Source organism: Streptomyces sp. NBC_00400 (assembly GCF_036048035.1).
In the GTDB taxonomy this organism is placed as follows: Bacteria; Actinomycetota; Actinomycetes; order Streptomycetales; family Streptomycetaceae; genus Streptomyces.
On record NZ_CP107940.1, the window covers coordinates 2,328,187 to 2,385,857 of the forward strand.

Consider the following 57,671-nt stretch of genomic DNA (forward strand, 5'->3'; position numbering starts at 1 on the left):
CGGCGCAGACATCGGCACGGACCAGCGAGGGGTTGGCTTCCAGGGCCTCGGCGTAGCGGCGGTTGAGGCGGGTGCGCTCGCCGGGCAGCAGATCGTCCACGACGGCCTCGCGGACGAGGGCGTGCCGGAAGCGGTAGCCCGTGCCGTCCCGGTTCGGCACGAGGGTGTTGCTGCCGACCGCGGACCGCAGTGCCTCGATGAGGTCGTCCTCGGGCATCCGGCAGACGGCGGAGAGGAGTTCGTGTTCGACCGTGGAGCCGCCCTCGGCGGCCGTGCGCACCACCCGCTGGGCGTCCTCGGGAAGCGCCTCGACGCGCACCAGCAGCAGATCGCGCAGGGGGTCGCTGAGGCCGTGCAGAGCGCCGTCGGCGAGGCCGCGGGCCAGCTCCTCGACGAAGAAGGCGTTGCCCTCGGAGCGCCGGAAGACCCGGTCGACGGTGTCCTCTGCGGGAGCGCTGCCGTGGATCCCGGCGATCTGGGAGCGGACCTCCTCGCGGTTGAAGCGGGCGAGTTCGACGCGGCGGACCGTGCGCATCCGGTCGATCTCGGCGAGGAAGGGGCGCAGGGGGTGGCGGCGGTGGATGTCGTCCGAGCGGTACGTCGCCACCAGGAGGACGCCCGCGTCGTGCAGGGAGCGCAGGAGGTAGGCGAGCAGTTCGCGGGTGGAGCGGTCGGCCCAGTGCAGGTCCTCGACGACGATGACGAGGGTGCGGTGGGCGGCAAGCCGCTCCAGGAGGCGGGCGGTCAGCTCGAAGAGGCGGGCGCGGCCGATCTCCTCGTCGTGTGCCTCGCCGGGGGTCTCCCCCAATTCGGGCAGGATGCGTGCGAGTTCGCCCTGCTGGCCGGCGACCGCGGCGGCCAGCTCGTCGCGCAGATGCCAGTTGAGGGTGTGCAGGATCGAGGAGAACGGGGCGAAGGGCAGGCCTTCGGAGCCGATCTCGATGCAGCCGCCGAGCGCGACGAGCGCGCCGGCGGCGCGGGCCGACTCGCAGAACTCCTCGATGAGACGGGTCTTGCCGACCCCGGCCTCCCCGCCGATCAGCAGGGCCTGGGGCTCGCCGGACGCCGTGCTGCGGGCGAGCGCGTCGCCCAGCGCGGCGAGTTCGGCCGTACGGCCGATGAACACGGGACTGACGGACCTGGTCTCCACGCCGGTGAGCATCGCACAGGGGTCTGACATTCCGGCAGGGGGCTCCGGTACGCGAAGCGCCCGGCCCGGTGCGGAAGGCACCCGGGGCCGGGCGGACGGACGGTTGCCGGACTGCGGGGCCGGCACCTGAGGCGTCACAGGAGTGTCGCGGTCAGGCGGCGGCGCGGCGGAGCCGCAGCCACCTGCCCCGTGTACGCACCCGCCCTCCGGGTTCGTCCGTCCCGGAACGGGCGGCGCCACGGGACCCGTTCCGCGGGGCCTCGGCCGCCGCGGTTGCCTCGTGCACCAGGCGCTGCCGGTCGGCCTCGCGGCGCAGCTCTTCGTGGCGGATCCGGATCTCCAGCTCGGAGCGGTACATGGCGTGTCTCCCCTGACGGCGGTGAGGTGGTCACTCGACGGCTTGTCGATGTGCTCCAGCCTCGTCGCCGAGGGGGGTCCGCCACATCGGGAGAGTTCCCGATCTTCGGCCGCGGGCGGTGCTCAGAAACCCGCGGTGTCGCCCGGGGGCTCCTTAGGCACCGCCCGCGGCACCCGTACGGTGCTCAGAAAGCGGCCCGGAGGTCCTTACGGAGCTACGGAGCTACGGGGTTACGGAGCCGCGGGTCCGGCGCCGCCCGCGGGGGCCTTGGGAACGGTCGGCATGTTCCCGAACAGGTCGAGGTACATGCCCGCGGAGATCAGGATCCCCAGCACGCCGAGCGCCAGCCCGCCCCAGGCGACGGCCCGCACCCAGGTGGGGCGGTGCCGGGTGGTGGTCACCACGACCGTCGCGGCGATCACGGCGAGGAGCGCGAAGAAGCCGTTGACCAGGGCGTTGGTGTGCCAGGAGGCGCCGTAGACGGCGGAGATCTGGTCGGCGGCCTGGGCCTTGCCCGACTGGACCTTGATCTGGCCCATCAGGTTCGCGCGCTCGGCCAGCGTGGTGCCGAGCCAGGTGCCGGTGACGGACGCGAGGCCCAGCCCCGCGGCGACGACGGCACCGGCGCCGGCGGCGACCCCGGTGGTGGACCCGGTGGTGGACCCGGCGGTGTGCGGGTCGCTGTCGGGAGCGTCGAGGCCGTCGTCCGCTTCGAGGTCACCGGCCTCGTCCTGCGCGGCGAGGGCGGCGTTGTCGTCGGCCTGCTCATCGGCCTTGGCGGCGGCCTTTCCGGCCGCCTCCGCCTCGGTGGTCTCCGGGATCGCAGCAGTCTCCTTGGCCCCCTGCGCCGGCACGGTCTTCTCGTCGTCGGTTCGGTTCTCGGTCGTCCTGGTCGTTCCCATGGGCGCGACCGTAGGTGCCGCGTCTGAGAGTGAGATGAGAATGGCGGCGGCCGGCGGGCGGCAGACGGCGACACGCCGTCCGCGGGGCGCCGCGAGGGGACGTCCGGCGCCGGTCCCTACACCTCCACCAGCGGTTTCTCCCCGCCCTGCGGCCCGGGCAGGCCCGCCGCCGCACCCGGCTCCGGCGGCGGTTCGATGCTGATCCGGGGCAGCCACCGGTCGAGCCAGGACGGCAGCCACCAGTTGGCGCCGCCGAGCATGTGCATCAGGGCGGGCACCAGCAGCGTACGGAGCACAAAGGCGTCCAGGGCGACGGCGCAGGCCAGGCCGATGCCGAACATCGCGATGGTCCGGTCCCCGCTGAGGATGAAGGCCGCGAACACCGCGATCATGATGACCGCCGCCGAGTTGATCACCCGGCTGGTCTCGGCGAGGCCGACCCGTACCGCCCGGCAGTTGTTCCGGGTCAGCTGCCACTCCTCGTACATCCGGGAGACCAGGAACACCTGGTAGTCCATGGACAGGCCGAAGAGCACCGACACCATGATGACCGGCAGGAACGGTTCGATCGGGCCGGCGCTGCCCAGTCCCAGCAGCTCGCTGCCCCAGCCCCACTGGAAAACCGCGACGACGATCCCGAAGGACGAGGCGACGGCCGCGAGATTCATCAGCGCGGCCTTGAGCGGGATCCCGATGCTGCGGAAGGCGAGCAGCAGCAGGACCGAGCCGAGCGCGATGACCACACCGATGAAGAGCGGCAGCTTGCCGACGATGACGGCGGCGAAGTCGTCATAGCTCGCGGTGATGCCGCCGACCCGCACCTGCAGCGTGCTCGCGCCCTCCGCCGCCGGCAGCACCTCGCTGCGCAGGCGTTCCACCAGGTCGGAGGTCTGCCGGGCCTGCGGTGAGGTGGTGGGGACGACGGTGATCACGCCGGTGCTGTGGCTGCCGTCGAACTCGGGGGCGCTGACCCGGGCGATGCCGGGCGTGTCCCGCAGCCGCTGCGGCAGCTTGTCGAAGGCGACCCGGTCCCCCGCGCCGTCCAGGGTGCCGACGAGCGTCAGCGGCCCGTTGAATCCGGGCCCGAAGCCGCTCCCGCGGGCGTTGCCGGACCCGCCGCCCGCCAGCAGGTCGTAGGCCTTGCGGGTGGTCGAGGTGGCCGGGTTGTTGCCCTGGTCGGAGGTGCCCAGATGCAGTCCGAGGGTCGGCAGGGCGAGGACGGCCATGAGGGCCGCCGCGGTCACCCCCAGCAGCTTGGGGTGCCGCTCGACGAACCCGGACCAGCGGGCCGCGATACCGGCGGGCCGCTCGGTCCTGGGCCCCTGCTCGGCCAGCTGCCGGCGCTCGCGGCGGCCGAGCGCCCGCATCCCGATCAGTCCGAGCAGCGCCGGCAGCAGGGTGACGGACGCGGCCACGGTCAGGACGACGGTGAGCGAGGCGGCGAGGGCGACCCCGTTGAGGAAGCTCAGCCGCAGGATCAGCATGCCCAGCAGCGCGATACAGACGGTGGCCCCGGCGAAGACGACCGCGCGCCCGGACACCGAGACGGCGCGGACGGCGGCCTCGCCGACCGGCAGGCCCGCACGCAGGCCCTTGCGGTGCCGGGTGACGATGAACAGCGCGTAGTCGATCCCGACGCCGAGGCCGATCAGCATGCCGAGCATCGGGGCGAAGTCGGCGACGGTCATCGCATGGCTGAGCAGGGTGATGCCGGCCGAGGCGGTGCCGACGGCGGCCAGCGCGGTGACGATCGGCAGGAAGGTCGCGGCGAGCGACCCGAAGGCGAGGAAGAGCACCACGGCCGCGGCGCCGAGCCCGATGAACTCCGCGAGCTGGGCCCGCGGCGCCTCGGTCAGCGCGATCCCCGCGCCGCCCAGCTCGACCTGGAGACCCTTGCCGGACACGGCCTGCGCGGTGTCGACGACCTTGCGGACCTGGGCTGGGTCCAGGTCGTCGGTGGCGCGGTCGAAGACCACGGAGGCGTAGGCGGTGTGCCCGTCCTTGCTGATCTGCTGCGCGCCCTGGCCATCGGATGGGCGCGCGCCGGGCCCGTCGTAGGGGCCGTGCACCTCGGCGACGCCGGGCAGCTCGGCGACCTTGTCCAGGGTGTGCGTCATCGTCGTGCGGACCGCGGCGGCCCGCACCGTGGTGGAGTCGGTGTGCCACACGAGGGTGTCGCTGTCCCCGGACTGCCCGGGGAAGGCCCTCTCCAGCAGGGCGGAGGCCCGCCCGGATTCGGTGCCGGGCACCTCGTAGTTGTTCGAGTACGCGGACCCCACCGCCGCCGCGGCGGCCGCGACCCCCGCGAAGGCGGCCAGCCAGAGCACGATCACCACGATGCGGCGCCTGAGACACCACCGAGCCAGAGCGGTCACGGACCTCGTCTGCTTCCCGGGGTAGTGCGTCGATATCTCCCGGGAGCGGGTGGTGCCGAGCGCGGATGTACGGGGGACGGGCGGGCCCGCCGCCGGCCCGTGAGGCGGCGGCGGACCCCCTTCTTCCGTGCAGGGTGTCAGCCCGGGGAGATCCTTTGAGGCGTTTGTGGACTTCCCCACAAAGAGCCGGAAATGGGGAACTCTTCCCGGGAGGGGAACCCGGCCCCGTGTCCCGGCCCGGTCCCCGCTGGTGCCCCGGCGCCGCCTCCTGCCCCGGCCCCGGCCCGTACGCCGGGCCTCAGCCGGTGACCGACTCCCTGCCGTTCTCCACGTGCCCCATCAGCCGGCGGTGGAAGGACGGGTCCTCGGCGGCCGAGAGACCGAGGTCGTACCAGCCGTGTGCGTCCCGTGCCTGATGGGCGACGGTGCGGCTGCGGCCGGCCTTCACCTTCACCGTGCGCGGCGCGGTGTCCGCGTACGCCAGCGGCTCCAGGGTGAAGGTCAGGTCGGTGCGGCCGGGGTTGGTGAGGGTCAGGTGGAGCTCCTGCCGCCGGGCGTCGATCCGCGTCCCGGTCAGGACGGCCGCGGCGGCGCCCCGCCCCGTCCCGGCGAACTCCCGCCGGAAGCCGTTCGGCCCGGTCACCGTGAAGCGGTACGCCCCGTCCTTCACCGGCACCTCCCACGTCCCCTCCCCCCGCACGTCCCGGTGCTGCGGGGCGGCGAACTCCTTCGCGTACGGGTGGAGCGCCAGGTGCACGGAGGCCTTGCCGTCATTGCGTACGGCCATCCGGAAGACCGCGGCGCCCGGGTCGAAGCCGCCGTCGGCGTCCGGCTGGTACGGCAGCGCCCTGGCCGGACGGCTGCCGCTCTCCTGCCGCGGCAGCGCCTGCCGGACCGGCGGCCACGGCAGCCAGCGCCCGCTGAAGGGCGGGATCGCGCCGGGCTGTGGCACCGGCGGCTGCCGGCGCCCGCGGGAGAAGTCGAAGGCGGCGGTCAGATCGCCGCACACGGTGCGCCGCCAGGCACTGATGCCGGGCTCCTCGATGCCCGTCCAGCGCTCCAGGAACCGGGTGATCGAGGTGTGGTCGAAGACTTGCGAGCAGGCGTAGCCGCCGACCGTCCACGGCGAGATGACCAGCATCGGCACCCGCATGCCCAGACCGGTCGGCCGGCCGTCCCAGAACTCCCCGTCCGTCCCGGCGGGCGGGACCGGCGGCGGCACATGATCGAAGAACCCGTCGTTCTCGTCGTACGTCAGGAAGAGCGCGGTGTGCCGCCAGACCTCCGGGTTCCTGCCGAGCGCGTCCAGCACCCGGTAGACGAGGGTGGCGCTCTGGGCGGGCGAGGACGAGCCGGGGTGCTCGGAGTCCGCGGCGGACGGCACGAGGTACGACACCTCGGGCAGTGCGCCGCTCGCCACATCGGCGGCGAACGCGGCCGCCGTGCTGCCCGGCTCACCGCGGCGCAGCGCCCGCTCGAACAGGCTGCGCCCGTCGCGGCCGAGGCCGCCCACGCCCTCCTCCAGCAGCCCGCGCAGCCGCCGGCGCCCGGCCTCGTCGGCAGCCGCCAGCTTCCCGTAGTAGCCGGTCATGTTCTGCACTCCGCCGACCTTCACCAGGGCCCGCTTCGCCACCGCCTTGAAGGTGGCGTAGAACTCCAGGTTGTTGTCGGTGAAGTTGTCCCACTCCTGGTAGACCCGCCAGCTCCGGCCGGCCTTCTCCAGCCGCTCGGCATAGGTGGTCCAGGTGTACCCGGTGTGGGTGTCCTCCGCGTAGGCGTCGTTGCCCACGGCCCGCTTGCCGTCCGGCTCATAGCCGGTCCAGCCGCTCACCAGGTGGTTGCGGTTGGGGCTGGTGGAGGAGTGGATCGAGGAGTGGTAGGCGTCGCAGACGGTGAAGGTGTCCGCGAGTTCGTAGTGCAGCGGGATGTCCTGCCGGTCGTAGTGCGCCATCGTGGCGGGGGACTTGGCGGTGACCCAGTTGTTCATCCAGCCGCCGTTCCACGCCCTGGACCCACCGTCCCAGCCGTGGTCGAGCGCGCCGATGTACTGCAGGTCCTTGCGCTGTGCGGCGGCCGCCCCGCGCACCGGGAACGGCAGCACGGTCCCGATGCCCAGCCACCCCGGCTGCTCGAAGACGCTCCGGCCGCCGGGCAGTTCGACGGCGTTGCGGTCGGCGTAGCCGCGTACGCCGCGCAGCATCCCGAAGTAGTGGTCGAACGAGCGGTTCTCCTGCATCAGCACGACCACATGCCTGAGGTCCGCGAGCCCGCCCCCGCCGCGCGCCGGCCGCGCCGCCGCACCGGCCGCCAGCGCCTGCTGCAACGACGGCGGCAGCAATGATGCAGCCGTCGCCGCGCCCGCCGCTGCCGCCCCCACTCCCAGTACACGTCTACGAGATATCTCAGGTGCCATGCCCGGCCTCCCAGGTGACGTTCCGGTCGACGTACCAGTTGCCATGCGAGTTGACGTACCAGTTGCCGTTCCAGCCGGCGTTCCCGTTGCCGTTCCCATGGGCGCGCCAGTTGACGTTCCATCAGCCCGTCGGCCGGCCCGTGGTCCGTCTCCGGACCGGGGCGAGGAGCGACAGGGACGATGAGGAGCGACCGGGAGGTTAGTGGAGTGCCGTGACGGGCGACAGGGAGCGGACTGCCCACCCGGGGAAGGACCGCGGCGCCGGCCGGGAGCGGACGTGGCCGGTTCCGGCGCACGACGGCTGTTCCCAGCGGGCGCACCGCCCTGGGAAGATCATGTCGGCCTCCCCCGGGACCCGGCGGCCTCCCCCGCCGAACGGCAGCACTCGCCAAGCCGCACTCGCCGTACGGCCGCACTCGTCGCACGGCCGCACTCGCCGTACGGCCGCACTCGCCGTACGGCCGCACTCGCCGTACGGCCGCACTCGCCGTACGGCCGCACTCGCCGTACGGCCGCACTCGTCGCACGGCCGAACGGCCGCACTCGTCGGACAAGGACCCCCAGCACCATGACCCCCCTGACTTCCGGCGCCACCCACCCCGGCAACCGGCCCCTCTGGCTCATCGATCTGCCGGTCGTCCTGGTAGCCGTCGTCTGGGGTTCCAGCTACCTGGCCGCCAAGGAGCTGGCCACCACAGCCACCGTCATCGCCCTGCTCCTGCTGCGGTTCGTGGTGGCCGCGCCGGTGATGGCGGTGGTCGCGGGCCGTGCGATCACCCGGCTCAGCGCCCGGGAGACCGGCGCGGGCGTGCTTCTCGGCATGCTCCTGTCCGGCGTCCTGGTGCTGGAGACGTTCGGGGTGGTGCACACCTCCGCGACCAACGCGGGCCTCATCATCAGCCTGACCATGATCTTCACCCCGCTCGCGGAGGCCGTGGCGACCCGCACCCGCCCCACCGGGGCGTTCCTCGGCGCTGCGGCACTGTCCGTGACCGGTGTGGCCCTGCTGACCCAGGGGTCGGGGTTCACCACGCCGTCGTCCGGCGACCTCCTGATGCTGCTCGCGGCCGTCGTCCGCACCGTGTACGTCATGGCCACGGGCCGTATGAAGGCGGTCCGTTCGACCGACTCCGGGGCGCTGACGGTGGTCCAGTTCACCGGCGCCATCGCCGTCTTCGCGCTCGCCTCGCCCTTCGCCGGCGTCTCACCGCTGGATGTCGCGGCCGCCTACTCCCTCCAGCAGTGGGCCGCGCTCCTCCACCTGGCGCTGATGTGCACCCTCTTCGCCTTCTTCGTGCAGATGTGGGCGGTGCGCCGCACCTCGCCCTCCCGCGTGAGCCTGCTGCTGGGCACCGAACCGCTCTGGGCGGCCGTGATCGGCGTCCTCGCCGGCGGGGACCGGCCCGGCCTGCTCGGCGCGGCCGGGGCGGTCCTGATCCTCGCCGGTACGACCTGGGGCCGGCAGGCCGCGGCACCGGCGGTCACGGCGGAGGGCGAGCCGGAGCGGCCGGAGGGTGCTGCCCCGGAGGGTGCTGCCCCGGAGGGCGGGTCTCCGGAGGGCGGGTCCCCGGAGTCCACCCGGGCCTCGCAACCGGCCGTCGCGGCGCAGGGGGCACCTCCCCTGTGACCGGGTACCCCTGGCCGCCACTGCACGTCCCCCAAGTCCCCGTTGTGCCGGACCTCTTGACCGCCCTATTGGTCTGAACCATTCTGAGGCCAGTAGCGGTGGCCACCGTCTTGCTGCAGTTCTCCCCGTGTTCCCCCTCGACACCGGAGACAGCCATGCCTCATACCGCACACGCCCGCCACACCCACCCCAGCCGCCACACCCGCCCTGCCCGTCACAGACGCCTCCTCGCCGCGGCACTGACGACCCTGGCCGCCGCGGCGGCCACCCTCTCCGGCTCCACCCCGGCCGCCGCGGCCGACGTCAACGCCACCGCGGCCGACGTCAACGCCGCCAGGAACGCCGGCTACGAGTCCGGCCTGAGCAACTGGACCTGTTCGGCAGGCAGCGGCAGCACCGTCGGCTCCCCCGTCCACGGCGGCACCGGCGCCCTCAAGGCCACCCCCACCACCTCCGGCAACGCGACCTGCTCCCAGACCGTCGCCGTCCAGCCCGGCTCGACCTACCGGCTCAGCGCCTACGTCCAGGGCTCCTACGTCTACCTGGGCGCCTCCGGCACCGGCACCACGGACGTCTCCACCTGGACCCCGTCCGCCACCGACTGGCAGCAGCTCAGCACCTCCTTCACCACAGGCCCCACGACGACATCCGTCACCGTCTACACCCACGGCTGGTACGGCCAACCCGCCTACCTCGCCGACGACTTCAGCGTCCTCGGACCCGACGGCGGGGGCGGCACCGACCCCGGACCACAGGCCCCGGCCACCCCCGGCGGCCTCACCGCCAGCGCGGTGACCTCGTCCTCCGTGGCCCTGTCCTGGAACCAGGTCCCCGGCGCCACCGGGTACACCGTCTACCGCGACGGCACCAAGTACCGGACGGTGAGCGGAACTTCGGCGACCGTCCCGGACCTGGAGCCCGCCACCCCCTACCGTTTCCAGGTCACGGCCACCAACGCGGCCGGCGAATCGGCCCGCTCGGCGGAGATCACGGCCACCACCGCCCCCGCCGGAAGCGGCGGCACCCCCGCGGTCCCCGAACACGCGGTCACCGGCTACTGGCAGAACTTCAACAACGGCGCCACCGTCCAGAAGCTCAGTGACGTGCCCGGCCAGTACGACATCATCGCGGTCGCCTTCGCCGACGCCACCACCACACCCGGCGCCGTCACCTTCGCCCTCGACTCGGCCGGCCTGGGCGGCTACACCGTCGACCAGTTCAAGGCCGACATCAAGGCCAAGCAGGCGGCCGGCACCTCGGTGATCCTTTCGGTCGGCGGCGAGAAGGGCACCGTCTCCGTCAACGACGCCGCCTCGGCCGCCAACTTCGCCACCAGCCTCTACGCCCTGATGCAGCAGTACGGCTTCGACGGCGTCGACATCGACCTCGAAAACGGCCTCGACCCGACCTACATGAGCCAGGCACTGCACTCGCTCTCCCAGAAGGCGGGCGGCAGACTCGTCCTCACCATGGCCCCCCAGACCCTCGACATGCAGTCCACCTCGGGCGGCTACTTCCAGACGGCGCTGAACGTCAAGGACATCCTCACCGTCGTCAACATGCAGTACTACAACAGCGGTTCCATGCTCGGCTGCGACGGCAAGGTCTACTCCCAGGGCACCGTCGACTTCCTCACCGCCCTGGCCTGCATTCAGCTCGAAGGTGGCCTCGCCCCCTCCCAGGTGGGCCTGGGCCTGCCCGCCTCCCCCCGGGGCGCCGGCAGCGGCTATGTCGCCCCGTCCGTCATCAACGCCGCCCTGGACTGCCTCGCCCGGGGCACCAGCTGCGGCTCCTTCCAACCGCCCAGGACCTACCCCGGCATCCGGGGCGCCATGACCTGGTCGACCAACTGGGACGCGGCGAGCGGCAACGCCTGGTCGAACGCGGTCGCCCCGCACGTTCACGGCTTGCCGTAACAGCGGAACGCGCACCACACGATCTTCCCCGGCACGCGCTCGTCGACGCCCCACGCGTCGGCGAGCGCGGACACCAGCAGCAGCCCCCGCCCGGACTCGCCCTCGTCGCCGCCGTACGCCGGCGGCACGGGCAACCGCGGCTCCCCGGCACCGCTGTCGTGCACCTCGACCCGCAGCAGCCCGCCCTCGTCCAGCGACAGGCACAGCCGGTACCCACGGCCGGGCGGAACGCCGTGCAGCAGGGCATTGGTGGCCAGTTCACTCACGCACAGCAGGACATCGTCCGCGAGGTGATCCAGGTCCCAGTCGGTGAGGGCGGTACGGGCGAACTGCCGCGCCCGCGACACCGACCGGTGCTCGCGGCGGTAGAACGCGGTGCGGGCGCAGAGTTGTTCCTGCATCTCCTTTTGCATGGCGCCACTGTCACACTGCGTGACTATGCTGGACCACAGTGTCAGGTCGTACGGATGCGTTGTACGACATCTGGCGGTGTCATGCCGTCGCGGGGAGGGGAAGGCAGAGCGCATGCACCCGGCGAACAAACCCAAGAGGATCACTTCCTGGCATGTGATCGGCGCCCAGCTGAGTCACTTCCGGAAGGCCGCCCGCATCACCCAGCCCATGCTGGCCGAGCGGGTGGGAGTGCACGAGGACACCATCGGCTCGATCGAGCAGGGCCGCAGACCACTGAAGCTCGACCTGGCCGAGGTGATGGACGAAATCCTGGGCACCAAGGGGGCGTTAGCGGTCGCGGTGGCGAAGGTGCCGGAGCGGGAGAAGCTGCCCGCCTTCGTCCAGGACCTGGTGGAACACGAGGAGGAGGCACTGACGCTGCTGTCGTACCAGAACCAGGTGGTGCCTGGGCTGTTGCAGACCGAGCCGTACGCACGGGCAGCATTCGACGCCCTGTACCCGCCGCTGGACGACGGCCAGGCCGAGGAATGGGTCTCCGGACGCATCAGCCGACAGAAGCTGCTGGAGCGCGAGAAGCCTCGGCCCATGCTCAACTTCATCCTGGAAGAGGTCGCACTCCACCGGCCGATCGGCGGCCCGGAGATCCTGCGTGCCCAGCTCCGCCATCTCCGGTCGTGCGCCGAACTCCCCTTCCTGGGGCTTCAGATCATGCCGACGACCCGACGCTCCCATGCTTCCCTGGATGGTCCGCTGGTCCTGCTGGAGACGCCGGAACACGAGCATCTCGCCTACATCGAGGCACAACGGATCAGCTTCCTGGTCGATGATCCGGACGAGGTCAGTGGTTACCAACAGAAATATGGGATGCTGCGGTCGCAGGCCCTCACACCAGAGGAGACGAAGAGCCTGCTGGACGACTTGCTAGGAGAGCCATGACCAGCACAGCAGCCCAGCACTTCTCTCGCGGTCTTAGCTGGTTCAAGTCCAGCTACAGCGGCAGCGCGGGCGGAAACTGCATCGAAGTCGCCTATGCCTGGCACAAGTCCAGCTACAGCGGCAGCGAGGGCGGCGACTGCGTAGAGGTCGCCACCTGCCCCCACGCCATCCACGTCCGCGACTCCAAGAACCCGGACGGTCCGGCGCTCACGTTGAGCGCCCCTGCCTGGGCCGCCTTCATCGCCAACGTCTCCGCCTGACCGGCACAGGGGCCGGGACCAGGACGGGGATGCAGCAGCGTCAGCTGGGAACGCACGGGCCGGGCGTCAGCGCGCTCGGCCTCGGCTGCATGGGGATGTCCACCTCGTACGGGGTCCCGGACGACGCCGAATCCGTGCGGGCCCTCGACCGCGCGGCCGAGCTCGGCGTCACCCTGCTCGACACCGCGGACGCCTACGGGCGGGGCGCCAATGAGGAGTTCCTTGGCCGCTGGCTGCGTGGGCGTACGGCGACGCAGCGGGACGGGCTGGTCGTCGCGACCAAGTTCGGGCTGCGGCACGACGCCGCCACGGGGCGGGTGAACGAGGTCGACAGCTCCGCCGCCTGGGTGCGCGAGGCGTGCCACGCCTCGCTGCGCCGTCTCGGTACGGACCGCATCGACCTCTACTACCTCCACCGCCGCGACCCGGCCGTCCCCATCGAGGAGACGGTGGGTGCCCTGGCCGGGCTGGTCGCCGCCGGCGCCGTGCGGTATCTCGGCCTCAGCGAGGTGAGTCCGCAGACGCTGCGCCGGGCGCACGCCGTCCACCCCATCAGCGCCGTACAACTGGAGTACTCCCTCTTCACCCGCGAGGTCGTGGAGGGCGAGATGCTGGCGACCTGCCGGGAACTCGGCATCGGCGTCGTCGCCTACTCTCCGCTCGGGCGCGGCATGCTGACGGGTGCGCTGGCGTCCCGCGACGACCTGACCGCCGAGGATGCCCGGCGCCGCTGGCCGCGGTTCTCCGAAGCGAACATCGACCGCAATCTGCGCCTGGTCCAGGCCGTTCGCGCGGCTGCCCGAGCCCTCGGCTGCACCCCGGCACAGGCCGTCCTCGCCTGGCTGCTGGCCCAGGGCGAGGACATCGTCCCGATCCCCGGCACCAAACGCCGGGCGTATCTGGAGGAGAACGCCGCGGCGGCCGGTCTCGCGCTGACCCCGGAGCAGGCGGCCCGGCTGCGGGCGGCCGTGCCCGACGGCGCCGTGGCCGGGGAACGCTACCCGCTCGCCGCCCTGGAGCGACTGGGCCACTGAGCCGGGAAGCCGACGGGCGGGCCAGGCCACGCCCGTCGGCGGCAACCGCTAGCCGGCCCGCTTGACGCAGGTCAGGTCGTCTTGCGGCAGCTTTCCGGTGGCCAGGTACCGGTTGACCTTGGCGTCCACGCAGGCGTTGCCGTATTCGCCGTAGATCCCGTGCCGGTTGGCGCCCTTGAGGGTGATCAGCCGGGAGCTCGGCAGCAGGCCGTGCAGAGCGAGACTGTTCTTGTACGTGGCGCGCGGGTCGCCGGTGGCGGCCACGATCAGCGCCGGGGCGTCGTGGCGCACCTGGGTGGGCTTCTCGCGCGGCCGGTCCCAGAAGGCGCACGGTCCGATGTTGTTGGTCAGCGGGCCGAAGAGCGCGTGCTCGGCGCGGCTGCGCTCGATGTCCTGCCAGTAGCGCTCGGGGTCGCGCGGGGCCGGCTTGTCCCCGCAGATGATCGCGGACTGCGCCCCGGCGGATTTCGCGTCCTCGCCGTTCAGCATGTTCCGCAGGGCTGCGGCGAACTGCGGGGACAGCCGGGTCGGCTGCCCGCTCGCGGCCTTGCGCAGTACGGCCATCTGCTCGCCGAGGGCGGCCCGCTGCGGGTCGGTGTCGTCGGCGATTTCGGCAGTGATCAGGGACGGCACCTGGGTGTCGTCGAGGCGGAAGACCTCGGGGGCGGTGCCGACCGTCAGGCCGCGCGCCGACGCCGCGACGACACCGCGGACCGTGGCGAGCACGTCGGCACGGGTGCGGCCGAGGCCGTAGGCGACGTTGCGGCGCGCCGCCCAGGCGGCCCAGTCGGAGAGCGCCCGCTCGTTCTCGGGCTCGGCACCCTGAAGCAGCCGGGGGCCGTAACCGTCCGGGGCGAGCGCCCCGTCCAGCACGGTCCGGTCGAAGCGGCCGGGGAACAGCTGGGTGTACACCGTGCCCAAGTAGGTTCCGTAGGAGTAGCCCAGGTAGGAGATTTTCCGCTCGCCGAGCGCACCTCGGATGACGTCCATGTCGCGCGCCGTATTGCGGGTGCTGATGTGCGGCAGCACCGACGCGTTGGTGGCCCGGCACTTGTCGGCCAGGCCCTTCTGGAAGGTGACCTGCCGGTCGAAGCTCGCGCGGCTGAGACCGGCCGAGAGGATGCTGGTGCCGACGGGCCAACCGCAGTCCAGCGGGGTGCTGCGTCCGACGAAGCGCGGGTCGAAGCCGATGATGTCGTAGCGCGGGCCGACCGCCTTCATCGCCTTGCGGACGTCCGGCGGGGACTGGACGGCAGGGCCGCCCGGGCCGCCGTTGTTGAGGAGCATCGAGCCGATGCGGTGGCGGGTGTCGGTGGCCTTGAGCCGGGATATCGCGACGGTGATCGTCCGGCCTCGGGGGGCGGCGTAGTCCAGTGGCACGGTCACGTCCGCGCACCGCACACCGGCCTTCTCCAGGCCATGGCCCATCGAGTCGTCGGGGCCCTTGATGCAGCTGCCCCAGGCGAGGCGCTGCCGGTAGTAACGGTCGAGCCCGGTCCCGGTCCCGGTGCCGGTGCCGGTTCTGTGTCCGGCGGTTGCCGCGGCGCGGTCACGGTCCGCGGCGGGGGGCGCGGTTGCCGCGGCGGGGGGCGCGGTTGCCGCGGCGGGGGGCGCGGTTGCCGCGGCGGGGGGCGCGGTGGCCGCGGACACGGCGGGGGAAGCGGCGAGGCAGGCAGCGAGGGCGATGCCCGCTGCCGAGGCGCGGCGCAGGGCCGGGCTGAGGCTGATCACGTGGACTCCTCGATCTGATGAGGGGTGCGGTGGCCCGCACAGAAGGCGCGGTCGACGATGGCGCGGAAGTTGGCCTCTGCCTGGTCGGTTTCGGGCACCTTGTTGAGTGCGAGGGCGATGCTGCGGCCATCCGGGGTGACCGCGCCCAACGCGCGGTGTCCGCCGGGCACCGTCCCGCTGTGCCCCCACCACATCCCACCGCACTGCAGCGGGGAGGCGATCAGACCGAGTCCGTACCGGGCGCCGGGCCACAGCCGCTGCGGGTCGGCGGGGACGGTGTGCTTCATCTCGGCGAGCCAGCGCGCGGGCAGCAACTTCCCGCCGAACAGCCCGCGGTAGAACCGGTTCACATCGGCGGGTGTGGAGATCAGCGCACCGCCCGCCCCGCCGAAGGTCGTGTTCCACGCGGTCCCGTCGGCCAACGGCGTGCCGTTCGGCTGCTCCTGGCCCGGCTGTTCCTGGCCCGGCTGTTCCCGGCCCTGCGGCTCCCGGCCCTGCGGCTCCCGGCCCTCCTGTTCCTGGCTCTCCTGCTCGGCTCCCTGACGCTCGGACGCCTGCCGCTCGGGAGTGGGGACGTAGGGGAAGTAGCTGTGCGAGTGCGGGCCCCGGATCCGCGTGCTGTCGCCGGGCCAGTAGGTGTCGCGCAGACCGAGGGGATCCAGGATCCGGCGGGTCACCTCCGCCTCGACGCCGCGCCCGGTGACCTTCTCGACGACGAGTCCGGCGATGACGGCGTTGGTGGTCGCGTAGTGCCACCGCTTGTCCGGGTGCGGCATCTTCAGCGCGGCCGCGATCAGTTCGCGGGGCTCGAAGTGGCGGAACCGCCACTCGTTCACGGGCCCCTTGCCGAGGGATTCGACGTAGTCGGGAAGGCCGCTGGTGTGCTGGAGGAGCTGCCGTACGGTGATCGTGCGGCCGTCGTAGCCGTTGCCCCGGATCAGTCCGGGAAGATAGCGCTCGACCGGGGCGTCCAGTGCGATCCGGCCCTCGGCGGCGAGCTGCACGACGACCGTGGCGGTGAAGGTCTTGGTGACGCTGCCGATCCGCAGCCGGTCCCCGGCGTTCATCGGGCGGCCGGTGGCCCGGTCCGCAACGCCGCTGGCCGCCGTCCACCGGCCGCACCCCGGGTCGACCACTTCGGCCGCCGCGCCCGGTACGCCGTGCCGGGTGACCAGGGTGTCTACGGAGTCGGTGACCGCGCCGCGGGCCGCATCGCAGGCGGCTGAGGGGGCCGGCCGGGCCACCGCGTTCGCCGCGGGGGCAGCGAGCACCAGCACGGCCGAGGCCGCGGCCAACGCGGTCGCGCATCGCCTCGGCCGGCGCATACCAAAGGGAAGTTTCTTCGCTTTGTTCGGTAAACATCTCACGCCGTCAGACGCTAGAAGCGCGGGCGCCGGTACTCACTGCGGCTGTCCCCCCAATCTCAGGGGGGCCAACTCCAGCAACGCTCACCCCGGATGCGGCGACGGTCCCTCCCGATGCGGGGATGGCCTCTCGCACGCTGCGCCGAGGAGAACGACCGCACCGCTGTCCCCGAGCCGGAGGGTGCCCTGGAAGGTCCGTACCGGCTTGCCCCGAACTGTGTGATCGGAGCCGGTGGAAGGTAAAGGCGTCGACAGCGCCCCTCTGCACCCGGCAAAGTGGCCGCACGTGACGAGCAGTGAGCTGTGGACCCGTGCAACCGCCGACCGCTACGACGTCGAGGAGACCGAAAGATCCTCGGCTGCCGTTCTCGGACCGACTCTCTCCTTCCTCGCCGAGCTCGCCGGAGATGGCCGGGCACTGGAGTTCGCCATCGGGACCGGACGAGTGGGCGTTCCGCTCCGGGAACGCGGCGTGCCGGTAGTGGGCATCGAACTGTCCGAGCACATGGCAGCAGTGCTGCGGCGCAAGACCGACGAGGGCACGCTCCCGGTAGCCCTCGGGGACATGGCTACCACCGTCGTCGCCGGCGAGTTCACCCTGGTCTATCTCGTCTACAACACCATCACGAACCTGCTCACGCAGGACGAGCAGGTCGAGTGCTTCCGCAACGCCGCACGTCATCTGGAGCCCGGCGGCCGATTCGTCATCGAGCTGGGCGTGCCGCCGCTGCGGTTCCTGCCGCCCGGCCAGGTCGCGGTGCCGTTCGACGTCTCTGAGCAGCATCTCGGCTTCGACACCTTCGACCTGGTCGAGCAGATTCTCGTCTCGCACCACGTCACCCGCGACGGCGACGACGGCCGCTACCGCCGCGGCAACTCCCGGCACCGGTATGCCTGGCCGGCAGAGCTCGACCTGATGGCACGGATCGCTGGTCTAGAGCTGGAACGTCGCGTCGCGGACTGGGACGGGGCGCCGTTCACCCAGGACTCCGCGAAGCACATCTCCGTGTGGCGCAAGCCAACCTGAGGGCGGCCACCGGGCTGTCGACGCAAGCCGTGCCTGTCCTGACATTCCTCTGGGGAGTGCAGGCGTCGCCAGCAGATCAGTGCGCATCCGAGGGTGCGGAAGGCTTCGTGGATGTCGTCGCGTATCTCCCAGCGGATCCGCGGGCGGCGGAACCAGTGCAGGTGGGCGAATGCTCGCTCAACGACCCCGCGTTGGGCACCGAGTCCGGAGCCATGCCCCGTGCCCACAGCTCCGGCCGAGCCACTGCACACCCCCGGATCATCAGTCCCGGACTGCACCAGCCACCTTGAAGGTCATTTCGCCAGCACTTTCAAGTCCCGTACACAGCAGCCACGTTGTTCCGCGGGGCCGGCCGGATCTTCGCCGCGGGTGCCACGGCGAAGGCGCGGAGCAGGTTCTCGGTGGTGCGGGTGACGAAGGCTCGCGTCCGGTCGTCCATGTCGTGGTCACGGCCGTCCTCGCGCGTTCCGGCCATCAGGGCCTCCACCCACCGCATCGTTCCGGAGGAGAAGACGCCGGCGCCGCTCGGCACGGTGTAATAGGCGGAGTCCGCGTGGCTGCGCCGGCCGTTGCAGACGAGCGGTGAGTGGGCAAGGATCTCCAGCCGCTCCGGCGTGGGCGCCTGTGGGGTCACCCGGTCGTACTCCACCCCGACCAGGTGGGCGAAGGCATCGCCCCGCTTCGCGCCCGTCCCCGCGAAGAGCCAGTGGTCCGCGTTGTGCACGACATAGGGCGCATCCGTCGGGTAGCCCTCGTAGAAGACACCGGTCAGGGCGGACTCCGGGTCGGCGGCGGGCGGTTGGCGGAAGTCGTGGGTCGGCAGCGCCCGGTGCGGACCGGCGAAGCGTGGATCGTCCCGGTAGGAGGTCTTGTAGCAGACCACGGTGCGCAGGGCACCGGACGAATCCGACCCCCGCCCCGTCCCCTGCCCCTGCTCCGGTTCCAGCCCCCGCCCCGATCCCGTTCCCGGCCCCGTTCCCGGCCCCGGCCCCGGCCCCGGCCCCGGCCCCGGCCCCGGCCCCGGCCCCGGCCCCGGCCCCGGCTCCAGCCTGACCCGGCGGAAGCAGGCGTTGGCCCCGAGGAAGGCCAGGTTGGTGCCGGCGTCGCGGGCCCGGGTGACGTGCTCCCGCTGCTGCGGCGTCCAGTACTCGTCGTGGCCGAGCGAGAGCGCCGCCGTGGCGCCCCGCAGCGCCGACGGGTCACGGTGGACGTCCACCCCGGTGGTGTAGGCCAGCGGGAGCCCGAGCCGTTCCGCGAGGACCACCAGCGCGCGCTCGTAGACCAGGAACTTCCCGGCCCCGTCGGAGTCGTAGGGCCGGTCGAAGCTGACGGCCAGCGAGCGCGACCCGTACCCGCCGTCCGTGCCCCGGTAGAGGCTGTAGCCGCCCCACGCGTTGTACGCCTGCCAGGTCGACACCGCATGCATCAGCACCGTCCGGCCGGTGGTGCGGGCCGAGCGGACGACCAGCGGGACGTACCGCTGGTGCCCGTGCTCCGCGTCCAGCCGGAGCAGATAGGCGCCCGGCGGCCAGCCGTCCGTACGCACCCGGAGGCTGCGCTCCCAGTCCGCCCGTACGCTGCGGGTTCCGGGCAGCAGCCTCGGGTGGCCCTGGCGCCGTCCGGCCACCCGGCCCGAGCGCCAGACCCGCCGGGCCTGGGCCCCGCGGTACCAGCCCACCCGGTAGGCCGCGACACGGAAGCCGGGTGCGGTGGTCGAGACGTACAGCCCGAACTCCTCGCCCGGCAGGACGCTCACCCTGTCGGTGTACCCCTCGACCGCATCGGGCGGACCGGCCGAACGGATCCGCCAGTCGGGGTGCCCCGGCCGGTCCCGTTCCGCGGCGAGATCGCCCTGATCGCCGGCGCCGTGGCTTTTGCCGGACGGGGCGTCACAACCGGCGGACACCCCCACGGCGAGACCGGCGGCCCCTACGGCGGCGGCCCCGAGAAACCGTCTGCGGCCCAGGCCTCCTGAACCGCCCGCCCCGGCGGATTCCCCGCCGTGTTCCTCGGTCCCGCCGTGTTCCGCTGCCCCGCCATGTTCCGCGGCCCCGCCGTGGGGCCGATTGCCGTGCCGTGGGTCCTCGCCCATGTCGCTGCTCCCGTACGCACCCTTCCGCCGAGCTGTCAGGACGATCATCCGGCGCCGCGCGCCACCGGACGACCTCAGCGGGCCCGAATGCGGGTACGGCAGCCCCGGCACCGCGGGCCCGAGGGCGGTCGCGGCGCACCCCACCCGATCGTCTACAGTCATGTAGACGAAAGCTGGGCACCGCTCACGGGCACGCGTGGGCGGCTGAACCACGCCCGGAATCGAGCAGGTTGCGGACACGGCGCACCGCGCCGGGAGGGCGGACATGACGATGACACAGTCGAGCAGCAAGGCACCAGCACGACCCGTGGGCGAGGAGCGGTCCCGCACCCCCACGCCCGACGCCGGACACGGACCGGGCTGGAGCAAGGTACCGCAGGTCACGGCCGTGTTCTGGGGAGTGAAGGTACTCACCACCGGCATGGGAGAGACGGCCTCGGACTACCTCGGCCGGACGCTCGGCCCGATACCGGCCGGCAGCCTGGGACTCGCCGGGCTGGTGGCCCTGCTCATCCTCCAGTTCCGGACCACCCGCTACCGGCCCTGGATCTACTGGTCCGCCATCGTCATGGTCAGCGTCTTCGGCACCATGGCCGCCGATGTCGTCCACGTCATCGCCGGCATCCCGTACCCGGTCTCGGCCCTGGCCTTCTCGGCCGGGCTGGCCGCGATCCTGACGGCCTGGTACGTGTCCGAGGGAACGCTCTCGATCCACAGCATCCGCACCCGCCGCCGCGAGACCTTCTACTGGGCGACCGTGCTCGCCACCTTCGCCCTCGGCACCGCGGCCGGCGACCTCACCGCGGGCACCCTGCACTGGGGCTATCTGCCCTCGGGCATCCTGTTCACCGCCCTCATCGCGGTGCCGGCGCTGTCCCGGCGCTTTTTCGGCCTCAACGCCGTCGCCGCCTTCTGGTGGGCGTACGTCCTGACCCGCCCGCTCGGGGCCTCCTTCGCCGACTGGATGGGCGTCTCCACCTCCCGCGGCGGCCTCGGCTGGGGGACGGGTCCGGTCACGCTGGCACTCATCGTCCCGATCGTGCTGCTCGTGGGCTACCTGGCAGTCAGCCACAAGGACACCCCGCCCGAGCAGCCGGCCACGGGTACCGCCGCCTGAGGAGGAGGAAGCCCCCACGCACTGCGCGCCGCCGCGGCCTCAGGATTCGATCAACACCGGTGCCAGTTCCCGCAGTTGATCGATCCCGAGCCCCCGGTCCGCCGCCACGGGCTGGAGGGCGACATGGTCCGCTCCGGCCTCGTGGTGTTCGGCGACCCGGCGCCGGATGGCGTCCACGTCGCCCCACGCCACGATCGCGTCCACCAGCCGGTCGCTGCCGCCGCCGAGGAAGTCCTCGTCCCCGAAGCCGAGCCGTCGCAGATTGCCGGTGTAGTTCGGCAGCTGCAGATAGAGGCGCGTGTGGTGTTCACGGGCCAGGGCGCGGGCCGTCGCGGGGTCGGACTCCAGCAGCACGGCCTGTTCCGGCGCGAGCAGCGGACCGGTGCCGAGGATGTCGCGGGCTCGGGCGGTGTGTTCGGGGGTGACGAAGTACGGGTGGGCGCCGTCCGTCCGGTCCCGCGCCAGCTCCAGCATCTTGGGGCCGAGCGCCGCCAGCACCCGGCCCGGCGCCGGATCGGCCGTCGGACCGTCGTACGGAGCCCCGTCCATCGCGTCGAGATAGGCCCGCATCGCCGCGAGCGGCTTGGTGTAGCTGTGGCCGCGCGCATCCACCAGCGGGGCGTGGCTCGCGCCCAGGCCGAGCACGAAGCGTCCGTCGTACGCCTCGGCCAGGGTCTGAGCGGCGGCGTGCGCGGCGGACGCGTCCCTGACCCAGATGTTGGCGATGCCGGTGGCGACCGTGATCCGCTCGGTGGCGGCCAGCAGCAGACCGGCCAGGCTCACCGACTCGCTGGCCGGCGTCTCGCCGAACCACAGGGCGCCGTACCCCAGTTGCTCGATCTCGGCCGCCGCCCGGCGCGCGACGGCGGCCGGCACCCCGCCGAGCCCGCCGTGCCAGACGCCGACCCGGCCGATCCTCGCGGCGAGAGATTCGTGCTGCACCGTTCCTCCAACTGGCCCAAGGGTGATGCCCCGTCCTCGTTTTCGTCCTCGTCCTCGGACGGCGGAGGGGCCTCTCCTTGATCACAGCATGGCGGCAGGCTCCGGCATTCCCCGGTCGGGCCGGGCCGATCGGGTGGGACGGCCGATCGGGTGGGACGGGCCGATCAGGAGGGACGGGCCGATCAGGAGGGCGATACGACGAAGCGGCCGCCCTCCCGGGAGTGATTTCTCGGGAGGACGGCCGCTCAACGCTGCCGGACGGGTGGGTGCGTCAGCCCTCGACGCCCAACTTCTCCAGGCTGTGCTCCATTATTCCTTCGCGCCAAGGCGCTCAAGAATCAGCTCACGGACGCGGGCCGCGTCCGCCTGGCCCCGGGTGGCCTTCATGACCGCGCCGACCAGTGCTCCGGCCGCGGCCACCTTGCCGCCGCGGATCTTGTCGGCGATGGCGGCATTGGCGGCGATGGCCTCGTCGACGGCGGTGCCCAGGGCGCCCTCGTCGGAGACGACCTTCAGGCCGCGCTTCTCGACGACGGTGTCCGGGTCGCCCTCGCCGGCCAGCACACCCTCGATGGTCTGACGGGCCAGCTTGTCGTTGAGCGAGCCGTCGGCCACCAGCGCGGTGACCCGGGCGACCTGCTCGGGGGTGATCGGCAGGGCGGCCAGGTCCACGCCGTCCTCGTTGGCGCGGCGGGCCAGCTCGCCCATCCACCACTTACGGGCCGAGGCGGAGTCCGCACCGGCGTCGACAGTGGCGGTGATCAGGTCGACCGCGCCCGCGTTGAGGATCGACTGCATGTCGTGCTCGGAGATGCCCCACTCCTCGCGCAGCCGGTTGCGGCGCACCCGCGGCAGCTCGGGCAGAGCCGCCCGCAGTTCCTCGACCCACTCGCGGGAGGGGGCCACCGGCACCAGGTCCGGCTCGGGGAAGTAGCGGTAGTCCTCGGCGTTGTCCTTGATGCGGCCGGCCGTGGTCGAGCCGTCCTCCTCGTGGAAGTGCCGGGTCTCCTGGACGATCGTGCCGCCGGAGGAGAGCACCGCGGCGTGCCGCTGGATCTCGAACCGGGCCGCACGCTCGACGGAGCGCAGGGAGTTGACGTTCTTGGTCTCCGACCGCGTACCGAACGTCTCGGTGCCCTGGGGACGCAGCGACAGGTTCACGTCGCAGCGCATCTGGCCCTGCTCCATCCGGGCCTCGGAGACGCCGAGCGCCTTGATGAGCTCGCGCAGCTCGGCGACGTACGCCTTGGCGACCTCGGGGGCCCGCTCGCCCGCGCCCTCGATCGGCTTGGTGACGATCTCGATGAGCGGGATACCGGCGCGGTTGTAGTCCAGGAGGGAGTGCCGGGCGCCGTGGATACGGCCGGTGGCACCACCGATGTGGGTGGACTTACCGGTGTCCTCCTCCATGTGGGCGCGCTCGATGTGCACCCGGAAGATCTCCCCGTCCTCCAGCTGTACGTCGAGGTAGCCGTCGAAGGCGATCGGCTCGTCGTACTGGGAGGTCTGGAAGTTCTTCGGCATGTCCGGATAGAAGTAGTTCTTCCGGGCGAAACGGCACCATTCGGCGATGGAGCAGTTCAGCGCCAGGCCGATCTTGATCGCGGACTCGACGCCGATCGCGTTGACGACCGGCAGCGAGCCGGGCAGGCCGAGACAGGTGGGGCAGGTCTGCGCATTGGCGTCCGCGCCCAGGGTGGTGGAACACCCGCAGAACATCTTGGTCTTGGTGCCGAGCTCGACATGGACCTCCAGGCCCATGACGGGGTCGTACGCCGCGAGGGCGTCCTCGTACGACACCAGGTCAGTGACAGTCACGGTGAAACTTTCCCTCTCAGCCCAGCAGGACGTCGTCGTCGCCCAGGCGCTTCAGTTCGCGGTAGAGGATCGCCAGGCCGGTGACGATCGCCGCGGCCGAGACGGCGGCATCGATCAGGCGGAGCGTGTCGTTCTCCTGACGGGCCAGCTTGGCCTGCTTGGCGACGCTGAGGGCGCCGAAAGCGGTGCTGCCGATCGACAGGTACAGCCCGCCCTTGGACTTCTTGAAGTTCTTGGCCTTCTTGGTCATGGCGCTCACAGTGCAGGTGCCTCCTCGAGCAGCGGGTGACCCCACTTGGCGGTGAACGCGGTCTCGACCGCGGCACCGACCTTGTAGAGCCGGTCGTCGGCCATGGCAGGAGCGATGATCTGCAGGCCCACCGGCATCCCGTCCTCGGGCGCCAGGCCGCAGGGCAGCGACATCGCCGCGTTGCCTGCCAGGTTGGTGGGGATCGTGCACAGGTCGGCGAGGTACATCGCCATCGGGTCGTCGGCGCGCTCGCCGATCGGGAAGGCGGTGGTCGGCGTGGTCGGCGAAACGATCACGTCGACCTTTTCGAAGGCCTTCTCGAAGTCGCGGGTGATCAGCGTCCGCACCTTCTGGGCGGAGCCGTAGTACGCGTCGTAGTAGCCGGAGCTGAGCGCGTACGTGCCGAGCATGATCCGGCGCTTGACCTCGTCGCCGAAGCCGGCCTCACGGGTCAGGGCCGTGACGTCCTCGGCGGACTTCGTGCCGTCGTCGCCGACCCGCAGGCCGTAGCGCATGGCGTCGAAGCGGGCCAGGTTGGAGGAGCACTCCGAGGGCGCGATCAGGTAGTACGCGGACAGCGCCAGGTCGAAGGACGGGCAGTCCAGCTCGACGATCTCGGCGCCCAGCTCCTTCAGCAGCTCGACGGACTCGTCGAAGCGCTGGATGACACCGGCCTGGTAGCCCTCGCCGCGGAACTGCTTGACGACGCCGACGCGCATGCCCTCGACGCTGCCGTTGCGCGCCGCCTCGACGACCGGCGGGACCGGCGCGTCGATGGAGGTGGAGTCCAGCGGGTCGTGGCCGGCGATGACCTCGTGGAGCAGCGCCGCGTCCAGGACCGTACGGGCGCACGGGCCGCCCTGGTCCAGGGAGCTGGAGAACGCCACCATGCCGTAGCGGGAGACACCGCCGTAGGTGGGCTTGACGCCGACCGTGCCGGTGACGGACGCGGGCTGGCGGATGGAACCGCCGGTGTCCGTGCCGATCGCGAGCGGGGCCTCGTAGGAGGCGAGGGCGGCGCTGGAGCCGCCGCCGGAGCCGCCGGGGATCTTGGTGAGGTCCCAGGGGTTGCCGGTCGGGCCGTAGGCGCTGTTCTCGGTGGAGGACCCCATGGCGAACTCGTCCATGTTGGTCTTGCCGAGGATGACGACGTCGGCGGCCTTGAGCTTCTTGGTCAGCGTCGCGTCGTACGGCGGGAGCCAGCCTTCGAGGATCTTCGACCCGACGGTGGTGGGGACCCCCTCCGTCGTGAAGATGTCCTTGAGCGCGAGCGGGACACCGGCCAGCGGGCCGAGCTGTTCGCCGCGGGCGCGCTTCTCGTCCACGGCGCGGGCCTGGGCGAGCGCGCCCTCGCGGTCGACGTGCAGGAAGGCGTGCACCTTCTCGTCGACGGCCTCGATGCGCGCCAGGTGGGCCTCGGTCACCTCGACGGCGGTGACCTCGCCGGAGGCGATCTTCGCCGCGATCCCGGCGGCGGTGAGCTTGATCAGGTCTGCCATGGCCCTAGCTTCTTCGTTCGCTTCTCCGCCCGCGCGGCGCAGAGGTGCGGCTTTCGCGGTCGGGTGCGGCCCGGCGGCCGCGCGTGCGTCGCTCACGGTCACTCCTCCCCCAGGATCTGCGGCACCCTGAAACGCTGCTGCTCCTGGGCCGGGGCGCCGGAGAGCGCCTGCTCGGGGGTCAGCGACGGACGGACCTCGTCCGGCCGCATGACGTTGGTCAGGGGCAGCGGGTGGGAGGTCGGCGGTACGTCTTGGTCGGCGACCTCGGAGACGCGGGCGACCGCGCCGATGATGTCGTCGAGCTGCGTGGCGAAGTGGTCGAGCTCTTCTGCCTTCAGCTCCAGACGTGCCAGCCGGGCGAGGTGGGCGACCTCCTCGCGCGTGATGCCAGGCATGCAGCGATCCTCTGGTGTTCTGGGCGGAGTGTTCCGGGCGGAGAGTCCAGGAGGAGTCTTCTCGTCGAATGCTCCTGTGAACTTTTCCGGCCCAATCCTATGGCGTACGCAAGAGCTGCCGCGAAACCGTTTCGCCGGGGGCGGCCGTGAGCGCCGGAACGGGGGCGATTTCACGATCCGCCGGAGGACGACGCGGCCCTGGGCGTGCCGGGACGCGACACCCGCCCAGGGGTGGCCGGGAGGGGCCGGCGAGGAGTGGCTAGTCGTGGCCGGGGCTGTCTTCCAAGGGCCGGCGGCCCCAGGCCGAGATCATCGGTGCGGTGGCGAGGTCGAGACGCCCGGCCGCGATGTTGGCGAGGTGCTGCTCGATCTCGTCGTCGGTGGCCAGGCCCGCGGCGGTGAGCTTGTCGCGCACCTGGTGGACCGTGGCCGCTTCGAGGGCGTCGCACGCGGGCGAGGCGATCGGGAAGTAGGCGTCGGCCTCGACATCGGTGAGGCCGGCCTCGCGCAGCAGCCGCGGCAGCTTGCGCCCGTAGGCGAGGTCGGCGCCGCGCTGCCGCAGCAGCTGACGGAAGCCGCTGCGCAGCCGGTTGGCGAGCTCCTGCTCGGGGCCGTACGCATCGGGGCAGATCAGCGGCTGGAGCGCCGGGTCGGCGTCCTCGATCAGCAGCCGACCGCCGGGGCGGAGTGCCTGGACCAGGGTGCGCAGCGCGGCATCGCGGTCGGTGACGTGGACGAGGACGAGGCGGGCGTGGATCAGGTCGAAGGGACCGGCCGGGGGCTCGTCGCGGGCCACGTCGTGGCGGAGCACTTCGACTCCCCCGGCGGCGGCCGTTTCGGCCCAGGACACATCGATGTCGGTGGCGAGCACGCGCCCGCGGGGCCCGGTGCGCTCGGCGAGCCACGCGGCGACGGTCGGCCCTCCGGCACCGACCTCCCAGCACCGCCACCCCTCGTCGATCCCGACCGTCTCGAAGTGCCGGAACGTCGAGGCGTCGAAGAGGGCGGCCAGCGCGTCGAAGCGGGTGCCCGCCTCGGCCTGCCGGTTGTCCAGGAGGTACTCGTTGCCCTGAGCCATGCGCCGATCCTGCCATGACCGAACCGCCGTGCGAGGGGGTCGGGCGGGCCGCAGCACCGACCAGCCGGCCAGCCGACCGGCCGCGACCAGGAGTTGTCACTCTCGCGCCGGGACCACCCACCTGGGGGCGCCTCGGACACCTGGAACTCCTGGGACGCCTGGGGCGCCTAGGACGCCTAGGACGCCTAGGACGCCTAGGACGCCTGGGACGCCTAGGGAGCCTCCGGCCCGGACGGCTCGTCTGCCTCCTCCGTCACCTCGGCCTCATCAGAGGGAACGTGTTCACCGGACGCGTCACTCGTGCCGGACGCATCGCTGCCGCCGGACACCTCTCCGTCGCCGGACACGCCGGACACGCCGGACACACCGGACACGCCGGCCTCACCGCTGTCCGACGGCCGGTGTTCATCGGGCAGGGTCACTGCTGAGGGCGTCTGTGCAGGTTCTTCGGAACGGGGACATGGGACGGCCGGTGGCCGGGTCAGTTCAAGACCTGTCCCGAAGGGCGCTCGGCGGCCTTCTCCGCCGCCAGGGCGGCCTTCTCCGATGCACGCTGCCAGCCGCGCTCGCCGCGGGCTCTCAGCCATGCCGTGGTCTCGTCCGGTGGCATCGCGGCGGCCACCAGCCAGCCCTGTACGGCATCACAGCCCAGGTCGCGCAGCCGCTCCCAGGTCTCGTCGTCCTCGACGCCCTCGGCGACGACCAGGAGGCCGAGGGAGTGGGCGAGGTCGAGGGTGCAGCGGACGATCTCGGCGTCCTCGTTGTCGACGGCGAGCCGGGCCACGAAGGAGCGGTCGATCTTCAGCTCGCTCACCGGGAGCCGCCGCAGGTGGACGAGGGAGGAGTAGCCGGTGCCGAAGTCGTCGAGCGACATCTTCACGCCGTGCGCGGTGAGCCCGGCGAGGGTGTCGGCGGCCCGCTGCGGGTCCTCCAGCAGGACATGTTCGGTGATCTCCAGTTGGAGGGCGCCGGGTGGGACGCGGTGCCGGGCGAGCCGGGCGGCGACCGCTCCGGCGAAGCCCGGGGAGTGCACATCGCGCGGGGAGACATTGACGGCGACCGGCACCTCCAGGCCCATCGCGCGCCAGCGCGCCACCTGGGCGAGTGCCGTTTCGAGGACGTACTCCGTCAGCCGGGGCATCAGCCCGGAGGACTCGGCGATGGCGATGAATTCGTCCGGTGGCACCCGGCCGCGGTCCGGATGCACCCAGCGGACCAGTGCCTCCAGCCCGGCGACGTGTCCGTCGAAGCCGACCTTGGGCTGGTAGTGCAGCTCGACATCACCGGCGTCCAGGGCGCGGCGCAGATCGCCCAACAGGCCGAGACGGTCGGGGGTGTTGCCGTCGCGCTTGGCCTCGTAGAGCTCGACCCCGCTGCGGTCGCGCTTGGCCTGGTACATGGCCACATCGGCCCGGCGCAGCAGCCCTTCGGCATCGAGGGCGTGGTCGGGGAAGACGGCGACGCCCGCGCTGGCTTCGAGCACGAGGGTCAGGCCGTCGAGGTCCAGCGGGGAGCCGAGGGCGGCGACGAGCGAGCGGGCCACCCGCTGGGAGCTGGTGAGGGAGTCGGTGGTGGGCAGCAGGACGGCGAACTCGTCGCCGCCGAGCCGGGCCGCCTCGGCGCCGCGCGGCAGGGCATGCCGCAGGCGGTCGGCGATCTGCAGCAGCAGGCGGTCGCCGGCCAGGTGGCCGAGGGTGTCGTTGACGGAACGGAAGCGGTCCAGGTCGATGAGGACCAGCGCCGAGCGGGAGCCGACGCGTTCGGCGTCGTCCAGCGCGGTCCAGGTGCGCTCCAGCAGCCACTGGCGGTTGGGCAGGCCGGTGAGCGGGTCGCGCAGTTGCTCCTCGGCGCGGGCGCGGGCTATCCAGAGGGTGGAGTCCAGCGCGATGAGCGGGACCGCGAACAGCGGCAGCAGCAGAGGGGCGTAGAGGGCGCAGACGGCGATCAGCGGGGAGATACCGAGCAGGGCGATGCCGACGAGTGCCTGGCGCAGTACGGCCGTTCGGGGGATGGCGGGCAGCTGGCCGGTGCGCGGGGCGAGGCTGACCCACAACAGGCCGCGGCTGACGAAGAGGTAGCCGGCGGCGGTGACGACGACTTCGGGGAGGACGGCGAGGTTCCAGGACGGCGGGGCCCAGGGGTGGCGGACGCTGGAGACCACGCCGAACGCGGCGAGGCCGAGCGCCGCGGCGCCGATGCCGAGGATGTCCACGGCACCGTGCACCACGGCCTGCCGCCAGCGGTGCCGCCGGGCGGCGCCGACCAGGACGACGACGGAGAGGCTGACGAGGGTGGCGGGCACCCAGCCGTAGAGCAGCAGCACGGCCAGGGACAGGGCGGCGCCGGAGCCCGTGCCGCCCCACCAGCGGTCCCGGCCGAGGGCGACCAGATGGCCGACGATGACGCCGGTGAGGACCGCCAGCGACCAGCCTATGGAGGCGCCGGGGAACAGCGCGTCACCTTTGCCCAGGGTGACGATGACGCCCGTGGCGAGCGCGAGGCCCGCCACGAGGACGATGGTCGCGGGCAGCGCGGGCACGACGAGCCGCCGGAGCCGCGACGCCGGAGCGGCACTGTCGGTCGGTTTCATTCCGATCCCTCTCACAGCCGGCTGTGCCCGCGCCACGGCAGGCGCACTCCTCAACAGTAGGCCGCGGAAGGCCGCCACGGGCAGCGATCGACGACGGTTGCCCGAATGCGACCCGGCGTCGCGGATCAATCTGGTATGCGCCGATGGGGTGACACCTCACTCCTCCTCAGGCGGAGTGACAGCTACCGCTCGCGCTGCGTCAGGACCCTGCTCCAGCAGCACCGCGAAGCCATCATCGTCCAGCACGGGGACCTTCAACTGCATGGCCTTGTCGTACTTCGAACCGGGGTTGTCGCCCACCACTACGAATCCGGTCTTCTTCGAAACGGAACCGGTCACCTTCGCTCCGAGGTTCTGTAGGGCCTCTTTCGCGCCATCTCTGGTGTGTGACTGAAGTGTGCCCGTTACGACGACGGTGACGCCTTCGAGGGGACGCGGGCCCTCCTCACCCGTCCGCTCCTCCTCCATCCGGACGCCGGCGGCCCGCCAGCTCTCGATGATCTGCTGGTGCCAGTCCACGGCGAACCACTGCTTCAACGAGGCGGCGATGGTGGCTCCGACGCCGTCGACGGCGGCCAGCTCCGTCTCGTCCGCGTCCCGGATGCGGTCGATCGAGCGGAACTCCCGCGCCAGCGCCTCGGCCGCCACCGGGCCCACATGCCGGATCGACAGGCCTGTGATGATCCGGGCCAGCGGGCGCTCCTTGGCCGCCTGGATGTTCTCCAGCATGGCCAGGGCGTTCTTCTTCGGCTCGCCCTTCTGGTTGGCGAAGAAGGTGACGACCTTCTCCTCGCCGGTCTTGGGATCGCGCTTGGGCAGGCCGGAGTCGGGGTCGAGGACGTACGACTTGATGGGCAGCAGCTGCTCGATGGAGAGGCCGAAAAGATCACCCTCGTCCTTGAGCGGGGGCTCGGCGGGCTCCAGCGGCTGGCTGAGCGCCGTCGCCGCGACATAGCCGAAGTTCTCGATGTCCAGGCATTTGCGGCCGGCCAGATAGAACAGCCGCTCGCGGATCTGGGCGGGGCAGGCACGGGCGTTGGGGCACCGCAGGTCGATATCGCCTTCCTTGGCGGGCTGCAGCGCCGTCCCGCACTCGGGGCACTCGGCCGGCATCACGAACTCCCGCTCGGTGCCGTCCCGCAGGTCGACGACCGGGCCCAGGATCTCCGGAATGACGTCACCGGCCTTGCGGATCACGACGGTGTCCCCGATGAACACGCCCTTGGCCTTGACCACGTCCTGGTTGTGCAGGGTGGCGAACTCCACCTCCGAGCCGGCCACCGTCACCGGCTCGACCACGGCATACGGCGTGACCCGCCCCGTACGGCCGACGCCGACACGGATGTCGACGAGCTGGGTGTTGACCTCCTCCGGCGGGTACTTCCAGGCGATCGCCCAGCGCGGCGCCCGCGAGGTCGACCCCAGCCGCCCCTGCAGCCGGATCTCGTCCAGCTTGACCACCACGCCGTCGATCTCGTGCTCGACGGCCGTACGGCGGGTTTCGGCGTCGCCGTAGTGGGCGATGAACTCGCGCACGGCCGCCAGGGAGTCGACGACCTCGTTGTGCGTGGCCGTCGGCAGGCCCCACCCCTTGAGCAGGTCGTAGGCCTCCGACTGGCGGTCGATCTCCAGGCCTTCGCGGGCGCCGATGCCGTGGACGACCATGTGCAGCGGGCGGAGGGCCGTGACCTTGGGGTCCTTCTGGCGCAGCGAACCGGCCGCGGCGTTACGGGGGTTGGCGAACGGCGGCTTGCCCTCGGCCACCAGCCGCTCGTTGAGCTCCAGGAACTTCTCCATCGGAAAGTAGACCTCCCCGCGCACCTCGACCAGATCCGGGATCCGGTCACCGTTGAGACGGTGCGGGATCTCGGCAATGGTCCGGACGTTGGGCGTGATGTCCTCGCCCGTACGGCCGTCGCCGCGGGTGGCGGCGCGGGTCAGCCGGCCGTGTTCGTAGGTGAGGTTGACCGCGAGGCCGTCGACCTTCAGCTCGCACAGGAAGTGGTATCCGGCGCTCCGGGGGTCGCCGCCCAGCTCAGCGGCGATCCGCTCGGCCCAGCCCGCCAACTCCTCGCCGTCGAAGGCGTTGTCGAGCGACAGCATCCGTTCCCGGTGTTCGACCTCGGTGAACTCCGTGGCGTACGCCCCGGCGACCTTCTGGGTCGGCGAATCGGGGGTGCGCAGCTCGGGGTGCTCGTCCTCCAGTGCCTCCAGGGAGCGCAGCAGCCGGTCGAACTCCGCGTCGCTGACGACCGGGGCGTCCTTCACGTAATACCGGAAGCGGTGCTCCTCGATCTGCTCAGCGAGCTGCGCGTGCTTCTCCCGCGCCGCCGCGGGCACGTCGGATTGAGCTGCGTGCTGTTCGCCAGCCACCGTCTTGTCCTCCCGTGGTCCTTGAGTGCGGTCACTCAGGGTTGTCTGCGAGTGATCTCGCCGCCCGGACGCAGTGGTCGAGGGCCGAGCGGGCATAAGCGGGCGAAGCGCCCGCGAGCCCGCACGCGGGAGTGATCACCACGGACTCGCTCAGAGTCCCCGGCGTCAGCCCCAGCCTGCGCCACAGCGTCCTGACACCCATGACGCTACCGGCAGGGTCTGACAATCGGCTGTCCACGCCCGGCACCACGCCCGCGAACAGCGTCGTACCGCCTTCGACGGCTTCGCCGATCGTTTCTTCCTCACGCTCGGTGAGCAGGGAGAAATCGAACGAGATGCCCGTGACACCGGCCCGCCGCAGCAGCCCGAACGGCACCTCGGGCGCGCACGAGTGGACGACCACGGGACCGCCGTCCGCCACCGCCACAAGATCACGCAGCGCGCCCTCGACCACCGCCCGGTCCACGGCGCGGTGGGTGCGGTAGCCGCTCGCGGTCTTCACCCGTCCCTGGAGCACGGCCGTCAGCGAGGGCTCGTCGAGCTGGAGCACGACCCGGGCACCCGGCACCCGCCGCCGGACGTCCGCGAGATGGCCGCGCAGCCCCTCCGCCAGGGACGCCGCAAGGTCCCGGCAGGCCCCGGGATCGCCGAGGGCCGCCTCGCCGTTGCGCGTTTCCAGGGCGGTGGCCAGGGTCCACGGGCCGACCGCGGAGACCTTCAGCGGCCCCTCGTAGCCCTGGGTGAACTCCTCCAGGGCGTCGAGGTCTTCCCCGAGCCAGGAGTGGGCGCGCCGGGTGTCGCGGCCCGGCCGGTCGCTGATCCGCCAGCCGCTGGGCTCCACATGGCCGTAGACCTCGACGAGCATCCCCAGGGTCCGCCCGATCATGTCGGCGCCGGGCCCCCGGGCCGGAAGCTCCGGCAGGTACGGGAAGGCCTCCAGCGATCCGGTGACGGTCTTCGCCGCTTCCCGCGCGTCACCGCCCGGCATCGACCCGATCCCGGTCGCCGCGCCCGCGGCCCACTTCTGCGTGCTGTTCTCGCTCACCCAGGCAGGGTATGCGGCGGCCCGGCGGGCGGGGTGCGCCAGGTGTGCGTACCGGACGGCCGTACGGGTCCTCGCGCCACGCGGCCCGGTCCCCGCGCGGCAGGCGGCCGGGCACAGCCTGCGCGCACGCGCACGCGGTTACCGGCCGGGCCGCACCGACACATCGTTGATCTCCGCGTCCCGCGGCAGATCGACGGCCGTGAGGATGGCCGTGGCGACCGACTCCGGGTCGATCCAGCGGGACGCGTCGTACTCCTTGCCCTCCTGCTGGTGGGTGCTCTCCTGCATCGGCGTGGCCGTCCGCCCCGGGTAGACCGAGGTCACCCGGACGCCGTTGCCGTGCTCCTCCGCCCGCAGCGAGTCCGCCAGCGCCTTCAGGCCGTGCTTGCTCGCCGCGTACGCGCCCCACTGGGGGTTCGCATGGAGCCCGGCACCGGAGTTGACGAAGACGATATGCCCCTGGGCGACCCGTACCAGCGGCAGCAGCAGCCGGGTGAGCTCGGCGGGCGCGACCAGGTTGGCGGCGAGCTGCCGCTGCCAGGCCTTGGCCGGCAGATCGCCGACCGCGCCCAGCTCGATGACGCCCGCGCTGTGCACCAGGGAGTCGATACGGTCCGGCAGCGGCTGCTGTCCGAACGCCCAGGACAGCTTCTCGGGCACGGCGAGGTCACCGACGAGTGTGCGGGCGCCGGGGAACTGCGCGGCCAGCTCCTTGGCCCGCACCGCGTTGCGCGCCAGCAGCCACAGGTCCTCCCCGCGCTGCGCGAGCCGCCGTGCGACCGCCGCTCCGATGCCCGACCCTGCGCCCGTGATCAAGTGCGTACCCATGGGGCCGATCCTAACGAGCGGCGACGGGGACGCGGAGCGTGCCGGTCAGGCGGCCATGCCCGCCTTCTCCTCCAGGTAGGCCAGCGCACCGACGCCGTCCGCCGCGAAGAAGACCAGGTCGGTGAGGGGAATCGGCAGGAACCCCTCCGCTTCCATCCGCTGGAACTGTTCCTTCAACCCGTCGTAGAAACCGGCGGTGTTCAGCAGCACCACCGGCTTGGTGTGCATCCCGTGCTTGCGCAGCTCCAGGATCTCGGTGGCCTCGTCCAGCGTGCCCGTGCCACCGACCATCACGACGACGGCATCGGCGCGCGCCAGCATCTGCGCCTTGCGCTCGGCGAGGTCCTTGGTGACGACCATCTCATCGGCGCCCTCGCGCGCCTTGTGCGCCAGGAACTCCACGGAGACGCCGATCAGCTTGCCCCCGGCGTCCTGCACCCCGTCGGCCATGACCTTCATCAGGCCGGTGTCCGAACCGCCCCAGACCAGCGCATGACCGCCCTTTCCGATCAGCTCGGCGAACCGGCGGGCAGGGGTGACATAACGGTCGTCGAGGTCGGCGGCGGAGCAGAAGACGCAGATATTCATGCGGTCACCTTACGAGCGGGGCCGCGGGGCGGCGCCCCTACGGGCCGCCCCGCCGCCCGGCCCTCCCGCTAGATCAGCCCCTGGTCCAGCATCGCGTCGGCGACCCGCTCGAAGCCGGCGATATTGGCGCCGGCGACATAGTCACCGGGCAGCCCGAACCGTTCCGCGGTCTCGTAGCAGCGGTGGTGGATCGAGCGCATGATCGTCGCGAGCTCGCCCTCCGTACGCTCGAAGGACCATGCCTCGCGCGAGGAGTTCTGCCGCATCTCCAGCGCGCTGGTCGCCACGCCGCCCGCGTTGGCGGCCTTACCGGGGCCGAAGGCCACCCCGGCCTCCTTGAGCAGCGTCACCGCTGCCGGGGTGGTCGGCATGTTGGCGCCCTCGGAGACCGCCTTGACGCCGTTACGGACCAGGATCCGGGCCGCGTCCTCGTCCAGCTCGTTCTGGGTCGCCGACGGCAGCGCCACATCGCACGCGACGTCCCACACCCGCCCACCGGGCACATACTTGGCGGACACCCCGCGCCGCTCGGCGTACTCGCTGATCCGGCCGCGCTCGACCTCCTTGATCTGCCGCAGCAGCGCCAGGTCGATGCCCTTCTCGTCGACGACATAGCCGCCGGAGTCCGAGCAGGTCAGCACGTTGGCGCCGAGCGCCTGCGCCTTCTCGATGGTGTAGATCGCGACATTGCCGGACCCGGAGACCACCACCTGCTGCCCGTCCAGCTCCTCGCCGCGCTGCTTGAGCATCTGCTCGGTGAACAGCACATTGCCGTAGCCGGTGGCCTCCGTACGGGCCTTGGAGCCGCCCCAGGCCAGCCCCTTGCCGGTCAGCACACCCGGCTCCCAGCGGTTGGTGATCCGCCGGTACTGGCCGAAGAGGTAGCCGATCTCCCGGCCGCCGACGCCGATGTCGCCCGCCGGTACGTCCGTGTGCTCGCCGAGATGACGGTGCAGCTCCGTCATGAACGACTGGCAGAAGCGCATGACCTCGGCGTCCGACTTGCCGTGCGGATCGAAGTCGCTGCCGCCCTTGCCGCCGCCGATGTTCAGCCCGGTCAGGGAATTCTTGAAGATCTGCTCGAAGCCGAGGAACTTCACGATTCCCAGATTCACGGACGAATGAAAGCGCAGACCGCCCTTGTACGGGCCGAGCGCACTGTTGAATTCCACCCGGAAGCCCCGGTTGACGTGAATCACTCCGGAATCGTCCTGCCAGGGGACCCGGAACATGATCTGCCGCTCCGGCTCGCAGATCCGCTCCAGGATCTTCGCCTCGGCGAACTCCGGGCGGGCCGTCAGCACGGGGGCCAGCGTCTCCAGCACCTCGAGAGCCGCCTGGTGGAACTCGGGCTCCCCGGGATTTCGCCGGACCAGCTCGGCGTACAGGGATGCCGGCCCGGCGCGATGAATGCCGGGATTGACCTCAGATTGAACAGTCGACATGACTTCCGTTCCCTTCGTGGCCGCGGAGAGGCCGTCTGCGGTCCGGACCCTGACGAGCCCTCACAAGTGCAACAACTCCTTGTGAGTCCTTATCGTCACCACTCCTCGACCCGGCAACCTTTGACGTCCCGTCGCGTTGCCGACTTTATGGGCGGCATCCCGCCCATCGGCTGTGGGATGCACGACACGCCGTTCTCTTACGCAATCCCGCCAACCCGCTGACGCTGCGGGCCCGCCTCTCCCCCGTCCCATACCCGCAGGTCAGAACGTCAGCAGTCGCCCTTTTGGGCGGCACTCCCTGCGCTGCGTGCCCCCGCCGCGGCAGCCGCTGTGCAACACCTCACAGTTGACCGGCGGACCGTCTCCCCGCGCCTCACCAGGCCCGAGAACCCCACCCACCCCTACACGGACACCGCCGGACCGGACCATGCCCGCCATTTCCGTCACGCTCCTCCCCGTAAGCGCCGGCCGGTCCCACCGACCGGCCGGGTCCAGCCCACCCCCGTGATGCGGCTGGTCCCGGCCGGCCCGCCTCCGGGACGTCCCGGGCCGCCGGAAGATGCGGTGATCCGTCGCGCGACGGCCCCGATTCCCCGGTTTCCTCCGGAACATCCGGTCTTGCGGCCTTGCGGCCTTGCGGTCTTGGCTTTGGGGCTCCCTGGCCCGCAGGGCGTCCTCGAACTGGTAGTGGGTGGCGACCCGGCAGCCGCGCGCCGGGCCTGCCTCATGCCCTTGTTGCAGCGGACGGCGTCAGGACGTTCAGCGATGAGCCGCACCGTGTCGGCATGATCGCGCAGCATGGAGGAAGCGGTGAACACCTCCCACGGCCCGGTGAAATCCAACTCCTCGGCACCGTCGAAGATCAGCAGGCCGTAGGTGGTCATATGCGCTCCGTGGTGGACCGGAACCGGTCGCGGTAGTCGGACGGTGAAACGCCCAAGTGCCGGTGGAACGCACGGCGTAGCGTCTCGGCGGTGCCGAAGCCGTACCGCCGGGCAAGGGCCTCGACGGGGTGATCACCCTCGGCGAGCGCCCGCTTGGCAGCCTCGATGCGTACGCCTTCGACATAGGTGGTGGGCGGAATGCCCAGCTCGGCGGTGAACCTGCGCTGGAGGTGGCGGGGGCTCAACCCGGCGTGCGAAGCGAGGTCGGCGATGCCGTGCCGGGCGCCGGGATCGGCGTGGATCGCCGAAACCACCGCACGGAGGGGGTCGGTGGCCGGCTGCGTCGACCACAACGAGACGCTGAACTGCGACTGGGTACCCGGGCGGCGTAGAAACATCACCATCTCCTGCGCGGTGGCGTGGGCGATCTCCCGGCCCAAGTCGTCCTCCACCAGGGCGAGTGCGAGGTCCATCCCTGCCGTCATCCCGGCCGACGTCCACATCCGACCGTCCCTGAGGAAGATCGGATCGCAGTCGACGACCAGTTCCGGATACTCCCGTATGAGCTGCTGCTCACGCGCCCAGTGGGTGGTCACCCGCCGTCCCCGGAGCAGTCCGGCGGCTGCCAGAAGGAACACCCCGCTGCAGATCGACGCGACGCGCCGGGCACTGGCCCCCGCCTCGGCGATCCAGCTGGTCAGCACCGGATCGTGCCGGGCCTGGTCGACACCGGCGCCGCCCGCCACCACCACCGTGTCGATCTCCGCGGGGTTCAGATCGGCCACACCGTAGGGAGCGTGTAACGAAGCCCCACTGGCGGACCGAACCACTCCCGGCTGCGATGCCACGATCTGGCAGGAGTACGCATCGGTGAGCTCGTGGGCATACTGAAACACCTCGTACGGGCCGAAGAGGTCAAGAGGCTGGAAGCCCTCGAAGGTCACAAAGGCGATGCGGCGCTGCTTCACTCCTCCACCCTCTGATCCGGTGCCGGATGGCGTCAACGACAGGTACCCCACGCTTCGCGCCATGCTCTTGGATGCAACAACAGGGGCTGGACGGCTCGGCATTGGCCCGCTCACGCTGCCCTCCTGTGGGTCGGCGCCCGGCCGCGGGGCCCCTGTGCGCTTCAGCTTCCGGTCACGGCCGGCACGGTCACGGCCGGCACAGCGGCAGCCGCGCCCGCCCCGCCCGCCGGCGCTTCACCGTCCTGGTGGCCGCCGACGCGCTCCGCCTCGGCCCGGACCATCTTCTCCATCGGCTCGGCGCAACTGCCCCCCGCGACGACCATCGCCAGCAGGATGGCGACCACCGTCAGCACCGTCCCCAGCCAGACCATCGTGTGCACCGGGACGGTGTAGGCGCCGATCACCCGCGCCGCACACTCGACCAGCAGCACGGTCCCCCATATCAACGAGAACCTCCGCTCGGCCCGGCGGAACGGTGCGGACCCGGCCATCAGCCGGTCCCAGGCGACGCTCCGCTCCGCGTTCCCCTTCGTCACGAACGGCTTGAGGCCGGCGGTCATCAGGGGCTTCCCCATGAACACGGAAACGATCATCGCTATGCCGACGACGCTGCTCACCCCGCCGTCCTTGGCAAGCATCAGCCGCGGATCGCCGGTCATCGTGCTCAGGGCCAGGCCCACGACGTTGACGACGAGGATCAGCAGCGCAAGGCCGTTGACGCCCGCGCCCCGCACCAGGCCCCAGACCGTACGCAACGCCGGCACCACGCTGCTCCAGCCCAGCGCCGCGACCTCACTCAGCCCGAACCCGTCGCTGAGGATGTAGTACGACGCCAGCGGAATCCCGACGTCCAGGACCAGCGGCAGCAGACTCCCCGCCGGCGCGTTGGGCTGGGGGCTCCTGCCGTCCGCGGTCACCTGACTCGGCCGGCTGCGCTGACGTCGGCTCTCGCTCTGGCTACGGTTCACGGCGGGCTCCCCCAAGGTGCTGCTGAACGGCGTCTTTCCTCGACTCCTTCAGCTTCGAGCACGACCACGCCGCGCAACAGTTCCGACTGTCCTCGCTTCTCCATGACATTTGTCAGTTGCGGCGGAGGCGCAACGCGTCCACCAGGGCTTCGTCCGGCCGCCGCGAGAGGAAGCGGCTGAAGCGGAATTCCTCCTCCAGGTCGCCGACATGGCTCTGCGGGCCGGGGACCAGGGGGTGGAGATGCGTCATGTCGGCCTGGAAGAGCGCCGGTTCACCTTCACCGCGCCCCGCCTCGCCTCATTGGCCGGCTGACCGAACGGACACCGTCCGGTCAGCCGGCCACCTCGGCGACTGGCCATCTCAGCCAAGAGACAGGAAGGAGGCAGGAACTAGTTGTTCTTGCACTTCTTGGTGTCCTTGCTGACGTCCATGATCTCGTTGATGTGCGCGAACTTGTACGTGCCCTGGGCGTCGCCCTGGAAGGTCACGCACTTGTAGAACGGCGTCGATCCGCCGTTGTAGAACTTGAAGGCGGCGGTGGTGCGCGTACCGCCCAGGCAGTGGTCGTTGTAGTAGACCGTGGTGGTCGACCAGCCGGTCTTCCACGAGAAGTTGACCTTCGCGTTCGACTCGTTGCATTTGATGCTGTCCTTCCCCGACTTCGGCGGGGCCTTCGCGGCCGGCGTGGTCGCGGCGGGCGCCCGGGAAGCGCCGGAAACGGCAGGAGCGGCGGGCGCCGCGGATGCCGGTACGGTGCTCAGGCCGAGGCTGAGGCCTATGGCGGCGAGGGCCGCTCCGGCCGATGTGCGAGCGCGCATCATTCCCCCAAGAGATCGCGGATCACCGCACAGGTGATCGTTTCAAGTCAGTCGCGATCACTAAAGCTTCCGGTCCGAAAGGCGTCAAGCCTTTCGCGGACCGAGGCTAGGCCCCCGCCCGCACCCGTCGCTCCGTGGTGGCGATGGTCGCCGAGCCGACCACCCGGCTGCCGTCGTAGAGGACGATCGCCTGGCCGGGAGCCACACCGCGGACCGGTTCGGTGAAGGTCACCCGGAGCTCGGTGCCGTCGACCAGCTCGGCCGTGACCTCGGTCTCTCCGCCGTGGGCGCGGAGCTGGGCCGTGTACGGGGCGGGGCCGGCCGTCGGGGGGCGGCCGCACCAGCGGGGGCGGATGGCGGTCAGGGCCGTGACGTCGAGGGAGTCGGCGGGGCCGACCGTGACGGTGTTGTCGACCGGGGAGATGTCGAGGACGTAGCGCGGCTTGCCGTCGGGGGCCGGGTGGCCGATGCGCAGGCCCTTGCGCTGGCCGATCGTGAAGCCGTACGCGCCCTCGTGGCTGCCCAGGACGGCACCGGACTCGTCGACGATGTCGCCGGGGGCCGTGCCGAGCCGCTTGGCGAGGAAGCCCTGGGTGTCGCCGTCGGCGATGAAGCAGATGTCGTGGCTGTCCGGCTTCTTGGCGACGAACAGGCCGCGGCGGGCGGCCTCCTCGCGGATCTCCGCCTTGGTGGTGAGGGTGTCGCCGAGCGGGAACATGGCGTGCGCCAGCTGCCGGTCGTCGAGGACGCCGAGGACGTAGGACTGGTCCTTGGCCATGTCGGAGGCGCGGTGCAGCTCGCGGGTGCCGTCCTCGCGCAGGACGACCGTGGCGTAGTGGCCCGTGCAGACGGCGTCGAAGCCCAGGGCCAGGGCCTTGTCCAGGAGCGCGGCGAACTTGATCTTCTCGTTGCAGCGCAGGCAGGGGTTCGGGGTGCGCCCGGCCTCGTACTCGGCGATGAAGTCGTCGACGACGTCCTCACGGAAGCGTTCGGCGAGGTCCCAGACGTAGAAGGGGATGCCGATGACGTCGGCGGCGCGGCGGGCATCGTGCGAATCCTCGATCGTGCAGCAGCCGCGGGCGCCGGTGCGGAACGACTTCGGGTTCTCGGAGAGCGCGAGATGCACGCCCGTCACGTCATGGCCGGCCTCGGCGGCGCGGGCCGCGGCAACGGCGGAGTCGACACCGCCGGACATGGCGGCGAGTACGCGGAGGCGGCGGGGTGCGTCATCAGTCATAGCGTGTCCAGGGTAGACGGAACCGCCGACCGGTCCGAAAGCGTTATGGAGCGCATGGGGAAAAGGGACGGGGACGGCGGCGGGGAAAGCACCGGCAAAAGCGGCGGTGAGCAGCGCGAAGACCAGGGGGCCAGGCCCGGCCTCACCCGGCGGCGGGCGTTGTGGATCGGGGGCGGCGGGGCGGTGGCCGCCGGGGTCGCGGCGCTCGCGGCGGGCGGTGCGCCGGACCGCTGGTGGTGGCTGCTGCCGGGGAACGAGAAGCCGCGCACGGCGGGCGCGGTGGACTTCCGGGGCGCGCAGTGGATCGCGGCGTCCCCGGAGAACTACCGGCGGGCCGACCGGCCGGCGGACTACGGGATCGACCGGGTGGTCATCCACGTCGTCCAGGGCAGCTACGCGACCGCGCTCGACGTCTTCCAGGACCCGTTTCACGAGGCCGCCGCCCATTACGTGATCCGGAAGGACGGGCATATCGCGCAGATGATCCGCGAGCTGGATGTGGCCTTCCACGCGGGGAACCGCGGCTACAACGAGCGGAGCGTCGGGATCGAGCACGAGGGGTACGTGGACCGGCCGGAGTCGTTCACGGCTGCCATGTACGCGTCCTCGGCGCGGCTGACGGCCGGGATATGCCGGCGTTACGGCTTCCCGGCCGACCGGGAGCACATCGTGGGGCACGGGGAGGTGCCGGGGACGGATCACACCGATCCGGGGAAGCACTGGGACTGGGACCGGTATCTGGGGCTCGTACGGGCCGAGCTGCGCCGTCCCGTACCGAAGCCACCGCGGGCCACGGGCCGGGGCAACGCCGGTGCGCAGGCCCCCGCGGGGGCACCGGGGGCAACGCCGGCACCGGAGCACCAAAGGGCCACCCACTGGCGAGGCCCGATTCCGTAGGCCCGATTCCGTAGGCCTGATGGCACCGGCCCACCGAATCAAGCCCGCCGCCACAGCCCCGCCGGCTCAGCCCCTAACTCAACCCCGCGCTCCGCGCCCGTTCCACGACCGGTCCGATGGCCTGCGCCAGCGCCGCCACGTCCTCTGCGGTGGAGGTGTGGCCCAGCGAGAACCGCAGGGTGCCCCGGGCGAGCTCCGGGGACATGCCGGAGGCCAGCAGGACGTGGCTGGGCTGGGCGACGCCGGCGGTGCAGGCGGAGCCCGTGGAGCAGGCGATGCCCTGGGCGTCCAGGAGCAGCAGCAGGGAGTCGCCCTCGCAGCCGGGGAAGGAGAAGTGGGCATTGGCCGGGAGGCGGCCCGCGGGGTCCGGGTCACCGCCGAGGACGGCATCGGGGGCGGCGGCGCGTACGGCCTTGATCAGGTCGTCGCGCAGCGCCCCGATGTCGCGGGCGAAGTCCTCGCGGTGGGCGACGGCATACCGGCCGGCGGCGGCGAAGGCGGCGATGGCGGGGGTGTCGAGGGTGCCGGAGCGTACGTGCCGCTCCTGGCCGCCGCCGTGCAGCACCGGCACCGGGGCGTACTCACGGCCGAGCAGCAGTGCGCCGATGCCGTACGGTCCGCCGATCTTGTGGCCGGAGACCGTCATCGCGGCGAGCCCGGAGGCGGCGAAGTCGACCTCCAGCTGGCCGAATGCCTGCACCGCGTCCGCATGCAGCGGGATCTCGAACTCCGCGGCGGCCTCGGCCAGTTCGCGGACCGGCTGGAGGGTGCCGATCTCGTTGTTGGCCCACATGACCGTGGCGAGCGCGACATCTGCGGGGTTGCGGGCGATGGCCTCGCGCAGCGCCCCGGCGTGCACCCGCCCGTAGGTGTCGACCGGCAGCCATTCGACGCGGGCGCCTTCGTGCTCGGCGAGCCATTCCACGGCGTCGAGGACCGCGTGGTGCTCGACGGGGCTGGCGAGGACGCGGGTACGGGCCGGATCGGCGGCCCGGCGCGCCCAGTACAGGCCCTTGACCGCGAGGTTGTCGGCCTCGGTGCCGCCCGCGGTGAAGACGATCTCGCTGGGGCGTGCGCCGAGCGAGACGGCAAGGGACTCGCGCGCCTCCTCGACGGTACGCCGGGCCCGCCGGCCGTCGGCGTGCAGCGAGGACGCATTGCCGGTGACGGTCAGCTGGGCGGTCATCGCCTGCACCGCCTCGGGAAGCATCGGGGTGGTGGCGGCGTGGTCGAGGTAAACCATGGTGCGCACGATTCTACGAGCCGCCCCGGCGGGATCAGGGGGCGCATGCACAGCGCGCGGGAGCGGCGGGGCGCCGGGGCGCCACAGGACGCCCGGTACCGGGTTCCGTGCGGCGGCCCCCGGATTTCGGCGGGTGGCCCGCGGACCGCACGTCGCCCGTTCCGCGGCCCGCTGCCTCGACACCGTTGTAAGGAGTAAATAGCCTGACAGTCATGACACAGTGGCTCTTGGACCGTACGTTCCGCAGCGCTTCCGGCGACGAGGTGCGGTGGGCGGTGCACGGCGAGGAAGCGGCGGACGCACCGGCAGTGGTCCTGCTGCACGGGACGCCGTTCTCGTCGTACGTCTGGCGGGGTGTCACCCACGCACTGGCGGCCCGGCACCGGGTATTCGTGTGGGACATGCCGGGGTACGGCGCCTCGGGAAAGCGGGACGGGCAGGACGTCTCGCTCGGTGCGCAGGCCCGGGTATTCGGAGAGCTGCTGGCGCACTGGGAGCTGGACGGCGAGGCGGCCCGGCCGGCCGTCGTCGCGCACGACTTCGGCGGGGCCGTGGCCTTGCGGGCACATCTGCTGCACGGTGCGCGCTACGAGCGGCTGGCGCTCGTCGACCCGGTGGCGCTGGCCCCCTGGGGCTCACCCACCTACCGGCTGCTGGGCGCGCACCCCGAGGTGTTCGGGCAGCTCCCGCCGGAGCTGCACCGCGCGCTGGTGCGGGAGTACGTTTCCTCCGCGAGCCATCCGGGCCTGCACCCCTCCGTCCTCGACCGGCTGATCGAACCCTGGTGCACGGCAGAGGGGCAGCCGGCGTTCTACCGGCAGATCGCGCAGAACGACCAGCGGTTCACGGACGAGGTCCAGGGGCGCTACGGCGCGGTCGAGCCGCCCACGCTCATCTGCTGGGGCGCGCAGGACACCTGGATCCCGGTCGCGAAGGGGCACGAGCTGGCCTCCCGTATTCCGGGCTCCCGGCTCCGGGTGATCGAGGGCGCCGGGCATCTGGTGCAGGAGGACGCACCGGCCGAACTCACGGCGGAGCTGGCGGAGTTCCTGCGGGCCGGCCGGTAGGGCCCGCCCCCTACTCCTGCAGCACCGCACGCGCCAACTGCCGCGACTGGGCGACCAGTCGGTCCTCGAAGTCCCAGACCTCCGCGTCCTCCTCCAGGAAGCCGCCCGCCAGATTGCGGGTGGTGATGGCGACCCGCAGCGGCCCCGGCGCCGGGCGCCGGCGGATGTGGGCGGTCAGCTCGACGGTGGGCACCCAGCCGGACAGCCCCATCTCGAAGGCGGTGGGCGGCAGGGCGTCGACGGTCAGCAGGAGGGAGAGCGGGTCGGGCTCGCGGCCGTCGGCGAGACCGAACCAGGCGCGCATCTCGCCCTTGCCGGACGGGGCACCGACGGCCCAGCCCGCGGTCGCCGGGTCCAGGCGGAGCGCGAGCCGTTCGGTGATGGCGGTACTGCCGGAGATGGCGGGGCGGCCCCCGGGGGCACTGTCGGCCGCCAGGCAGTGCTCGTACGGCGGGATGGCCGGCGGCTTGGCGGTGGTGCGGACGTCGTCGGGCAGCGCGTCGAGGTCGCCGTACGCGGCGAGCACCCGCAGCCGCTCGATCTCGCTGCCGTCCTCCGCGAACTGGATGAGGCTGGCGGTGCCGGTCGACATCGTGCGGCCGCTGCGGACCACGTCGGTGCGGATCACGGCGGGGCCGGGGACCGAGGCCGTCAGGTAGTGCGCGGTGACGGAGAGCGGGTCGGGGTGCGGGAGGGCGTCGCCCAGGGCGCGGCCCATGAGGGCGAGGAGGTAGCCGCCGTTGACCGCCTGGATGATCGTCCAGCCGGCGGAGAGGTGGGCGTCGTAGACGCCGGGGGCGCGGCGGGTGACCGCCGTATCGCGGTCGAACTCGCTGTTGCCTTGGGTCACCAGAGCCATGGGTTGCACGCTACACCGGATGGTTACCGACCGGTAGTGTCAGATTTTTACAGCCTCGAACGGAAGCAGTCCTTCCGGGCCTGCGATGATGAGCGCCATGCTTCACGCCCTCTACCTGGTCGGTGTGGCCGCCTTCGCCGCGAGCGGGGTGCTGGCCGCCTATCGCGCCAATATGGACCCCTTCGGCGGCCTGGTGCTCGCCTTCGCCGCGTCGATCTCCGGCGGCACGCTGCGCGATGTCATCCTCGACCGGCGGCCGCTGTACTGGACGCACGACTGGGTGCTGCTGACCGTGATCATCTGTGTCGGCGTCGGCACCATGATCTATCTGCGGTTCTGGCAGCTGCCGCACAAATCACTGCTGGTGGTCGACGCGATCGGGCTGTCCGTGGTCACGGTGATCGGGGCCCGCGCCGCGATCGATGCGGGCGCCACCCCGCTCGCCGTGATCATCCTGGCGGTCCTGACCGGGGTCGCCGGCGAGGTCATCCGCGATGTGCTGTGCGGGGAGTTCCCGCCGCTGCTGCTGCGGGAGGACGTCTATGCGATCGCCGCGCTGGCCGGCGGCTGCTGCTACCTCCTGCTGGACCACCTCGGCACCGGGGCCACCCCCGCCGCGGCGATCTCGGCGGGGGTGGTGTTCGCGCTGCGGATGGGCGCGGTCTACCTCGGACTGCACCTGCCGCGGTCGCAGCAGCTCCGCGACCGGCGCGGGCAGCAGGACTCCGGCTGACCGCGGCGGCCGGTGCTCAGTTCGCCGGCGGCGCCGGCTTGCTGTCCGTCTTCAGCCAGGTGGTGAAGAGGTCGTCCAGCTGCTGCCCGGAGATCTTCTCGGCGAGCGCGATGAACTGGGCGGTGTCGGCGTTGCCGTAGCGGTGCGCGGAGGTCCAGGCCGGCAGCAGCTTGAAGAACGCCGTGTCCCCGATCCGCTCGCGCAGTGCCTGCAGCGTCATCGCCCCCCGGGAGTAGACCGCCTGGGCGAACATGGTGTCCCGCTGCGGATCGGCGACCTTCACCTTCCAGAAGGCATCGCTCGCCGGCCGGGCGTCGTACGCCTTGCGGAAGGCGTCATGGGCGCTCAGGGTGCCGCGGTGCTCGGTCCACAGCCACTGCGCATAGCTGGCGAAGCCCTCGTTGAGCCAGATGTCCTTCCACTGCCGGACGGAGACCGAGTCACCGAACCACTGGTGCGCCAGCTCGTGGACGATGGTCCCTTCGCTGCGCACGGCCGAGTAGGCGGGCTTGGACTGCACCTCCAGCGAGAAGCCGGCCTGCGGCATGTCGTCGACGATCGCCCCGGTCTCCTCGAAGGGGTACGGGCCGAAGACCTTCGACCAGTAGTCGGTGGCCTCGGAGGTGAGGCCGTAGACATCGACGGTGCCGGTGGGCAGGGTCGGGTCGGTCGCGACGTAGACGGGCGTGCCGCCGGGAGTGGTACCGGTACGGACGTCGAACTTTCCGATGGTGGCGGTGGCCAGGTACGTCGCCATCGGGCGGCTCTCGCGCCAGTGGGCGTACGAGCGGCCGTGCGCCTGGCCGGAGCTGATCAGGCGCCCGTTGGAGACCCCGGTCAGGCCCTCGGGGGCGTCGATGCGGATGTCGTAGGTGGCCTTGTCGCCGGGGTGGTCGCTGGAGGGGAACCACGTCGAGGCGGCGTTCGGCTCACAGGCGACGAAGACGCCGTCCTTGGTCTTCATCCAGCCGTAGTCGGAACCGAAGACGATCGGACCGTTCAGCGGCTCGGGGACACCGTGGTAGGCGAGGGTGACGGTGAACTTCTTACCGCGGCGCAGCGGGAAGTCGGGGCGCAGGGATATCTCGTCGCCGGATCTGGTGAAGTGCGCCCGCCGGCCGTTCACCCGGACCGAGTCGACCGTCAGCTTCTGCAGGTCGAGGTCGAAGGCGGAGAGGTTCTGGGTGGCCCTGGCGGTGAGCGTGGTGCGGCCGTCGAGGCGGCCGCTGCCGGGGTGGTAGCTGACGCCGAGGTCGTAGTGCAGGGCGTCGAAGCCGCCGTTGCCCAGTCGGGGGAAGTACGGGTCACCGATGCCCGGGGCGCCGGGGGACGCGGCGGGTGCGGCGGCGATGGTGGCGGCCGAGGCCACCGCGGTGGCCAGTGCGAGCCAGCGGGAGGTGCGACGTGCGGAACGGGAGAGTGCCATGAGCCATCCCTTCGGACACACGGATGAAGTTCGCCTCAAGATCGAACAACCGTGCTGACTCTGCACTCTCCCGCCGCTTTGTGCCCAGGACTTTGCCAAGTCCCAAGAGTTACTTGCCGGTTGCGGCCTTACCGCCCGCCGGCCCGGTGTTCTCCGAGCCTGCTGTGTCCGCTGCGACCGTGGTGGTCTCCGCGTTCTCCGGGTGGTGGCAGGCCACCTGGTGCCCCGTGCGCAGCGCGACCAGCGGCGGCTCGGTGGTGGCGCACACCTCGGTCGCCTTCCAGCAGCGGGTGCGGAACCGGCAGCCGGAGGGCGGGTTGATCGGCGAGGGCACATCGCCCTTGAGCAGGATCCGGTCGCGCTGGGTGCGCCGCTTGGGGTCGGGTACCGGCACCGCGGACATCAGCGCTTTGGTGTACGGGTGCATCGGCGACTCGTAGAGCCCCTTGCGGTCGCTCAACTCCACGATCTTGCCGAGGTACATCACCGCGATCCGGTCCGACACATGCCGGATGACCGAGAGGTCGTGGGCGATGATGACGTACGTCAGGCCCAGCTCCTCCTGCAGGTCGTCCATGAGGTTGACGACCTGCGCCTGGATCGACACATCGAGCGCGGAGACCGGCTCGTCGGCGACCACCAGCTTGGGCTTGAGGGCCAGCGCACGGGCGATGCCGATGCGCTGGCGCTGACCGCCGGAGAATTCGTGCGGATAGCGGTTGTAGTGCTCCGGGCTCAGGCCCACCAGCTCCAGCAGCCGCTGCACCTCCTTCTTCACCCCGCCCTCGGGCTCGACGCCCTGGAGGCGGAAGGGGGTGGAGACGATCCCGCCGATGGTGTGCCGCGGGTTCAGCGAGCCGTACGGGTCCTGGAAGATCATCTGGACGTCCCGGCGCATCGGCCGCAGCCGGCCCGGGGACATATGGGTGATGTCCTGGCCCTGGAACTCGATGGAGCCGCCGGTCGGCTCGTCGAGCCGGGTGATCAGCCGGCCCATCGTCGACTTGCCGCAGCCGGACTCGCCGACGACGCCCAGGGTCTCCCCCGGACGGACGTCGAAGTCGATGCCGTCGACCGCCTGCACCGCCCCGACCTGCCGCTTGAGCAGACCCTTGGTGATCGGGAAGTGCCGGACCAGACCGCGGACCCGCAGCAGCGGCTCGGCGTCGGAGGAGGTCTCCGCGGCAGGCTCCGCGGGGGCGTCCGCCGTCTTCTGGAGCGGAATCTTCTTGTTCTGGTCGTCAGTCGTCTCGGTCACAGCTTCGGCGCAATCTCTTCGGTCCAGATACGCTCCCGCTCCTCCTGCGACATGTGGCAGGCGGAGAAGTGCCCGCCGCCGGCCTCGCGCAGTTCGGGGCGGACCGTACGGGTGAGGTTGTCCTTGGGCACATCCGCGTACGGGCAACGGGGGTTGAAGGCGCAGCCGGACGGGACGTTGATCAGGCTGGGCGGGGAGCCCTTCACCGGGATCAGCCGGTCCGTCTGGTCACGGTCGATGCGCGGCATGGAGCCGAGCAGCCCCCAGGTGTACGGGTGCTGGGGCTCGTAGAAGACCTTCTCGGCCGGGCCGCGCTCCACGCACCGGCCGCCGTACATCACCAGCAGATCGTCGGCGAGCTCGGCGACCACCCCGAGGTCGTGGGTGATGATGATGACCGCCGAGCCGAACTCCTTCTGCAGATCGCGGATCAGGTCCAGGATCTGCGCCTGGACGGTGACGTCCAGGGCGGTGGTGGGCTCGTCCGCGATCAGCAGCTCAGGGTTGTTGACCAGTGCCATCGCGATCATGGCGCGCTGGCGCATACCGCCGGAGAACTGGTGCGGATGGTCGTCCACCCGCTTGTCGGGCTGCGGGATGCCGACCCGGTCCAGCATCTCGATCGCCCGCTTGCGCGCGGTCTTCTTGTCCACGTCGTTGTGGACCCGGTAGGCCTCCACGATCTGGCTGCCGACCGAGTAGAAGGGGTGCAGCGCGGACAGCGGGTCCTGGAAGATCATCGCCATCTCGCGGCCGCGCAGTCGGCGCACCTCGTCCGGCTCGGCACAGACCAGCTCCTTGCCGTCCAGCCAGATCTCGCCGGACATGTTCACCTTGCTGCGCTGCTGGCGCGAGGCGCGGTGCAGGCCCATCACGGCGAGGGAGGTCACGGACTTGCCGGAGCCGGACTCGCCGACGATGCCGAGCGTCTTGCCCTTCTCCAGGGTGAAGTTCAGGCCGTCGACCGACTTCACGATCCCGTCGTCGGTGTGGAAGTGCACCTTCAGGTCCCGCACTTCGAGGAAGGCGGAAGGGGGCCGGGAGCCTGCCGCGGTGGGTTCGCCCACGGCGGCCTCGGTCTTGTCCTCGGAGGAGTCGGTCACGAGAGCCTCACCCGCGGGTCGACGGCGGCGTACAGAACGTCCACCACCAGGTTGCAAATGACGATGAAGAACGCGGCGAGCAGGGTGACGCCGAGGATGTTCGGAAGGTCGTTGGCGTTGATCGCCTCGACGGCGAAGGCACCGACCCCCTTGAGCGAGAAGACCTGTTCGGTGATCAGCGCACCGCCGAGCAGCAGGCCCAGGTCCATGCCGAAGACCGTGATGATCGGGGTGAGCGCGGCCCGCAGGCCGTGCCGGACGACCACCTTGCGCTCGCGCAGACCCTTGGCGCGGGCCGTACGGATGTAGTCCTCGCTCAGCGTCTCCAGCATGCCCGCCCGGGTGAGCCGGGCGTAGAGCGCGGAGTAGAGGAAGGCCAGGGTGACCCAGGGCAGGACCAGGGTCCGGGCCCATCCGAACGGATCGTCCGTCAGATAGATGTAGTCGCTGCGCTCGAAGATCGGCCACTGGTAGGTGAACAGGGCCAGGGCCAGGGCTCCCGTGAAGAACATCGGGAGGGAGACGCCGGCCAGCGCGACGCCCATGGCCATCCGGTCGAAGACCGAGCCGGGGCGCAGCGCGGAGAGCACGCCGGTGGCGACACCGGAGACGACCCACAGCACGGCCGCGCCGGCGGCCAGCGAGAGCGTCACCGGAAGCCGGTTCTGGATCTCCGGCCAGACCTCGATATGGGTTTTGAAGGAGTAACCGAAGCACGGCACATGGCACTTGGCCGCTTCCGGACCGAATTTGTAGTCGACGCCGACGAAAATGCCCTTGAGGAAGTCCCAGTACTGCTCGTACACGGGCTTGTCCAGGCCGAGATTCTTCTTGACCGCGGCGATGTCCGCGGGCGTGGGGGCCTTTCCGATGTACTGCTGGGCAAGCTGGTCGGTGCTCTGCCCGGCCAGCTTCGGCAGCAGGAAGAAGATGCCGAAAGTGACCGCGCTGACGATCAGCAGCAGGACCACTGCGCTGATCAACCTGCGGATGATGTACGAGAACACGGGGATGCGGCGTCGGCGCCGCGAGCCGGTTCACCACCGGCCCGCGGACACCAATGCCTTCACCTGCCTTCCAGGGCTGCTACTTCTTGACGCCGATGTTGAGGTAGTCGTACTGACCGCTGAAGGCCGAGGTGGACACCAGGTTGGTGGCCTTGGGCGAGCGGTACATCAGAACCTTGAAGTAGGTGAGCGGGACCAGCGCCGCCTGCTCCATCGTCTTCTTGTCGATCTCGGCGTACGCCTTCTCGCGGGCCGCCTTGTCGGTGTTGGCGATGGCGGAGTCGAGCAGCTTGTTGATCTCCGGGTCGTCCAGCTCCGAGAGGTTGGCGTTACCGGACTGGCTGATCGCCTTGCCGTTCAGGATCTGCTGGAGGTAGCCGTAGCCGGTCGGGAAGTCCGAGCCCCACTGCATCATGATCATGCCGACGTTGTTCTTCTTGTTGAACTTCGGCACACCGGCGTAGTCCGAGAAGTACTTGCTGGTCGGATACGACTGGATCTTGGCGGTGACGCCGATCTTCTTCAGCGAGTCGATGACCGAGGTGGCCGCGTCGACCTCGTCCTGGCGGTCGTTGCGGGCCAGGATCGTGGTCGTGGTCTTGCCGGCACCGCACTTCGCCCAGTGCTTCTTGGCCTCGGTCAGGTCCAGCTTGTCGCCGTCGTACTTCTGCGGGTACAGGTCGTACTTCTGGTAGCCGTCGATGTCGGTCGGCAGGACCGTGGAGGCCAGCTCACCGCGGATCGGGCCGCCGAGGGAAGTCTGTACGGCCTTCTTGTCGATGGCGTACTCGACGGCCTTGCGGCACTCGATGTTGTCGAACGGCTTCACCTTGGTGTTCAGCGCCGTGTAGACGAGGCGCTGGCCGAGGGTGTTGTCGGTGTTGCCCTTCTCCTTGGAGTTCGTCAGGAGCTGGGCCTGGGTCTGCCCGTCGACACCGCGGCCGGCCAGGTCCACCAGGGTGTTACCGGACTGGAGGTCCTTGTCGATGGTCGACTGGGCGACCTTCAGGTTCAGGACGATCTTTTCCGGCAGCTGCTTGCGCAGCGGGTCCGTCTTGGCTGACCACTGCGGGTTGCGGACCAGGGTGAGCTTCTTGCCCTCCTGGTAGCTCTCGAACTTGTACGAGCCGGTGGACAGCACGGACTTGGTGTAGTCCGCGCCCTTGTCCTTGGCCTGCGGGACCGGGGCGGTCTGCGGGGCGCTCACCAGGTAGTCGAACTCGGCGAACGGCTTCTTGAGGTGGAAGACGACGGTCTGGTCGTCCGGGGTCTCGATGGACTTCAGACCGGCCTTGCTCTTGTCCTTGTAGGGACCCTTGTAGCCGCCGTCGTTGTCCTTGAGGAACTGCTGGAAGTAGTTCGGGCCCAGCGAGAGGGTGTCGCGCGCGAAGTTGCTGCGCTCGACGGCGTACTTGACGTCCTGCGAGGTGACCGTGGAGCCGTCGTCGTACTTGACGCCCTTACGGATCTTGTACGTCCAGGTCTTGCCGCCGTCACTGGGCTTGCCCATCGACTCGGCGAGGTCCGGGGTCAGCTCGTTGCCCTTGGCGCCGGGGCCCGGCTTGAAGGTGGTGAGCGGGCGCGCGTAGAGCCGGCTGAAGTTGTAGATGAAGGCGTAGTACGTGTTGCCCGGGTCGAACGACTCGGGGGCGTCGCTCATCGCGTAGGTGACCGTGCCGCCCTTCGCGTCCGAGGCGTTGACGACGCCCTTGGTGGCGGCGTTCGCCTCGCCCGAGCCCTCCGAGGAGCCCTTGCCCCCGCTGCAGCCGGCCAGCAAAAGGCCCGCACTGGTGATGGCCGCGACAGCCGCGACCGGAACTGACCTTCGCATGATGGTCGGTGTCCCCTTCGTTCGTCGAGAAAGGTCAAACCTCAAAACGCAGTAACGCAGTAACGCAGTAACGCGGAAACGCAGTAATGCAGTTGGGGGCGTCGGAGCGGGTGCCCGCTGCAGCCGTCAGCGGCTGCGCGGGTCCAGCGCGTCCCTCAGTCCGTCACCGAGCAGGTTGAACGCGAGCACGGTGACGAAGATCGCGAGACCGGGGACGATCATGTACTGGGGATCGACCTCGTAGTACTTGACCGCCTGGTTGAGCATGCCGCCCCAGGACGCCTGGGGCGGCTGGATGCCGACGCCCAGGAAGCTCAGGGCCGCTTCGAAGAGGATGTTGGAGGGGATCAGCAGCGTCGAGTAGACGATGATCGGCCCCACCAGGTTGGGCAGCAGCTCCCGGAAGAGGATGAACGGGCCGCGCGCACCCATGCCGCGGGCGGCGTCCACGAATTCCCGCTCGCGCAGCGACAGCGTCTGCGCACGGACGATCCGCCCCATGTAGGGCCAGTTGAAGAAGCCGATCACGAAGATCAGCACCGAGATGTGCAGCGGCAGGCCGTCCAGACCGAAGGCGCCGCCCTGCAGCGAGGCGGAGATCGCGATGGCGAACAGCAGCAGCGGGAAGGCCAGGAAGACGTCCATCATCCGGCTGATGAAGGCGTCCACCCGCCCGCGGTAGAAGCCGGCGACCACTCCGAGCACGGTGCCGATGGCGACCGACAGCAGCGTCGCGCCGAACGCCACGATCAGCGACACCCAGGAGCCCTCCAGGATCCGGGCGAGCAGATCGCGGCCGAACTTCGGGTCCACGCCCAGGGGGTGGTCGCCGCTCATGCCGCCGAGGTCGCCCTTGGGGAGCGTGGTGTTGGGGTCGATCAGCGACTGGTTGGGATTGTTCGGGTCCAGCCCCAGCAGGGCCTGGATCGGACGGGAGAGCGCGGCGACGACGATGAGCAGGATGACAACGATGGCACCGGCCACCGCGACCTTGTCCCGCCGGAAGCGCAGCCATGCGATCTGGCCGAGCGAACGCCCCTCGATCCGCTTTCCCTCGACGCCCTTCAGCACCGCTTCCGGCTGCGCCTCAGCAGCCGCCCCGGTGGTCTCGATCGGTGCGGTCACAGTGCCTTTGACCCCTCTCGGCCGACGGTGGCCGGCCCCTGCCCGCCGCGGATTGCGGCTGGTTCTCATCACTGGTGCAAGTTCGGTGCAGCAAGTCCTGCGGGCATCGCGGAAGTTCGCACTATGGAAGTTCTCAGGCTTGCGCGACGCCGTGGGGTGACGCTCGTACAAAGGACCGAGGTCCGTTGTTTCCGGAGTCTTCATCCCTTTCTCGATCAGTCACCAGCCCTGACAGGGAAAGGATGCGCAACTGTGATGTCCTTCACCGCTTTCCGTTATACGGACAACAGTTCGGGCTGAGCGGGGCGATCACCCGCGGGAGCGCTCCTCAACCGCGGGATATACAGGGAGAATTCACCACAACACCGGCGCCCGGACGGTACTCCCGGGACACCGGAGACAGGCGGTCAGTACGGGCGCGGGTAGCCGTAGCCGTACGACGGCGCGGGGGCCTGCTGACCCGGCGGCTGGGCGTAGCCGTCACGGTCGAAGAAGGGGCGCGTGGAGGCCCGCATCCACATGCCGACCGGGTCGAACTCGTCGTTCATCGCGACGGTGGAGACGGGCAGACCGTCCGGAACCGCGCCGATCGACTGCTGGATCATCAACCGCACCGAATCCACCGCTTGTTGGCCGGTGTCGTACAGATCCAGACCGATCGCCAGATAGGGGGCGCCGAGCGCCGGCTGCACCCAGGCCCGGCGCAGCGACCGCACGGCGGGCGTCCGGTGCGCGTTCTGGGCGAGCAGCGCGTAGAACTGCGGGATGTCGATGACCGGTTCGGAGATCCGCAGCGGACCGGCCGGCAGCCGGTCCAAGCCACCGGCGATACGGCGCAGATCCAGCCACGGGATGCCGATACCCCCGCCGGGGGCGTGCGGATTCAGCCACAGGCCCCAGCGGTCGGGGAAGAGCGAGGCGGCGATCTCCAGGCCGGTGACGACCTCATGGTCACGGTTCCAGCCGGAGGCGGCGAGTTCGGGCGCCGAGGTCACACACGGCGCATAGCCGAGGCCTTCGACCTCCATGTTTCCGTACTGCGCATCGGGCGAACCGGCCCGGCCGTGCCACAGCAGCATCCAGACCTGGCCCGCGGCGAGCGCATGCAGCAGCGCCTCGTAGGCGTCGTAACGGCCGGGCGAGACCTGCTGGAGCAGCTGCTCCAGTGCTCCGGCCGCCGCCGGCCCCTGATGCGCACCCGCGCTCACGTGGTCCGTCCCTTCTGTCCGCAGGGCACGTCATGGGTGCGCCCGCCCGTCATCCATCCAGCTTACGAGTGGTCCCGAGAGTAGAAGGGCCGCACACGCTCCAGCATCCAGTCGGCGACCGGGTCGCCCTGGGCGAGGTCGAGCATGACGAGCTGTACGGGCCAGGGCACCGGTACGGCACCGAGCGCACGTCCGAGGGCTGACAGTACCGCCTCGCGGGCGGTGCCGTCGTGCAGTGCCGCGGCGTCCGCAGCGATCTGCACACCGACGAACAGCGCGGGCGTGTCGCCCTCGACACTTGCCAGGGCACGCCGGGCAGTGAGGACAATTCCGGCGCCGGAGAACTCCAGTCCGGCGGCGGCCAGGAAGTCCACCGGTTCGTCCTGCCAGTCCGGCTCGAAGAGCCGCACCCGGCCGCCGCTGGGCAGACCGGCCGCCTCGTGATGCCCCTCCCGGCACAATTCGGCCACCGCGGGAGGCGGCAGCGGGACGCCGACCGCACCGTCCGGGTTGACCGCGATACCGATGCGCGGGGGCAGCCCGCGGGCGAACTCCCGGGCCGGGGCGACGGTGAAGGACATATGCGCGCCGACCACCCGCAAGAACTCCTGCTCGGAGCTGTAGACCGGGACATAGGCCGCACCGTCGAGCTCGACGGTGGGCAGATCGAGGCCGCGGGTACCGGGACCCGCGCTCTCCGGTCCGCCGCCGTTGGGCAGCGGCACCCAGACCCTGCTGCGGCCCAGTACCTCGACGATCCGGCCACCGGCGCCCGGGTGTCCGACCGAGGCGGCCAGCACCTCTTCGAGCTCGTTCGCCGGCCACGCCAGCTGCGGTATCCCCTGCTCCGGAAATGTCATGTGCACCCACCCGTTCCAAACCGCGCCATCTGGCCAAAGACCCTAGACGAGAAGGCGTACGGAGGGACCCCCGGGGCACGGTGCCCGTGCGCCCGGTCGCCGCTGTCAGTCGAAGCCGACGGTCTCCAGGGTGCTCGCCGCCCGCCGGTCGAGCAGGACGGCCGAGGCGCAGCCCTTCGGCAGCCGGGCCGACTCCGCCGCGCCGACCAGCCGGCCCACCGCCCCGCGGTGCCGCGCGAAGGCGTACCCCGACACCCCGCGTCCCCGCGACTCCTGGCCGGACAGTGCCACCTCGGGCGGCACATCGAGCAGCACCAGATGCAGCCCGCGTCCGCCGCGCACCGCCGAACGCGCGAGCCAGCCGCGCACCCACGCCAGGGTGCCGCAGTCGTGCACCACCACACTGCCCCCCGAGCGCAGCGCACGGCCCAGCGTCAGGTAGTGGGCGGCCCGGACCAGCGGACGGTAGAGGGCGTACGGCAGCCGGCGCAGCCGGCCGCGCTCCCAGCGCTCGCGGACGTCCTGCGAATCGATGCGGTGCACCACGGCGCCGTGGGCGTCCAGCGGCGGTACGACCCGGTGCATCAGGGTGCTCTTGCCGCTGCCCGGGAGACCGGAGACCACCACCAGGTCACCGGCCGGGAACCGCAGCTCGGCGGCGCCCCTCGCCCGTCCGCGGCCCCGGAGGTCCACGATTTCGGCGCCGCGCCCCGGCCGGACGACGGGCCGCGGCGGCCGGCCGGCCCGGGACCCGGCGGCGGGCGGCACCGCGGGCGAGGTGGCGGACGGCACCACAGGCGCGGTGGCCCCGGGCGCGGCGGCCGGAGGCACGACGCCTGAAGTGGCCCCGAATGCCGCTTCGCTGTGCACGCGATCGTCCTCCCCGTCCGGTTCTGTTCCGGTTCGAGTCCGTCCCTACCCGCAGAGTGTCAAGAAAAGGTAATGCCCATCAAGGTTATTGTCCGATCTGCCCACGTCACGGGCGGGGCGACGGTGGGGGCTCCTCTATCGGGCGATCCCGTGCAATGATGTGGCCGCCACGTGCACATCTCGTCTCACCCGTGCACCGCCAACTCCATACCGGCCGTTTGAACCCGCGCGGGAGAGTCCCCGGCCGCCATGGCGGGGCGCCGAAGGAGCAAGTCCTCCCTTGAATCTCTCAGGCCCCTATACCGCGCAGGCGAGGCAGATCTGAAAAGCGAGCCGCAGCCCGGCCCACGGGGCGGCTCCACCCAAGGTGCAAACCGGGTCCGTTCGCGGGATCCCGGTGAACCTCTCAGGTTCCGATGACAGATGGGGAGAACGTCTTGTCACCCCTGCCTGGGAGCCCGGAACCATGACTGATGCCCCCCGCCGTACTGCGCTGGACGCCACCCATCGTGCGCTCGGCGCCACCATGACCGACTTCGCCGGCTGGGACATGCCGCTGCGCTACAGCAGCGAGCGTGACGAACATGTCGCCGTCCGTACCCGCGCCGGCCTGTTCGACCTCTCCCACATGGGCGAGATCACCGTCACCGGCCCGCAGGCCGCCGACCTCCTCGACTACGCGCTGGTGGGCAACATCGGCGGGGTCAAGACCGGCCGCGCCCGCTACACCATGATCTGCGAGGCCGGGGGCGGCATCCTCGACGACCTGATCGTCTACCGCCTGGCCGACCAGGAGTACATGGTCGTCGCCAACGCCTCCAACGCCCAGGTGGTGCTGGATGCGCTGACCGCGCGGGCGGGCGGCTTCGACGCCGCGATCCGCGACGACCGGGACGCCTACGCGCTGCTCGCGGTGCAGGGTCCGCAGTCGCCCGGGATCCTCAAGAAGGTCACCGACGCCGACCTGGACGGCCTGAAGTATTACGCGGGCCTGCCCGGCACCGTCGCCGGCGTGGAGGCACTGATCGCCCGTACCGGCTACACCGGCGAGGACGGCTTCGAGCTGTTCGTCCGGCCGGCCGACGCGGTCGCCCTCTGGGAGGCGCTGACCGAGGCCGGCAAGGACGCCGGTCTGGTGCCGTGCGGCCTGTCCTGCCGGGACACCCTGCGCCTGGAGGCGGGCATGCCGCTGTACGGGCACGAGCTGACGACCTCGACCACCCCGTTCGACGCGGGCCTGGGCCGGGTCGTGAAGTTCGAGAAGACGACCAACGACGGCGACTTCGTCGGCCGCAGTGCACTGGCGGAGGCCGCCGAGCGCGCCGAGACGAACCCGCCGCGCAAGCTGGTCGGCCTGACCGCCACGGGCCGCCGGGTCCCGCGCGCCGGCTACCCGGTCGTCGCGGCCGACGGCACGGTCATCGGTGAGGTCACCTCCGGGGCCCCCTCTCCCACCCTCGGCAAGCCGGTCGCCATCGCCTACGTCGACGCCGCCTACGCCACACCGGGCACCGAGGGTGTGTGCGTGGACATCCGTGGAAGCCATGAGCCGTACGAGGTCACCGCTCTGCCCTTCTACAAGCGGCAGAAGCAGTAGCTCACCCGCGGCGGACCCGGCAGCGGTGCGCACCCGTGCGTTTCACTGTGCAAGACCCTCCCCCTCGGCGTCACCAGGGGCGACCCCCTTCACGACCACACCCTCGCGTACAGGAGAATCGAGCCATGAGCAACCCCCAGCAGC

At 71.2% G+C, this 57,671-nt stretch carries 49 protein-coding genes and 1 riboswitch (2 of these 50 only partly in view); of the genes, 12 read left to right on the forward strand and 37 right to left on the reverse strand.

Annotated elements, in window-relative coordinates; all coding sequences use genetic code 11:
- From OHS81_RS10125 to OHS81_RS10145, 5 genes are all read right to left on the reverse strand, one after another.
- A protein-coding gene (locus tag OHS81_RS10125; protein WP_328391024.1) for a helix-turn-helix transcriptional regulator crosses the window boundary here: on the reverse strand, nt 1–1,162 show its start. Its footprint begins 1,964 nt before the window's first position; only the first 1,162 of its 3,126 coding nucleotides appear in the window; the start codon lies at nt 1,160–1,162; its stop codon lies off the left edge, out of view.
- A gap of 139 nt (nt 1,163–1,301) precedes the next feature.
- The gene (locus OHS81_RS10130) at nt 1,302–1,508 is read right to left on the reverse strand and encodes a hypothetical protein (RefSeq protein ID WP_328384434.1); all 207 of its coding nucleotides are present in this window, start codon (nt 1,506–1,508) and stop codon (nt 1,302–1,304) included.
- Nucleotides 1,509–1,738: 230 nt separating this feature from the next.
- Nucleotides 1,739–2,410 (reverse strand): hypothetical protein, encoded by a 672-nt coding sequence (locus OHS81_RS10135; RefSeq protein ID WP_328384436.1) that lies wholly within the window; start codon nt 2,408–2,410, stop codon nt 1,739–1,741.
- 116 nt (nt 2,411–2,526) lie between these two features.
- A complete protein-coding gene (locus OHS81_RS10140) occupies nt 2,527–4,785 on the reverse strand; it encodes an MMPL family transporter (protein ID WP_328384438.1) in 2,259 nt (752 codons plus the stop codon).
- A 298-nt stretch (nt 4,786–5,083) separates the two neighbouring features.
- Complete coding sequence (locus tag OHS81_RS10145) at nt 5,084–7,198, reverse strand: phosphocholine-specific phospholipase C (protein WP_328384440.1); 2,115 nt, start codon at nt 7,196–7,198, stop codon at nt 5,084–5,086.
- Nucleotides 7,199–7,766: 568 nt separating this feature from the next.
- Between OHS81_RS10145 and OHS81_RS10150 the strand changes: the two genes are divergently transcribed.
- On the forward strand, nt 7,767–8,825 hold the full coding sequence (locus OHS81_RS10150) for a DMT family transporter (protein ID WP_328384442.1): 1,059 nt from the start codon (nt 7,767–7,769) through the stop codon (nt 8,823–8,825).
- Nucleotides 8,826–8,980: 155 nt separating this feature from the next.
- On the forward strand, nt 8,981–10,741 hold the full coding sequence (locus OHS81_RS10155; RefSeq protein ID WP_328384444.1) for a chitinase: 1,761 nt from the start codon (nt 8,981–8,983) through the stop codon (nt 10,739–10,741).
- Here the strand turns inward: OHS81_RS10155 and OHS81_RS10160 are convergent.
- A complete protein-coding gene (locus OHS81_RS10160; protein WP_328384446.1) occupies nt 10,726–11,154 on the reverse strand; it encodes an ATP-binding protein in 429 nt (142 codons plus the stop codon). The genes OHS81_RS10155 and OHS81_RS10160 overlap by 16 nt on opposite strands.
- Nucleotides 11,155–11,266: 112 nt before the next feature.
- Here OHS81_RS10160 and OHS81_RS10165 point away from each other — a divergent pair, with 112 nt between their 5' ends.
- The 3 genes from OHS81_RS10165 to OHS81_RS10175 are packed head-to-tail and all read left to right on the forward strand — an operon-like array spanning nt 11,267 to nt 13,385.
- Nucleotides 11,267–12,091, forward strand: a complete 825-nt coding sequence (locus tag OHS81_RS10165) for a helix-turn-helix domain-containing protein (protein WP_328384448.1) — start codon at nt 11,267–11,269, stop codon at nt 12,089–12,091.
- Nucleotides 12,088–12,351, forward strand: coding sequence for a DUF397 domain-containing protein (locus tag OHS81_RS10170; protein ID WP_328384450.1), 264 nt, complete (start codon nt 12,088–12,090; stop codon nt 12,349–12,351). The genes OHS81_RS10165 and OHS81_RS10170 overlap by 4 nt, the downstream gene beginning before the upstream one ends.
- Before the next feature lie 29 nt (nt 12,352–12,380).
- The gene (locus tag OHS81_RS10175; protein ID WP_328384452.1) at nt 12,381–13,385 is read left to right on the forward strand and encodes an aldo/keto reductase; all 1,005 of its coding nucleotides are present in this window, start codon (nt 12,381–12,383) and stop codon (nt 13,383–13,385) included.
- 48 nt (nt 13,386–13,433) lie between these two features.
- Here OHS81_RS10175 and OHS81_RS10180 read toward each other — a convergent pair whose 3' ends face one another.
- Entirely contained in the window at nt 13,434–15,116 is a 1,683-nt protein-coding gene (locus OHS81_RS10180; RefSeq protein WP_328384454.1) for an alpha/beta fold hydrolase, read from the reverse strand.
- Entirely contained in the window at nt 15,113–16,441 is a 1,329-nt protein-coding gene (locus OHS81_RS10185) for a serine hydrolase domain-containing protein (RefSeq protein ID WP_328384456.1), read from the reverse strand. Before OHS81_RS10185 ends, OHS81_RS10180 begins: the two co-directional genes overlap by 4 nt.
- Nucleotides 16,442–16,766: 325 nt before the next feature.
- Between OHS81_RS10185 and OHS81_RS10190 the strand changes: the two genes are divergently transcribed.
- Entirely contained in the window at nt 16,767–17,507 is a 741-nt protein-coding gene (locus tag OHS81_RS10190) for a class I SAM-dependent DNA methyltransferase (RefSeq protein ID WP_328384458.1), read from the forward strand.
- Between the two features lie 310 nt (nt 17,508–17,817).
- On the opposite strand, the gene OHS81_RS10200 is transcribed toward OHS81_RS10190, so the two are convergent.
- Entirely contained in the window at nt 17,818–19,761 is a 1,944-nt protein-coding gene (locus OHS81_RS10200) for a N,N-dimethylformamidase beta subunit family domain-containing protein (RefSeq protein WP_328384460.1), read from the reverse strand.
- Nucleotides 19,762–19,864: 103 nt separating this feature from the next.
- Between OHS81_RS10200 and OHS81_RS10205 the strand changes: the two genes are divergently transcribed.
- On the forward strand, nt 19,865–20,716 hold the full coding sequence (locus OHS81_RS10205; protein ID WP_443058675.1) for a COG4705 family protein: 852 nt from the start codon (nt 19,865–19,867) through the stop codon (nt 20,714–20,716).
- A gap of 39 nt (nt 20,717–20,755) precedes the next feature.
- On the opposite strand, the gene OHS81_RS10210 is transcribed toward OHS81_RS10205, so the two are convergent.
- The 17 genes from OHS81_RS10210 to mnmA form a co-directional block, all read right to left on the reverse strand.
- Nucleotides 20,756–21,658 carry an LLM class F420-dependent oxidoreductase gene (locus OHS81_RS10210; protein ID WP_328384462.1) on the reverse strand — a complete coding sequence of 301 codons (903 nt, stop codon included), beginning with the start codon at nt 21,656–21,658 and terminating at the stop codon, nt 20,756–20,758.
- A gap of 309 nt (nt 21,659–21,967) precedes the next feature.
- Entirely contained in the window at nt 21,968–23,476 is a 1,509-nt protein-coding gene (gatB, locus tag OHS81_RS10215) for an Asp-tRNA(Asn)/Glu-tRNA(Gln) amidotransferase subunit GatB (protein ID WP_328384464.1), read from the reverse strand.
- A gap of 16 nt (nt 23,477–23,492) precedes the next feature.
- Complete coding sequence (locus OHS81_RS10220) at nt 23,493–23,726, reverse strand: hypothetical protein (RefSeq protein WP_030087700.1); 234 nt, start codon at nt 23,724–23,726, stop codon at nt 23,493–23,495.
- Between the two features lie 5 nt (nt 23,727–23,731).
- On the reverse strand, nt 23,732–25,225 hold the full coding sequence (gatA, locus tag OHS81_RS10225; RefSeq protein ID WP_328384465.1) for an Asp-tRNA(Asn)/Glu-tRNA(Gln) amidotransferase subunit GatA: 1,494 nt from the start codon (nt 25,223–25,225) through the stop codon (nt 23,732–23,734).
- A 98-nt stretch (nt 25,226–25,323) separates the two neighbouring features.
- Nucleotides 25,324–25,620, reverse strand: a complete 297-nt coding sequence (gatC, locus tag OHS81_RS10230; RefSeq protein WP_328384467.1) for an Asp-tRNA(Asn)/Glu-tRNA(Gln) amidotransferase subunit GatC — start codon at nt 25,618–25,620, stop codon at nt 25,324–25,326.
- Nucleotides 25,621–25,879: 259 nt separating this feature from the next.
- Nucleotides 25,880–26,698, reverse strand: a complete 819-nt coding sequence (locus OHS81_RS10235) for a class I SAM-dependent methyltransferase (protein WP_328384469.1) — start codon at nt 26,696–26,698, stop codon at nt 25,880–25,882.
- 481 nt (nt 26,699–27,179) lie between these two features.
- Complete coding sequence (locus OHS81_RS10240; RefSeq protein ID WP_328384471.1) at nt 27,180–29,288, reverse strand: putative bifunctional diguanylate cyclase/phosphodiesterase; 2,109 nt, start codon at nt 29,286–29,288, stop codon at nt 27,180–27,182.
- A gap of 156 nt (nt 29,289–29,444) precedes the next feature.
- Nucleotides 29,445–31,661, reverse strand: coding sequence for an NAD-dependent DNA ligase LigA (gene ligA / locus OHS81_RS10245; RefSeq protein ID WP_328384473.1), 2,217 nt, complete (start codon nt 31,659–31,661; stop codon nt 29,445–29,447).
- Between the two features lie 31 nt (nt 31,662–31,692).
- Nucleotides 31,693–32,706 (reverse strand): methionine synthase, encoded by a 1,014-nt coding sequence (locus OHS81_RS10250; RefSeq protein WP_328384475.1) that lies wholly within the window; start codon nt 32,704–32,706, stop codon nt 31,693–31,695.
- Between the two features lie 138 nt (nt 32,707–32,844).
- Complete coding sequence (locus tag OHS81_RS10255; protein ID WP_328384477.1) at nt 32,845–33,534, reverse strand: SDR family oxidoreductase; 690 nt, start codon at nt 33,532–33,534, stop codon at nt 32,845–32,847.
- 45 nt (nt 33,535–33,579) lie between these two features.
- A complete protein-coding gene (locus OHS81_RS10260) occupies nt 33,580–34,122 on the reverse strand; it encodes a TIGR00730 family Rossman fold protein (protein WP_328384479.1) in 543 nt (180 codons plus the stop codon).
- 68 nt (nt 34,123–34,190) lie between these two features.
- Nucleotides 34,191–35,567 (reverse strand): NADP-specific glutamate dehydrogenase, encoded by a 1,377-nt coding sequence (gdhA, locus tag OHS81_RS10265; RefSeq protein ID WP_328384481.1) that lies wholly within the window; start codon nt 35,565–35,567, stop codon nt 34,191–34,193.
- An 880-nt stretch (nt 35,568–36,447) separates the two neighbouring features.
- Nucleotides 36,448–37,419 carry a GlxA family transcriptional regulator gene (locus OHS81_RS10275; RefSeq protein WP_328384483.1) on the reverse strand — a complete coding sequence of 324 codons (972 nt, stop codon included), beginning with the start codon at nt 37,417–37,419 and terminating at the stop codon, nt 36,448–36,450.
- A gap of 161 nt (nt 37,420–37,580) precedes the next feature.
- Nucleotides 37,581–38,336, reverse strand: coding sequence for a VC0807 family protein (locus OHS81_RS10280; protein ID WP_328391028.1), 756 nt, complete (start codon nt 38,334–38,336; stop codon nt 37,581–37,583).
- A gap of 163 nt (nt 38,337–38,499) precedes the next feature.
- Nucleotides 38,500–38,637, reverse strand: a complete 138-nt coding sequence (locus OHS81_RS10285; RefSeq protein ID WP_328384485.1) for a hypothetical protein — start codon at nt 38,635–38,637, stop codon at nt 38,500–38,502.
- Nucleotides 38,638–38,777: 140 nt separating this feature from the next.
- Entirely contained in the window at nt 38,778–39,206 is a 429-nt protein-coding gene (locus tag OHS81_RS10290; RefSeq protein ID WP_328384487.1) for a hypothetical protein, read from the reverse strand.
- A 106-nt stretch (nt 39,207–39,312) separates the two neighbouring features.
- On the reverse strand, nt 39,313–40,443 hold the full coding sequence (mnmA, locus tag OHS81_RS10295; RefSeq protein ID WP_328384488.1) for a tRNA 2-thiouridine(34) synthase MnmA: 1,131 nt from the start codon (nt 40,441–40,443) through the stop codon (nt 39,313–39,315).
- Nucleotides 40,444–40,488: 45 nt separating this feature from the next.
- On the opposite strand from mnmA, the gene OHS81_RS10300 reads away from it, so the two are divergent.
- The gene (locus OHS81_RS10300) at nt 40,489–41,340 is read left to right on the forward strand and encodes an N-acetylmuramoyl-L-alanine amidase (RefSeq protein WP_443058676.1); all 852 of its coding nucleotides are present in this window, start codon (nt 40,489–40,491) and stop codon (nt 41,338–41,340) included.
- Nucleotides 41,341–41,413: 73 nt separating this feature from the next.
- Here OHS81_RS10300 and OHS81_RS10305 read toward each other — a convergent pair whose 3' ends face one another.
- Nucleotides 41,414–42,583: a cysteine desulfurase family protein gene (locus OHS81_RS10305; protein ID WP_328391029.1), complete on the reverse strand. Its 1,170-nt coding sequence runs from the start codon at nt 42,581–42,583 to the stop codon at nt 41,414–41,416.
- A 212-nt stretch (nt 42,584–42,795) separates the two neighbouring features.
- On the opposite strand from OHS81_RS10305, the gene OHS81_RS10310 reads away from it, so the two are divergent.
- Nucleotides 42,796–43,650, forward strand: a complete 855-nt coding sequence (locus tag OHS81_RS10310) for an alpha/beta fold hydrolase (protein WP_328384492.1) — start codon at nt 42,796–42,798, stop codon at nt 43,648–43,650.
- Nucleotides 43,651–43,660: 10 nt separating this feature from the next.
- Here the strand turns inward: OHS81_RS10310 and OHS81_RS10315 are convergent, their stop codons facing one another.
- A complete protein-coding gene (locus OHS81_RS10315; protein ID WP_328384494.1) occupies nt 43,661–44,509 on the reverse strand; it encodes a thioesterase family protein in 849 nt (282 codons plus the stop codon).
- Nucleotides 44,510–44,594: 85 nt separating this feature from the next.
- On the opposite strand from OHS81_RS10315, the gene OHS81_RS10320 reads away from it, so the two are divergent.
- Nucleotides 44,595–45,242, forward strand: a complete 648-nt coding sequence (locus OHS81_RS10320) for a trimeric intracellular cation channel family protein (RefSeq protein ID WP_328384496.1) — start codon at nt 44,595–44,597, stop codon at nt 45,240–45,242.
- 16 nt (nt 45,243–45,258) lie between these two features.
- Here OHS81_RS10320 and OHS81_RS10325 read toward each other — a convergent pair whose 3' ends face one another.
- The 9 genes from OHS81_RS10325 to OHS81_RS10365 all read right to left on the reverse strand — a co-directional run bounded on the left by OHS81_RS10325 (nt 45,259) and on the right by OHS81_RS10365 (nt 55,828).
- Nucleotides 45,259–46,668 carry a M1 family metallopeptidase gene (locus tag OHS81_RS10325; RefSeq protein ID WP_328384498.1) on the reverse strand — a complete coding sequence of 470 codons (1,410 nt, stop codon included), beginning with the start codon at nt 46,666–46,668 and terminating at the stop codon, nt 45,259–45,261.
- A 109-nt stretch (nt 46,669–46,777) separates the two neighbouring features.
- Nucleotides 46,778–47,926, reverse strand: a complete 1,149-nt coding sequence (locus OHS81_RS10330; RefSeq protein WP_328384500.1) for an ABC transporter ATP-binding protein — start codon at nt 47,924–47,926, stop codon at nt 46,778–46,780.
- Nucleotides 47,923–49,029, reverse strand: a complete 1,107-nt coding sequence (locus OHS81_RS10335) for an ABC transporter ATP-binding protein (protein ID WP_328384502.1) — start codon at nt 49,027–49,029, stop codon at nt 47,923–47,925. The genes OHS81_RS10330 and OHS81_RS10335 overlap by 4 nt, the downstream gene beginning before the upstream one ends.
- Entirely contained in the window at nt 49,026–50,036 is a 1,011-nt protein-coding gene (locus tag OHS81_RS10340; protein WP_328384504.1) for an ABC transporter permease, read from the reverse strand. The genes OHS81_RS10335 and OHS81_RS10340 overlap by 4 nt, the downstream gene beginning before the upstream one ends.
- Before the next feature lie 79 nt (nt 50,037–50,115).
- On the reverse strand, nt 50,116–51,867 hold the full coding sequence (locus OHS81_RS10345; RefSeq protein WP_328384506.1) for an ABC transporter substrate-binding protein: 1,752 nt from the start codon (nt 51,865–51,867) through the stop codon (nt 50,116–50,118).
- Between the two features lie 126 nt (nt 51,868–51,993).
- Nucleotides 51,994–52,992: an ABC transporter permease gene (locus tag OHS81_RS10350; RefSeq protein WP_328384508.1), complete on the reverse strand. Its 999-nt coding sequence runs from the start codon at nt 52,990–52,992 to the stop codon at nt 51,994–51,996.
- Between the two features lie 407 nt (nt 52,993–53,399).
- A complete protein-coding gene (locus OHS81_RS10355; protein ID WP_328384510.1) occupies nt 53,400–54,200 on the reverse strand; it encodes an enhanced serine sensitivity protein SseB C-terminal domain-containing protein in 801 nt (266 codons plus the stop codon).
- 62 nt (nt 54,201–54,262) lie between these two features.
- The gene (locus OHS81_RS10360) at nt 54,263–55,060 is read right to left on the reverse strand and encodes an enhanced serine sensitivity protein SseB (RefSeq protein WP_328384512.1); all 798 of its coding nucleotides are present in this window, start codon (nt 55,058–55,060) and stop codon (nt 54,263–54,265) included.
- Between the two features lie 105 nt (nt 55,061–55,165).
- On the reverse strand, nt 55,166–55,828 hold the full coding sequence (locus OHS81_RS10365) for an AAA family ATPase (RefSeq protein ID WP_328391031.1): 663 nt from the start codon (nt 55,826–55,828) through the stop codon (nt 55,166–55,168).
- A gap of 321 nt (nt 55,829–56,149) precedes the next feature.
- Nucleotides 56,150–56,245: riboswitch (glycine riboswitch) on the forward strand.
- A gap of 151 nt (nt 56,246–56,396) precedes the next feature.
- Here OHS81_RS10365 and gcvT point away from each other — a divergent pair.
- A complete protein-coding gene (gene gcvT / locus OHS81_RS10370) occupies nt 56,397–57,527 on the forward strand; it encodes a glycine cleavage system aminomethyltransferase GcvT (RefSeq protein WP_328384514.1) in 1,131 nt (376 codons plus the stop codon).
- A 125-nt stretch (nt 57,528–57,652) separates the two neighbouring features.
- On the forward strand, nt 57,653–57,671 hold the start of the coding sequence (gene gcvH, locus OHS81_RS10375) for a glycine cleavage system protein GcvH (protein ID WP_328384516.1). Its footprint extends 359 nt past the window's final position; the window shows 19 of its 378 coding nt (coding positions 1–19); it begins with the start codon at nt 57,653–57,655; its stop codon lies off the right edge, out of view.

Coding starts and splice junctions, on each gene's coding strand:
- OHS81_RS10325 (WP_328384498.1), bottom strand. CDS start 46,668: ATGGCACTCTCCCGTTCCGCACGTCGCACCTCCCGCTGGCTCGCACTG.
- OHS81_RS10255 (WP_328384477.1), bottom strand. CDS start 33,534: ATGGGTACGCACTTGATCACGGGCGCAGGGTCGGGCATCGGAGCGGCG.
- OHS81_RS10290 (WP_328384487.1), bottom strand. CDS start 39,206: ATGCGCGCTCGCACATCGGCCGGAGCGGCCCTCGCCGCCATAGGCCTC.
- OHS81_RS10145 (WP_328384440.1), bottom strand. CDS start 7,198: ATGGCACCTGAGATATCTCGTAGACGTGTACTGGGAGTGGGGGCGGCA.
- gatA (WP_328384465.1), bottom strand. CDS start 25,225: ATGGCAGACCTGATCAAGCTCACCGCCGCCGGGATCGCGGCGAAGATC.
- OHS81_RS10360 (WP_328384512.1), bottom strand. CDS start 55,060: ATGACATTTCCGGAGCAGGGGATACCGCAGCTGGCGTGGCCGGCGAAC.
- OHS81_RS10155 (WP_328384444.1), top strand. CDS start 8,981: ATGCCTCATACCGCACACGCCCGCCACACCCACCCCAGCCGCCACACC.
- OHS81_RS10260 (WP_328384479.1), bottom strand. CDS start 34,122: ATGAATATCTGCGTCTTCTGCTCCGCCGCCGACCTCGACGACCGTTAT.
- gatC (WP_328384467.1), bottom strand. CDS start 25,620: ATGCCTGGCATCACGCGCGAGGAGGTCGCCCACCTCGCCCGGCTGGCA.
- OHS81_RS10300 (WP_443058676.1), top strand. CDS start 40,489: ATGGAGCGCATGGGGAAAAGGGACGGGGACGGCGGCGGGGAAAGCACC.
- OHS81_RS10235 (WP_328384469.1), bottom strand. CDS start 26,698: ATGGCTCAGGGCAACGAGTACCTCCTGGACAACCGGCAGGCCGAGGCG.
- OHS81_RS10240 (WP_328384471.1), bottom strand. CDS start 29,288: ATGAAACCGACCGACAGTGCCGCTCCGGCGTCGCGGCTCCGGCGGCTC.
- OHS81_RS10170 (WP_328384450.1), top strand. CDS start 12,088: ATGACCAGCACAGCAGCCCAGCACTTCTCTCGCGGTCTTAGCTGGTTC.
- OHS81_RS10200 (WP_328384460.1), bottom strand. CDS start 19,761: ATGACTGTAGACGATCGGGTGGGGTGCGCCGCGACCGCCCTCGGGCCC.
- OHS81_RS10205 (WP_443058675.1), top strand. CDS start 19,865: ATGACGATGACACAGTCGAGCAGCAAGGCACCAGCACGACCCGTGGGC.
- mnmA (WP_328384488.1), bottom strand. CDS start 40,443: ATGACTGATGACGCACCCCGCCGCCTCCGCGTACTCGCCGCCATGTCC.
- OHS81_RS10315 (WP_328384494.1), bottom strand. CDS start 44,509: ATGGCTCTGGTGACCCAAGGCAACAGCGAGTTCGACCGCGATACGGCG.
- OHS81_RS10160 (WP_328384446.1), bottom strand. CDS start 11,154: ATGCAAAAGGAGATGCAGGAACAACTCTGCGCCCGCACCGCGTTCTAC.
- OHS81_RS10320 (WP_328384496.1), top strand. CDS start 44,595: ATGATGAGCGCCATGCTTCACGCCCTCTACCTGGTCGGTGTGGCCGCC.
- OHS81_RS10305 (WP_328391029.1), bottom strand. CDS start 42,583: ATGGTTTACCTCGACCACGCCGCCACCACCCCGATGCTTCCCGAGGCG.
- OHS81_RS10285 (WP_328384485.1), bottom strand. CDS start 38,637: ATGACGCATCTCCACCCCCTGGTCCCCGGCCCGCAGAGCCATGTCGGC.
- OHS81_RS10175 (WP_328384452.1), top strand. CDS start 12,381: ATGCAGCAGCGTCAGCTGGGAACGCACGGGCCGGGCGTCAGCGCGCTC.
- OHS81_RS10130 (WP_328384434.1), bottom strand. CDS start 1,508: ATGTACCGCTCCGAGCTGGAGATCCGGATCCGCCACGAAGAGCTGCGC.
- gdhA (WP_328384481.1), bottom strand. CDS start 35,567: ATGTCGACTGTTCAATCTGAGGTCAATCCCGGCATTCATCGCGCCGGG.
- OHS81_RS10220 (WP_030087700.1), bottom strand. CDS start 23,726: ATGACCAAGAAGGCCAAGAACTTCAAGAAGTCCAAGGGCGGGCTGTAC.
- OHS81_RS10345 (WP_328384506.1), bottom strand. CDS start 51,867: ATGCGAAGGTCAGTTCCGGTCGCGGCTGTCGCGGCCATCACCAGTGCG.
- OHS81_RS10150 (WP_328384442.1), top strand. CDS start 7,767: ATGACCCCCCTGACTTCCGGCGCCACCCACCCCGGCAACCGGCCCCTC.
- OHS81_RS10165 (WP_328384448.1), top strand. CDS start 11,267: ATGCACCCGGCGAACAAACCCAAGAGGATCACTTCCTGGCATGTGATC.
- gcvT (WP_328384514.1), top strand. CDS start 56,397: ATGACTGATGCCCCCCGCCGTACTGCGCTGGACGCCACCCATCGTGCG.
- OHS81_RS10185 (WP_328384456.1), bottom strand. CDS start 16,441: ATGCGCCGGCCGAGGCGATGCGCGACCGCGTTGGCCGCGGCCTCGGCC.
- OHS81_RS10135 (WP_328384436.1), bottom strand. CDS start 2,410: ATGGGAACGACCAGGACGACCGAGAACCGAACCGACGACGAGAAGACC.
- OHS81_RS10310 (WP_328384492.1), top strand. CDS start 42,796: ATGACACAGTGGCTCTTGGACCGTACGTTCCGCAGCGCTTCCGGCGAC.